This is a genomic window from Saccharopolyspora tripterygii (assembly GCF_054778355.1).
In genome coordinates, this window is record NZ_BAAGZP010000048.1 from 1 (window position 1) to 46,388 (window position 46,388).

Here is a 46,388-nt window from a genome sequence, read left to right on the forward strand (position 1 = left end):
ACCTCTATTCGGGTTGTTCTGGGTTTCCGGGCTCTCCGGTTCTTTCGGTCGTTCTGGGGTTTCTGGGTGGTGGGTGGGGGAAGTTTTCATGAAAACTTCCCCACCCACCACCCACCACCGAAAAGCCAACCGCACCCCGCCGGAACGCCACTGCAAGTGGCGCGATGACGGGAGGTGCGGTGCCCGTCCCGAGTGGGAATCAGCCTGTGCACCCGACTGCCCACCGGTAGGGCCGTGTCTGCGCTCGACAAGGGATCGTCGTTGCTTGAGACTTGCGGCCGGAGTCCGGGCGAAAGGGGCGCGGGAGTGGAAGACAAGGACCTGCGATCGTTGCTGGGGAAGCTGACGGTCGAGGAGAAGGCGCGGCTGTTGACCGGCGCCGACTTCTGGACGCTGCACCCGGTTCCGAAGATCGGTTTGCGCCGGCTGGTGCTGTCGGACGGCCCGAACGGGGTTCGGGGCACCACTTGGGACGAGCGGGACACGTCGCTGCTGCTGCCGGTCGCCTCGGGACTCGCGGCGACCTGGGACCGCGACGCGGTGCGCCGTGCCGGCGAGCTCTTCGGCGACGAGGCGGTCCGGCGCGGGGTGCACGTCGTGCTCGCACCCACCATCAACCTCCACCGGAGTCCCTTCGGTGGCAGGCATTTCGAGAACTTCTCCGAAGATCCGCTGCTGACGGGCGTGGTCGGGACGGAGATCGTCGCCGGCATCCAATCCCGTGGCGTGGCCGCGACGCCCAAGCACTACGTGGGCAACGAGAGCGAGACCGAACGGCTCACCTACAACGCCGTCATCGACGAGCAGACGCTGCGCGACTGCTACCTCGCACCGTTCCGCCGCATCGTGGAGCAGGCTGGCCCGTGGGCGATGATGGCCGCGTACAACGCGGTCAACGGGCACACGATGACCGAGCACTCCGCGCTGGTCAACGACGTCCTCAAGACGGAGTGGGGCTTCGACGGCGTGCTCGTGTCGGACTGGTTCGCCACCCGGTCCTGCGTCGCCGCGGCCAACGGTGGACTCGACCTGGCGATGCCCGGACCCAAGAGCCCCTGGGCGGAGGGCGCGCTGGCGAAGGCGGTCGAGGCCGGCGAGGTCGCGGAGGCGGTCCTCGACGACAAGGTGTTGCGACTGCTGCGCCTGGCCGACCGGGTCGGTGCCCTCGGTGAGGACGAGGGCGGCGAGAAGACCGCGGAAGCTCCGCCGGAGCAGGCCCGGTCGGTGATCCGGGAGCTCGCGGCCCGGGGCTTCGTGCTGCTGCGCAACGAGAACTCCGTCCTCCCGCTGGACCGGAAGGTCGCGAAGGTCGCGGTGATCGGCGAGAACGCCTCGTTCCCCGCCGTGCAGGGCGGCGGTTCCTCGCACGTCTCCCCACCGCACGTGGTGACTCCGCTGGAGGGCATCCGGAAGGCCTTGCCGGACGCGGAAGTGCAGTACCAGCGCGGTGTCCGCCACCGCAGGCTGCTCGACCCGGTACCGCGCGAGAACCTGCTGGACCCGCGGGGCGAGGGCAACGGCGTGCGGGTGGAGTACCTGGGCGAGAGGGGCGACGTCCTGGGTACCGAGCTGCGCGGTACCGAGAGGTTGATCTGGCAGTTGGGAGCGATGCCCGAGGGCACGAAGAAGCTCCGGATGAGCGGGAAGCTGTCCGCGGAGCTCGGCGAGCACGTGCTCGGGGTGAACGGCACCGGGCACTTCCGCGTGGAGGTCGCCGACCGCGAGGTGCTGTCGGCGGATGTCACGAGCAGCAGCGCGGTGGACGACCCGCTGGCGGACATGTTGGCGCCGCCGGAGCAGCGCTTCAACGTCGTGCTGGTGGACTCCGACGTGGATGAGTCGGGTCGCGTGCGGCTCACGATCGAGTTCACGCCGCTGAAGGTGGACGCGGACCTGGTCTGCGTCGGGTTCGGCCACCGGTCGGAGCGCTGGGACGACACGACCGCGCTGGAGGCCGCGTTGCGCGCTGCCCGGGACTCGGACGTGGCGGTCGTCGTGGTCGGCACCAACGACGAGGTCGAGACCGAGGGCCGCGACCGTGATTCGCTGGACCTGCCCGGAGCGCAGGACGACCTGGTGGCGAAGGTCGTCGCCGTCAACCCGAACACGGTGGTCGTGGTCAACGCGGGTGGCCCGGTCCTGATGCCGTGGGCTGCGGACGCATCCGCCGTGCTGTGGACCTGGTTCGGCGGTCAGGAGTACGGCGACGCCCTGGCGGAGGTGCTGCTAGGAGATGCGGAGCCGGGTGGCCGCCTGCCGACGACGTTGCCCGCCGCGCTGGCGGACGTGCCGGTGCCGCTCCCGGGAGTGCAGCCGGTCGACGGCGAACTGCCTTACGAGGAGGGACCGCTGCTCGGGTACCGCGCCTACGCGGATCGCGGTGTCACGCCGGGCTTCTGCTTCGGGCACGGGCTGGGCTACACGACCTGGTCCTACGACGAGGCGACCCGCAACGGGGATGCGGTCGAGGTGAAGCTGCGCAACACGGGCGATCGCGCTGGCCGGGAGGTCGTCCAGGTCTACGCCGCGGATCCCGTGCGGCTGGTGGGTTTCGCGGTGGCGACGGCGGAACCCGGCGCCGAGGCGGAGGTGACCGTGGAGGTCGAACCGGGAGAGGGAGAGCTGCGCGTGGGACCGAGCTCCGGCGATCTCCGCCTCGACGTCGGGCGCTGAGTCACCGCGGGGCGACGTGCTTCTCGAGGTCGTCGAGCACGAGGTTGGCGGCGATCGGCCCCAGACCCAGGTACCAGGTGTCGTCCGGCACCTCGACGGCGTGGCCCTCTCGCACCGCGCGGAGGGTGGTCCACTGCACCGAGCCGGTCACCTGGCCCATCTGCTGGCGCGCGTTGTCGCCGTAGCCGGCGTAGAACAGCATGTCGCCGTCGGCCTGGGAGATCTGCTCGCGGCTGAGCTTGGTGAAGGTCTTGTCACCGAGCTGGTTGTCCGGGCGGTTGAGGCCGGCGTCGGCGAGGATGCTGCCGATGAACGATCCCTTGTTGTAGAGCCGGATGTCGCCGGGGATGAACCGGAGCATGCTGACCTGGCGCCCGGCGGCGCGCTTGCCGATCTCGGCCGCGCGGGCCTGGTACTCGGCGAGCAGGCGGTCGGCCTCCGCGCTCTTGCCGAGCGCTTCGGCGTCCAGGCGGAAGTTCTCCTTCCAGGTCTTGCCGACGGTTTCGGCGAAGACGGTAGGCGCGATGGCGTTGAGCGCTTCGTAGTGCTCGTCGTCGCGGGTCTTGCTGGACAGGATCAGGTCAGGCTTGAGCGCGGCGATCTTCTCCAGGTCGGGGGAGCCGATGGTGCCGACGATCTCGACCTGGCCGGCCTTCTCCGCCAGGTACGGCTGGATCTGGGTGTTGGCGTCGGGCAGCACGGTGGCGATCGGCTTCACCCCGAGCGCCAGCGCGGAATCGAGCTCGCCGGTGTCGAGAACCACCACGCGCTGGGGTTTTTCGGGGACGTGGGCCTCGCCCTTGGCGTGCTTGACCACGCGGGTCTGCTCGGACGGCGGTGCGTCGGTGGCCGGTGTGCCGCATCCGGCGAGAGCCAGTGCGAACGCGGCGGACAGCACCGCGATGAGTCTGCGATGACGCAGCATGGGCACCCAATCAGTAGGAGTCATCGTGAAGTTTGGGTAGCCTAACCTCGCGGTTCGCTCGGGAACAGGCCCCCGGCTTGTAATAGTGATCATTAGCAGCGACAAGTGTCAGTGGCTGCTCACTTCACAGCATCACCAGGAACATGTGCGCCATCGCGGCTGAGAGCGCGAGCTCGACCAGCGAGCGGAGCCGTGGCGGTGGAGTTCTCGCGAGGTCGGCGGCGGCGAATCCGGCGGAGAGGACGCAGTAGGCCATGAGGGTCCAGCCGAGCAGGGGCAGCGAGAGGCCGGGGCCCGTCGCCGCGACGGTCACCGGCGCGTGGTGGTGGCCGACGGCGATCAGCGGTGCCCCGGCGACCCCGGTCCGCTGCCCGGCGAACATGTAGGCCATCGCCAGGCAGCCGATCGCGTGGTGCAGGTGGGAGCCGGTGCGCAGCTTCGCCGCGCGCAGGAGCAGTCCGGACCCGAACACCACGAAAGGCACGGCGAGCAGCGGTGACTGCGCCCAGTGCATCACGACCATGCCCGCGCCCATGAGCAGGTGGGCGAGGTCGACGTGGCCGGGGAGCCGCCGGTCGCGGTGGCCGAGGCAGATCCGCGCCGTCGCCGTCGCGGTCGCGAGAACGACCGCGCCGGTGATCACCTGCTCGAACATGCGCCTCCGCCGTCGGGGGACTCCGCCGGACCGATTGTTGGTGCCGGGAGTCCTCGCAGATACCGCCTTGCGAGCAGACTTCGGCCGAGCGGTGGTGACCACGCGTGTTCGTGTCCGAAGTGGACTGTCAGGACGCCTCGCGGTGCTCGAAGCCCTCCAGGGAGACGGAGATCTCGTGACGGGTCTCGCTGTGGCGCGTGCAGTAGGCGGAGGGGTACCAACCGGTTTCCCGCCACGCGGCGGCGAGCTTGAACTCGTGGCAGCCGTCCTCGATGGCGCCCGTGCGCAGCCCGTCGAGCCACTCCGCGGTGATCATCGGTTCGTAGTAGGTCACCTCGCGGTCCCAGGTCCCGTAGATCCAGGTGTGCCGGAAGGGCTGCCCGTTGAACTCCGGCGCCGTCGGGTCGATCAGGTGGTTGCCCATCGCCGGCTCGATCGCATCGGCATCCCGGAAATCGGTGGGCACGTAGCGGGAATCGGGGAGTCGCTTGCCCAGTTCGTAGTCATCGCAATGCACCAGTTGCGGGCACGGGCCGGTGCGGATCGCCAGGCGCTCGGCGTTGTCGTTGAGGTAGAAGTGCACGTCGTAGTGCGGCTCGTCGTACACACCGAGCGGGATGTGACCGTGCGGGTTCCAGTTGTTGAGGACGTAGGTGAACGGGAAATCCGGTTGCTGCGCGGCGCGTTCACCGAGTTCGAGCTTCGTCCCGTAGCCGCCGGAGCACTCCTCCATCGGATCGGTGCTGCCATCGCCGTTCTCGTCGAAGCACAGCGTGCCGTCGGTGGGCGGGTCGTGCGGAAGCCCGCTGAAGCTCGCGTCCGTCATCCGCACGCCGACGGAAACCGGCCGCGAACCGACGAATTGGGTGTAGGCCGTGATCTGACCGTCGCCGAGCGGTGCGGTTTCGCCGTACTCGGCGCAGGGGCCGCGGTAGGACGGCGTGCCGGCGACGAGCTGGTCCACCGCGGCGCCGGGCAGCAGCAGCGACTGCTCCCGATCGGTCACCGCGCACACCCATTCGAGCTGGTCGGCAGCGGCGGCCTGGGTCGTGGCGACTCCGCTGGCCGCCAGGGCGCACGCCGCTGCGCACGCGATCAAGAACCGGATCTTCATGAGTCCTCCGGGGTGGTCCTGGTTGACCACGCCAGAGTCCCGCCGGGTGCTGTCCTGCTGCTTTCATCCGGAACGGGATCGCGCGAAAGCCTCGGAAATCGCATCGAGGAATGCGCGGGAAGAAGGGAGTGCGCCAACAGGGACTCGAACCCCGAACCCGCTGATTAAGAGTCAGCTGCTCTGCCAGTTGAGCTATTGGCGCCGGCACGTCCACCGGATCTCTCCGGCAACGCGAAAAAGATTAGCACGCGCCCGGAACGGGCTGCGCAGGAGCCCCGGGAAAGTGTTCTGGGCCATGTTTCCGGGCGATTCGAGAAACGAAAAAGGCCCGCCGAGCGGCGGGCCTTTCATTCGCTGTGCGCCAACAGGGACTCGAACCCCGAACCCGCTGATTAAGAGTCAGCTGCTCTGCCAGTTGAGCTATTGGCGCTGGTGTCCTCCAGGGTTTCCGTCCGGTCCCCCTGGCGACGTCGAAAACATTAGCACGGGTTGTGGGTGCTCCCGACGGGGGGTCGTCTCCCCGGCCGAGGGCAACCGCGGGGGTCGGTCGCGCGTCCACCGCAGGTGCGGGAAGGGCAGGGGATATGACTCTGAGTGTGGGCCCGGTCGCTTCGCGCACGGTCGGGTGATTGCGGCACACTGGTCATCAGGCGCAGGTGCGGTTTGTGACGGGACGGATAGTTGCCAATGAGTGAAAGGCGTAACCCGGTCGGGGCTCCAATGCGGGTTGGCCGGAGGACGGGTCTGCTGGTCGTCGGACTGGTGGGTCTGCTGGTCGCCGGGTGCAGCGGTGGCGGAGGCGCGGAGTCCGGGCAGGACGAGGGGCCGCCCGCTCCGGTGGTGCGGTTCACACCGCCGAACGGGGCCAAGGACATCTCCCCCGCGGATCCGTTGAGCGCGAGCGTCAGCGGCGGACGGATCGTCAACGCCACGCTGACCAACTCCGAGGGCAAGCCGGTGGCGGGGCAGGTGTCCCAGGACGGTGCCACCTGGACGTCGACGGAGAAGGCCGGGTACGGCAAGACCTACACGCTGGCGGTGACGGCTCAGGGCGAGAGCGGTCCGCCCATCACCCAGCAGTCGACCTTCACCACGGTCGCGCCCCGAGCGCAGACCTACGTCTCGATGATCCCGCTCGACGGCGACACCGTGGGAGTCGGGCAGCCGCTGGTGTTCCGCTTCAGCAAGGACGCACCGGCTCCGGACAAGGCGAAGGCCGAGGAGGCGATCAAGGTCGCCACCGAACCGGCCGTGGAAGGCGCGTTCTACTGGTTCAACAGCCGCGAGGTGCACTGGCGGCCCCAGGACTACTGGCAGCAGGGCACCAAGATCTCGATCCAGGTGGACGCCTACGGCCGGCAGTTCGGCGACGGTCTGTGGGGCGAGGAGGACCGCGAGGCGACCATCACCATCGGCGACCGCGTGGTGCTCAAGGCCGACGGCGCGTCGCACCAGATGAGCGTGGAGAAGAACGGCCAGGTGCTCCGCACGATGCCGGTGTCGCTGGGCAAGCCGGAATTCCCCTCGAACAACGGCGTGCACGTGGTCACCGAGCACCACCGCAAGAAGATGATGGACTCCACGACCTACGGGCTGCCGCTGGAGGCCGGTGGCTACCAGACCGAGGTCGAGTGGGCGGTCCGCATCTCCAACGGCGGCGAGTTCCTGCACGCGGCTCCGTGGTCGGTGTCCGACCAGGGCCGCCGCAACGTCAGCCACGGGTGCATCAACATGAGCAACGAGAACGCCCAGTGGGTCTTCAACCTGCTGAAGAAGGGCGACGTGGTCGAGATCACCAACGCCAACGGCCCGAACCTCCGCTCCTGGGACGGCTTCGGCGACTGGCAGATCCCCTGGGGCGAGTGGCAGAAGGGCAACAAGTAGCCGACGAGAACGACTGCGCCGCACGAACGGCGCAGTCGTTCTCCCGCATCGGCGGTGGGAACCCGCTCCGCCGGGGCATGGCGTGAGTTTCGCCGATTCTCGTCGGGCCGCGGAATGCCGGTCGCAGCGCATCTCGGCGCGGGTGGGACCGGGGAGCTGATCGCGGCCTCTCCGAACAGCGCGGTGGCGCGGTGGGCGGTCGACGATCGGGCCCTGCTGGATATCGCGTGCCGATTCGCCGGCCGGGAACGCGCGGTCTCGGAGTGGAGCGAGGTGACCGATCTCGCCCCGCCGGACGACCTGCGCTGCCACCGCTAGAACGAAAGAACTCCGGCCGACCACCATGTCTGGCGATCGGCCGGAGTTCTTCTCGGCAGGGTGAGTGACGGGATTCGAACCCGCGGCCCCTGGGACCACAACCCAGTGCTCTACCAGCTGAGCTACACCCACCTCGGCTGCTCGGACCGGTCTCTCGGACCCCTTCCGGAGCAACGGAAACCATCTTAACGTGTGCTCGCCACGGGATCGTCACCGGCTCCGGTTTTGGCGTCCGAGCAGCTCAGCAGCGGTCTCAGGACTGCTCGCGGGCCTTGGTGGTCCCGCTGACGCCCTCAGCGTCGCTGAGCAGTTCGGCCGCGACCGACTGCGCCTGCTCGCTGCTCGGCCCGGGGTGCGGGACGAACGCCGTGCGCCGGTAGTAGGCCAGCTCGCGGATGGACTCGCGGATGTCGGCCAGCGCGCGGTGAGCGAGGCCCTTCTCGGGCTGCGCGTAGTAGATCCGCGGGTACCAGCGGCGGCAGAGCTCCTTGACGGAAGAGACATCGACCATCCGGTAGTGCAGGTGCGCGTCGAGCTCCGGCATGTCGCGGGCGATGAAACCGCGGTCGGTGGCGATGGAGTTGCCCGCCAGCGGCGCGGACCGGGCGTCGGGGACGTACTGCCGGATGAACTCCAGGACCTGCTGCTCGGCCTGGGCGAGGGTCACCGTGGACGCGCGGACCTCCTCGGTGAGCCCGGAGCGGTCGTGCATGTCGCGCACGACCTCGGGCATGCCCGCGAGGACCTCGTCGTCGGCGTGGATGACGATGTCCACGCCTTCGCCGAGGATGTTCAGGTCGGCATCGGTGACCAGGGCGGCGATCTCGATCAACGCGTCCTTGCCGAGCTCCAGCCCGGTCATTTCGCAGTCGATCCACACTAGACGGTCATTCACTCGACGCAGCCTAACTCCCGCGACCGCGTGATCGCGGGAAGAGTGTCGTGATCGTTGGACGGGGCGACGCCGATCAGCCGTCGAGGTGCGTGCGCAGCTCAGCGGGGACGACCTTGCCGGTGGCGTTGCGCGGGAGCTCGTCGAGGAAGATCACGTCGCGCGGGATGGCGAACTTCGACACCCGGCCGCGAACGTGGTCGCGGACCTGGTCGGCGTCCAGGGAGCCCTTCTCGCGGGCCACGACGAACGCGGCCAGGCGCTGGCCGAAGTCGGTGTCCTCCACCCCGATGACCGCGGCCTCCGCGACGCCGGTGAGCCCGGCGATGACGTCCTCGGTCTCCTTGGGGTAGATGTTCTCCCCGCCGGAGATGATCATGTCGTCCTCGCGGCCCGCGATGAACAGCCGGCCGGAGCGGTCGAAGCGCCCCAGGTCGCCGGTGGACATCAGGCCGTCGCGGCTCTCGCGGCTGTTGCCGTTGGTGTAGCCGTCGAACAGCATGTCGTTGCCCGCGAAGATGCGGCCGGTCTCGCCCCGCCGCACGGCGTCGCCGTTGTCGTCGAGGATGCGCACGACCGTGCCGCGCGGCGGCCGGCCGGCCGAGGACGGCGCGGCGCGCAGGTCCGCGGGCGTGGCGATGCTGACCCAGGAGACCTCGGTGGAGCCGTAGAGGTTGTGCAGCACCGGGCCGAAGGCGCGCTGGAACGTGGTGGCCAGGTCGCCGGGCAGCGCGGAGCCGCTGGCGGCCACGATGCGCAGCGACGAGGTGTCGAAGCTCTCGCGCTCCTCGGCGGGCAGTTCGAGCATCCGCTGGAGCATCACGGGCACACCGAACATCGCGCCGACCCGGTGCCGCTGCACGGTCCGCAGCGCGTCGACGGCGTCGAACTTGCGGCGGAGCACCAGGGTCGCGCCGAGGACGGCGGAGAGCTGGAACCCGGCGATGCCCCAGGTGTGGAACAGGGGAGCGCTGAGCAGGACGCGCTCACCGGCGCGCAGCGGGATCCGGGAGAACACCGCGGCGGCGGGGTTCAGGCTCGGCGGGTCGGGACGGCGCGCGCCCTTGGGCGTGCCGGTGGTGCCCGAGGTGAGCACGATCAGCCGCGAGTGCCGCTTCGGCCGGGCCAGGCGCTTGCCCTCGCCGGTGGCGATGAGGTGGTCGAGCGTGTCGTGCTCGGTGAGGCCGTCGACCCAGCCGAGGACCACGTCGAGGTCGCCTGGCAGGTCCGCGAGGTGTCCGGTGAACTCCTCGTCGAGGACCAGCAGGCTGATGTCCTGCTCGGCGAGGACGTCGGCGAGCTGGCGGGTGCTGAGCCCGACGTTGAGCAGCACCACGTCGACGCCGAGCTTGGCCGCGGCGACGATGACCTCGACGGGTCCGTGGTGGTTGCGGGTGAGCACGCCGATCCGGGTCTTGCCGGGCACGCGGTCGCGCAGCGCACCGGCGAGGCGTGTGGTGCGGGTGGCGAGTTCGGCGTAGCTGAGCGCGCCGCGCTCGTCGATCACGGCGGGGCGATCGGGGTGGCGCGCGGCCCCGACGGCGAACCCGAGCGGCAGGGTGATGCCCCACCGGCGGTAGGCCAGCGCGATGCGCGCCAGCTTGTCCGGCCGCATGGGTCGGACGACGCCCTGTTTGACCAGCACGAACAAGGTGTGCAGAGCCGGTGCGGCATGGTTCGCTAGAAAACTGGACAATCGCCGCAATGCGCTCACTCGTCACCCCTCGTCCGTTAAACCTACTCAAGAGTAGATTGTGCCGTGAGTCGTCCTCGCGGCCAAGTCCTCTTCGTCGAGTATCCAGATCTCACGCCTGGTGAGCCCGGCCTCGCCGAGGGTGACGGGGGTGTGCGGCACGGCGAGCGAGGGGGAGCCGAATCCCGCCGCGCCGACCCCGGGTTCTACTCGGCCGCGCTGACGACCGCGTCGCGCAAGGCCGCGCGCAAGCGGCCGACCTCCAGCGGCGAGAGCACCGCCGTTTCGCCGGGTGGCGACACGATCACGACCCGGCCGTGGTTGACGAACACCGACATGTCTCGTCGCCGTCCGGCGACGTCGCGGCAACTCACGTGCCACTCCTGGTGGGGCCCCACAGTCCCAGCCTCCCTGTACCGATCCGCTTGGTGCGGTGACGGCGCGCAGCGCGCGCTTCTGGTGGGGGGGACGCGCCAGCCCGGTGGATGTGACGGCACTTCGTCGAAACGGTGGGGACGTGCGCGTGATCACACCTGGGTTCGCGGTCGCCGGACATGACTCAGGGGCGACCCCCACTACGGGAATCGCCCCTGCGCGAGCGTTGTTAGCCGGTACCACTCGTCCGGCCCAGAAGCGGTCAGACCGGGCGCACCTTGAGCCCCGCGGGCTCGGCGGAGAGCACGACAGCGCCCTCGAAGTCGGCGATCGGCAGCTCGTCGCGCACCAGGCGGTGCGGCGCGTCGGACGCCTCGACCCGGATCCGGCCGGTGCTGACCGACTGCTCGGCCAGGTCCTGCCCGCCGAACTGCACGCTGAGCCGGCCCTCCGACACCGTGGCCGTGAGCCAGCCGCCGTCGATGACCTGCTCGGTCTCGTCGAAGGCCACGGTCAGGCGGCCCTCGGCCGGGTTGCCGCCGCGCACCGCGATGTGCGAGAGCGCGACGTCCCGCTTGCCCGACTCCTCGCCGGCCAGCGCGATGACGTCCCTGCTGACCTCCTCGCCCGGCTCGGTGCCGGGCTTGGGCGTGAGCACGGGGGCGCGCAGCTGCGCGGCCAGCCGGTAGGGCTGCCACGAACCGGCGCCGATCAGGTTGACCACCGCGCTGACCGCCACGTCGGTCAGCAGTCGGTCGCTCCCCGGGGCGGGGGTGACCTCGATCGCGGGCACATCGCGCTGGGAGAGCAGATCTCGCAGCGCCTTGGCGCGCTGACGGCTGTTGCGGTCGAATCCGCGGGTGATCGCCACCGTCCCCGAACCGGCCGCGACGGCGGCCTCGGTCAGGTCCGCTAGCGGCGCCCAGATCTGCGCCGGGTCCTGTGCGGGACGCTGCCGGCGAGAGCGGGCGAAGCCTGGGGCATCGGTCGTGGTTTCCATCGCCCTCCACTTTAGTCCGCGAGGAAGGGTTACCTCGCCTTCCGGTGGGTGCTTTCACGGTGTGAAATCGATCGCCGCGGCACTGCTCCACAAGGGTGACTCGTGGCTCCGACCGGCCTACCCGGAGCAGCATTCGTCGCAATCATCGCGGCTCCGCGGAGCCTCGGGGTCAGGATGACCGATCCGGCCTCGTCGAGCGAGCGCGGCGTCGGGGAGGAGCGCGCGAGGGGGCTTGCCTTCTGTTGTTAGGTTGGTGCCAGTGACGCGGGGTGCCCGGCAGGGCTGAGAACACACCCGTCGAACCTGACCTAGCTCGTACTAGCGGAGGGACGTCATGGCTCCCAACGTGCTGACCATCGCGGGCACCGATCCCAGCGGTGGCGCAGGAATCCAGGCCGATCTCAAGGCATTCTCCGCCAACGGCGCCTACGGCATGTCGGTGATCACCGCGCTGGTCGCGCAGACCACGACCGGGGTGAGCCGGGTGCAGGAGGTGCCACCGGACTTCGTCACCGACCAGCTGGTGACTTTGTTCGACGACGTCCGGGTGGACGCGGTCAAGATCGGGATGCTGGCCAACGCCGAGGTGATCCGCGCCGTCGCCGCCGTGCTGGAGCGCTACTCGCCGCAGCACGTGGTGCTCGACCCGGTGATGGTCGCCAAGAGCGGGGACCGGCTGCTCGCGCCGGAGGCCGTCGGCGCGCTGCGCGACGAGCTGCTGCCGAGGGTCGACCTGATCACGCCCAACCTGCCGGAGGCCGCGGACCTGCTCGGGGAGGCCGAGATCGGCAGTCCGGACGAGATGCCCGCGCAGGCGGAGCGGCTGGCCGCGCTCGGCGCCAAGCAGGTGCTGCTCAAGGGCGGGCACCTGCGCGGGGAGTCCAGCGTCGACCTGCTGCACGGCGACGGGCTCGCGGAGTTCCTCAGCAGCGAGCGCGTGGACACCACCAACGACCACGGCACCGGGTGCACGCTCTCGGCCGCGATCGCCGCGCTGCGCCCGCAGCGGGCCGGCTGGCTGGAAGCGGTCGGCGAGGCCAAGCGGTACCTGACCGAGGCCCTGCGCGCCTCGCAACGCCTGGACGTCGGTCACGGGCACGGTCCCGTGCACCACTTCCACCAGTGGTGGTGAGCGGCCGAGGGCGGTTTTGGTCCGAACCGCCCGGGTTCCACGTCCGTTTTGCCCGGACGGTTCGGACCAAAACTGTCCCCTGCGCGCCATTGCACCCGAAATCCCGACGCCACGAGGAGTCGTCATGAGCACGTTGCCCGCTCCGCCCGCCGACGGGTTCTGCGCCGAGGCGTGGGAACGCACCGCCGACCTGCAGCAGGCGATCGTCGACCACCCGTTCAACAAGGCGCTCGCCGACGGCGGCCTGGAACGAGACGTCTTCGCCTTCTACATCGTCCAGGACGCCCGCTACCTGGTCGGGTTCGCCCAGGCGCTGTCGGCCGCGGCGACCCGCGCCGATGATCCCGCCGACGCGGCGTTCCTGGCCGGGTCCGCGCAGGGCGCGCTGGTCGAGGAGCGCCGGCTGCACGCCGGGTACGTCGAGGAGTTCGGCCTGACCGACGAGGAGATCGACGGCGTCGACACTTCGCCGACCTGCCTGGCCTACACGTCCTACCTGCGTTCCTGCGCGCTCATCGAGTCGTACCCGGTGCTGCTGGCGGCGATCCTGCCCTGCTTCTGGGTCTACCAGTACGTCGGAAGCAAGATCCTCGACGCGACCGGCGACATCGAGGGGCATCCCTACAAGGCGTGGATCACGACCTATGCCGACGACGAGTTCGCCGAGGCCGTGCTGGCCGCTCGCGAGCTCACCGACAAGATCGCGGCGCGCTCCGACGCCGCGACTCGTGAGCAGATGTTCGCCGCGTTCAGCCGGGCGACCGAGTACGAGTGGCTCTTCTGGAACAGCGCGTGGGTCAAGGAAACCTGGCCGACCGCGAAATTCCTTGCCTGACAACGGTTTCACGTATCAGGGAAGTCGATGGCGGCTCGCGGGAAATGGCGAGCCGTCATCCGTTCCGCAGTACCCGAACAGGTGATCTCGATTGTGATGCGCGACACAAAGTCGCGGTGTTAACGAAGTGGCTCGCACAGCGACATGCTGAGCGAGGCCCCTGCCTGAGCAGGGCGCTTCAACCAGCGGGTATTCCGCGAGCGTGGATGGAGTTCCGGGACTGTGAGCACTTCTCTTCTGATCGTTTTCATCGGCATGTCGGTCCCGATCCTGGCCGCCGCGCCGTTCTACATCGCTGACCGCCGTCGCGACGTTCTGGAAGCCGCCCGCGGTGCGGAACTGCGTCCCGGAGTCGAGGCGCCCCAGATCTGGCCCGCGGCGGAGCCGGAGGCCGAGATCCCCCGCGCCCGCACCGCGGAGGAGGCCAACGCGCTCGCCGACACCGTGCGCATCAAGCGGTCCCGGGTCGCTCAGCCGTAGATGGACTTCGCCAGCGCCGCCTTGCGCTGCTGCAGCTCGCGCAGCGCGGCGGTGCTGAAGCCGCCGCCCGACGGACTCGCCGGAACCCGCAACCCCTCGCTCAGCTCCCAGCCCGAACCCCGTTCGATCAACGACCGGTGCTTGTTGGTGTAGTACCCGGAGTTGATCGACACCGCGACGCCGCTCGCGCCCGCGGCCGCGGCCAGCAGGTGCAGGTGGAACCTCGTCGACAACCAGCGCTGGCCGGGCCGGGCGGGCAGTCCCTCGCGCAGGATCTCGTCGAAGGCGTGGAAGCGGGCACCCGGCAGGTCGTGCTCGACCAGCGAGAAGACCTCCCGGTCGGCGCGCGGTATCCCCTCCACGAACGCCACCTGCTCCGGCTTGACCTGCCACGCGCGCAGCGTGTCCAGCAGGAATCCCGCCAAGGCGGGCACGGACTCGTCCAGCAGGTCCGACTGCATGCAGATCATGACGTCGCGGATGTCGTCATCGTCGGTGCGGAACAACCCGGACTCGACTCCGAAGAACATGTCGTCGCCGGTGACGGTCGGGTTCACCAGCGCCGACGCCGACGACTCGTCGCGCACGTCGACGACCTCGAACTGCTCGGTGAGGCTGCGCAGCAGCGCCCCGGCGCCCTCGGCGACCGGGGAGAGTCCCTGCCCGGTCATCACGGCCCGGCCGCCAGAGCGGTGCGCCGCCGCCGCGGCCGCCGCGAGCAGACCGATGTGGCGCGGCCAGATGCCGTTGATGAAGCCGCCGCCGATCACGTGGAACAGGTCCATCTGGGCGGCCAGCTCGATGCCCGCGACCCAGCGCGGGGCGAGCCCGGGGTTGTGGATCGCGTGCTGCGCGAACGCCGCGACCGCCCACGGTTCGGTCTCAGGGGCTTCCCAGCACAGCCGCCAGAACGTGTCGGTGAACTTGACGTTCGGGTGCAGGTGGGAGAGCAGCACCGAGCTGGGACCGGGGTTGGGGGAGTCCAACCAGATCTCGCTGTGGGGGGCCACCTTCGCCAGGTGCTTGAGCCAGGCCGCGGCGATCAGCTCGTCGCCGTAGTTCGGGTTGCCGGTGGTGGCGACGAGGTAGATCCGGGGCGGATTCTTCACCTGGGAGGCTCCAGCCGTAGGTTGCTAGGTTCGCTCCCGAACCTAGCAACCGGCAAATCGCCCCGGCCACAGTCGCACCGCACCCGGCGTTCGACCGGCGTCAGCCGGCCTTTTCGATCTCCGCGCGAATGCGCTCCAGGCGACGCTTGGAGCGGTTGAACTTGGCCTTGAAGCGGGTGTCGAAGATGTCGGTCGGCAGTTCGGGCATCTCCATCGGCGCCGGCTCGCGAGGCGCCGATGCGACCGCCTTGATCTTCACCGGTTGCGTCGCCTCGCCGTCGCCTCCGCGGTCGGACTTCTCCTCGTCGCCGGCCTCGGCCTTCGGAGCGGTGTCCTTCGAGGTGGTGTCCTCGGACTCGGCGGCAGGGGCCGAGGCGGCGCCCAGCGCGTGCCTGCCGTGAGGGGTAGTGGACTGCGATTCGGCCGCCTTGCGATTGGCGCGGTTGAGCAGCGGCCAGAACACCAGCGTGGCCACCGCGAGACCGCACACGAACATCAGCACCAGCATTTCCACCCGACGCCTCCCTGATCAGTTGTGCCGCGCGCTCGGAGCCTTCGCGCCGTTGGTCGTGTGCTGCGACTCGATCGGAATCGTGTAGGTCTGCACGTCGTCGCGCTGCTCGGGCAGCGTGACCTCCTGCAGCCGGTGCGCCTCGGGTTCCACCGGCCCGTCGGTCTCGGCGGTGTCCGCGCTGCTCGACCCGGCCGGGTCGATCTTGGCGCGCAGGGCCGCGGTCGACCCGTCGAGCGTCCGCTTGGCGTCGTCCATCGCGGAGAGCACCGAGGTCCGCAGCTCCTCCAGGCGGAACCGCTCGAGGCGGATCTCCTCCAGCGCTTCCAGCCTCAGCTGCTCGGACTCGGCGTCCCACTGGCCGCACTGCTTGCGGGTCTCCGAGATCAGCGCGTCGGATTCCTCCTGGGCGTTGGCGACGACGCGCTTGTACTCGTTGCGGATCTCCTGGCGCAGGCGGTACTCGCGGCTGCGCTGCTCGCTGATCTTCTGCTCGTGCTCGCGCTGCAGCTTGGCGCGCCGGTTCTCGACGTCGGTGACCAGCTCGCTGCACTGGTCGCGGAGCTCGGACGCGGCTTGCTCGGCCTCGCTGATCAGCGCGCGGGCCTCGGTCTCCGCCGTGCCGCGGATGATCTCGGCCTGCCGCTTGGACTGATCGCGCAGGGTCTGGACCTCGTCCTCGGCGATGGCGAGCATGTTCTGCACTCGCTGCGAGGCCGCGGGGAGCCCGGTGTCGGAGGATTCGATGCTCTTGAGCCGCTGTTCGGTCTGGTCGAGGCTCCGGCGGGTGTCGTCGCAGAGCTTGCGGAGGTCGTTGTTGAGCCGGACCGCTTCGTTTCGGTCGATGGTGACCATGCGCAGCTGGTCTTCCAGGACCTCGATGTGGTCGACGACCTGGTTGCGGCTGAACCCGCGGACCTGGATGTCGAAACCCGGCCGGAGCGGTACGACTGCGTCGGCGTCATCCATGGGTGATCTCCTCTCCGGACGGTAGGCCCATTCGATGAATCGGAGAGTAGGGCGGATATTCAGGCAACGCCCAGTGAGACACAACGGTCGTCACCGGATCAGGTGTTGATCAATCGTGTTGTCTTGCTGACACGTCCGAGGATGTTGACACGGATCTGTCCACAGTGCACGGCGCCGGGGGATGGTCGATTCGTCCGGTCGGACCGATCGATCCCGATCTCCGGGTGATGGCCTGTCGATCGACAGGATGATTAGGTTAGGCTCCGCTTACAAAAAGATGTCCTCGGAGGGGAGCACGGCGTGTCTCACGGAGCCGACCTGGTCGGACGGCAGCACCAACGGGCCTCGGTGCTGTTGCGGCGTTGGCTGGCGGAGACCCACACGTCGGTCGCCGAAGGTCCGCTTCGGTTGACCATCGCATCCTTGTCGCTGCACGTCGATGTCGTCTACGACTCACCGACGGGAGCGCACGGGTTCGGTTCGATCAGCGTGCTCGACGAGGCCGGGCGGACGCTGGTCTCGGCGGACCCGGCGCTGCTGGCGGCGGCCTGCTCGGCCGACGCGCGGGCGCGCTCGCGGGCCGAGGCACCGATCAACGCACCGGAGTCGGGGACGTTGGTCGACTGGCTGCTCGACGCGCTGCCGCGTCGCGAGGTCGACCCGCTGCCGCTGCCGGAGGACCTGGTGACCGTCGGCCGCTCGCTGTCCAACGCCGCCGAGGCGCAGCGCTGGCTGACCAGGCACATCGAGGAGCGGTTGCTCCCCGAGATCCTCGAGTTCGACGGCAAGGACCGCGGCCGCCTCACCGCCCGGCTGCTCAGCAGGGGCGTGCTGGTGGTCGTCGGTCTGCTGGGCAGGCGCGGCGTGGTGCACGAGGAGTACCTGCTCGCGGACCTGGCGAAGCGGCTCGGCGCGATCGCCGAGCAGCACCCGCAGGCCGCGGATCTGATCGACCACTGGCTCAACTCCCCGACGCTGACCGATCTCGCGGCGCTCAACGGCTCGCAGCTGCGCTACCGGGACGAGACGGGTGCGGTCCGGGTCCAGCCGGTTCCGTTCGAGGTCGCCAACCCGCTGCGCACCGAGGTGCCCGCGGAGGTGCCCGGGGTTCCGCTGCCGGAGCTCGGCGACGGCTGGGTGCTGCGACCGGTGGCGATCAGCGGTGAGGACGGCGGTCCGGACGTCGAGCTGGTGCACCGCTGGATGAACCGCGAGCACGTCGCGGTCAACTGGAACCAGGACTGGCAGCTCAAGCAGTGGTTCGACGAGATCTCCGCGCAGCTGTCGGGTGAGCACTCGGTGCCGTGCATCGTCGCGCGCGACGGCCGCGACATCGGCTACCTGGAGCTCTACCGGGTGCAGCGCGACAAGCTGGCGTGCTGCTACTCGCACGCGCCGCACGACCTGGGCGCGCACATCGCGATCGGGGAGCCGGACGCGATCGGCAAGGGCATGGGGTCGGCCCTGCTCGGAGCCGTCGCGCGTGGGTTACTCGCCGCCGACCCGGCGTGCCGCAGCGTCGTCGCCGAGCCGAACGTTCACAACGGAGCTTCGGTGGGCGCGTTCGGCAAGGCGGGCTTCGTCCAGGCTGCGGAGGTCGGCTTGCCGGGTAAGAACTCCGCGCTGATGGTGTTCCCGCGCCCGGGTGAGTAGCCCCACGTCCGGCGGTCCGGCGTGCGGCTGTACTCCCGATCTCATCTGAACTAAGGTAAGGCTTACTTATCTTGTTGATCGTGGGGAGACCAATGCCGTCGCGAGCTGACCGGTTGCCGTTGTCCGCGGCGCAGGCGGGGATCTGGTTCGCCCAGCAACTCGACCAGGCCAACCCGGTCTTCAACACCGCTGAGCGCATCGAGATCGACGCGTCCGTGGACCCGGAGCTGTTCGCGGAGGCCTTGCGCGCGGTGGTCGCGGAGGCGGAGACGCTGCGGATGCGCGTCGTCGACGACGGTGACGGTCCGCAGCAGGTCATCGAGGCCTTCGACGCGGTCGAACTGCCGGTCCTGGACTTCTCCCGCGAGGACGACCCGGAGGCCGTCGCGGAGGAGTGGATCCAGGCCGACCTGGTCGCTCCGGTCGACCTGACCCGGTCGCAGCAGGACGGCGGCAGGTTGTGGACGGCCGCGCTGTGCAAGCTGGGGGAGCGGCGCTGGTGGTGGTACCAGCGCATCCACCACGTGGCCATCGACGGTTACGGCTTCTCGATCATCATCCGGCGGGTCGCCGAGCTCTACAGCGCGCTGGTCGCCGGGGAGGACCCGGGCGAGTCACCGTTCGCCGGTCTGGGCGAGCTGATCGCCGACGAGCGCGAGTACCTCGACTCGCCCAAGGCGGAACGCGACGCGGTCTACTGGCGGCAGCGCTTCGAGGACGATCCCGACGTCGTCACCCTGACCGAGCGCTCGCGGGCGACCGCGCACAGCTTCCACCGCCAGCTGGCCGCGACTTCCTCCCTGGAGGAGCTGGGCGCTGCGGCCGAGGAGGCCCGCACGATCTGGCCGGACGCGCTGATCGCGGCCTTCGGCGCGTACCTGCACCGGATGACCGGGGCGAACGATGTCGTGCTCGGCCTGCCGGTGATGGGCCGGATGGGCTCGGTGGCGCTGCGCGTGCCCGGCATGGTCGTCAACGTCCTGCCGCTGCGGCTGCGGATCGAGTCAGCGACCACCCGCGACGAGCTGATCGCGCAGGTCGCCAAGGCGGTGCGGGATCTGCGCAAGCACCAGCGCTACCGCAGCGAGCAGCTGCGCAGGGACCTGATGCTGCTGGGCTCGGACCGCGCGCTGTTCGGGCCGATGGTCAACATCAAGTCCTTCGACTACGACCTCGACTTCGCGGGAGCGCCCGCGACCGTGCACAACGTCGCCGCCGGTCCGGTCGACGACCTCAGCGTCCTGGTCTACGCCCAGGAAGACGAGCTGCGCTTCGAGTTCGACGCCAACCCCGACCGCTACACCGCCGAGGAGCTGACCGCGCACCGCGAGCGCTTCCTGCGGTTCCTGGACGCCTTCGCGGGCAGCGAGGCCGACGCGCCGGTCGGCAGGATCGACCTGCTCACGCCCGAGGAGCGCGAGCGGGTCCTGGAGGAGTGGAACGCTCCGGTGCCCGGCGCCGTGGAGCCGGCACCGGCGACGCTGCCGCAGCTTTTCGAGGAGCAGGCCCAGCGCACTCCGGACTCGGTGGCGGTGACCTTCGAGGGCGAGTCGCTGACCTACGCGGAGCTCGACGCGCGCGCCAACCAGCTCGCGCACCACCTCATCGACCACGGCGTCGGCCCCGAGCAGCTGGTGGCGCTGGCGCTGCCGCGCTCGGCGGAGCTCGTCGTGTCGCTGCTGGCTGTGCTCAAGGCCGGGGCCGCCTACCTCCCGCTGGACCCGGGGCATCCGGCCGAGCGCATCGCCTACATCGTCGGCGACTCGCAGCCCGCCATGCTCATCAGCGACCGCGAGCACGCGGACCGGCTGCCGGACGGGCTCACGCGGGTCCTGCTGGACGACGAGAAGGCGATCGGCGAGATCGTCCGGCACTCCCAGCGCAACCCGAAGCCCGGCGAGCGCGGCCCGCTGACCAGCGAGCACGCCGCGTACGTCATCTACACCTCGGGCTCCACCGGGCAGCCCAAGGGAGTGTCCATCCCGCACCAGAACGTGGTGCGGCTGTTCTCGGCCACCGAGCCGTGGTTCGGCTTCACCGGCGAGGACGTGTGGACGCTGTTCCACTCCTACGCCTTCGACTTCTCGGTGTGGGAGCTGTGGGGGGCGCTGCTGCACGGCGGCAGGCTCGTCGTGGTGCCGCACGAGGTGAGCCGCTCGCCGGAGGAGTTCCTGGAACTGCTGGAGCGCGAGCAGGTCACCGTGCTCAACCAGACGCCCTCGGCCTTCTACCAGCTCAGCCAGGCCGACCGGGAGAACCCGGGCACCGAACTGGCGCTGCGCTACGTCGTCTTCGGCGGTGAGGCCCTGGAGCTGTCCAGGTTGGACGACTGGTACCGGCGTCACCCCGACTCGCCGAAGCTGATCAACATGTACGGGATCACCGAGACCACCGTGCACGTGTCGTACGTGGAGCTCGACGCCGACCTGGTGGCGCGGCGCGACGGCAGCGTCATCGGTCGCGGTATCCCGGACCTGCGGATCTACCTGCTGGACTCGCAGCTGCAACCGGTGCCTCCCGGGGTCACCGGTGAGATGTACGTGGCCGGCGAGGGCTTGGCGCGCGGATACCTGGGGCGGCGCGGCCTGACCGCGCAGCGGTTCGTCGCCGACCCGTTCGGCGAACCGGGCACCCGGATGTACCGCTCCGGCGACCTGGGGCGCTGGCGGCCGGACGGGTCCATCGAGTTCATGGGCCGGGCCGACCAGCAGGTCAAGGTGCGGGGTTTCCGCATCGAGCTGGGCGAGATCGAGGCGAACCTGGCGGTGCACCCGCAGGTCAAGCAGGCCGCTGTCGTGGTGCGCGAAGACGTGCCCGGTGACAAGCGCCTGGTCGGCTACACCGTCGGCGACGTCGACCCCGCGCGGCTGCGGGCGCATCTCGCCGACCGGCTGCCCTCCTACATGATCCCGGCCGCGTTCGTCGCGATCGAGGAGATCCCGTTGACCGCCAACGGGAAGCTCGACGCCAAGGCGCTGCCCGCGCCCGATGTCGCCGGTGGCGGCCGTCAGGCGCGCGATGACACCGAGCAGGCGCTGTGCCGCCTGTTCGGCGAGGTGCTCGGGGTCGAGGACGTCGGCATCGACGACGGGTTCTTCGAGCTCGGCGGGCACTCGCTGCTGGCGACCCGGCTGCTGGCGCGGGTGCGCACCGAACTCGGCGCCGAGCTGGGCATCCGGACCCTCTTCGACCACCCGACCGTCGCGGAACTGACCGAGCGCCTTCAGGTTTCGCGCGGCGGCAGGCCCGAACTGCGCCCCGCGCGACGCCCGGAGGAAGTCCCGCTCTCGTTCGCGCAGCAGCGGTTGTGGTTCCTCAACGGGCTCGAAGGCGCCAGCGCCACCTACAACATGCCGCTGGTGCTGCGGATGAGCGGCGAACCCGACGTGGCCGCGCTGCGCGCCGCGATCGGCGACGTCGTCACCCGGCACGAGAGCCTGCGCACCACGTTCCCGGACACGCTCGGCGAACCGCGCCAGGTGGTCGGCGCCCAGGTGCCGGAGCTCGACGTCACCGACGTGTCCGATGTGGACAAGGCGTTGGCGGGTGCGGCGCAGCAGGGCTTCGACCTGGCGCAGGAACCGCCGATCCGCGTCGAGCTGTTCCGCGACGGCGAGCGCACCGCGCTGCTGGTGCTGCTGCACCACGTCGCCGGGGACGAGTGGTCGGTGCGCCCGCTGGTGCGCGACCTGTCCACCGCGTACGCCGCCCGGCTGGAAGGGCGCGCGCCGGAGTGGGAACCGCTGCCGGTGCAGTACGTGGACTACGCGCTGTGGCAGCGCGAACTGCTCGGCGACGAGGACGACCCCGACGGTCTGGCCGCCCAGCAGCTGGACTTCTGGAAGCAGGCGCTCGCCGGGATCCCCGACCAGCTGGAGCTGCCCACCGACTACCCGCGTCCAGCGGTGTCGAGCCACCGCGGTGAATCCGTGCGCTTCGGCCTCGACGCCGAGCTGCACCAGCGCATCCGCGACCTGGCCACCGAGCACCAGGCCAGCGCGTTCATGGTGCTGCAGGCCGCACTCGCCGCGCTGCTGACCAGGATGGGCGCGGGCACCGACGTCCCGATCGGCTCACCGGTCGCCGGGCGCGGTGACGACGGCCTCGACGACCTCGTCGGGTTCTTCGTGAACAGCCTCGTGCTGCGCACCGACACTTCCGGCGAGCCGACCTTCGCCGAACTGCTCGACCGGGTCAGGCACACCGACCTGGCCGCCTTCGACAACGCCGAGCTGCCGTTCGAGCGGCTCGCGGAACTGCTCAACCCGGCCAGGTCGCTGGCCAGGCACCCGCTGTTCCAGGTCATGCTGGCCTACTGGGGTGCCGCCGAGTCGGTGCGCGCGGAACTGCCCGGCGTCGAGACCACTGTGGACACGATCCCGGCAGGAGCGGCGAAGTTCGACCTGGCCTTCAGCCTCAACGAGAGCGCGAACGGCGACGTGCGCGGACTCGTGCAGTACAGCACCGACCTCTTCAGCGAGCGCACGGTGGAATCGCTGGTCGAGCGGTTCGTGATGCTGCTCGAATCCGCAGTGGCGGCACCGGAAACACCCATCGGACGGCTGGACATCCTCGGCGACCGCGCCCGCAAGCAGGTCTTGGCCTGGGGCGACGCCACCGGCGACGTCGGTCCGGCGGGCACCTTCCCGAAGATCCTCGCGGAGCGCGCCGAGGCCGCGCCGGACAAGCCCGCGCTGGTCTTCGAGGGCACCGAGCTCACCTACCGGCAGCTGCGCGAACGAGTCGAGGAGCAGGCGAAGCTGCTGGTGGAGCGGGGCGCCCGGCCCGGGGACATCATCGGCGTGATGCTGCCGCGTTCGGCGGAGCTGATCATCGGCCTGCTCGCCGCGATGCACGCGGGCGCCGCCTACCTCGCGCTGGACCCGGAGTACCCGCCGGAACGCCTGCGGCACATGGTCGACGACGCGCGTCCGCGCCTGGTGCTCACCGACGACCTCGACGCGGACCTCCCGGCGACCCTGGTGCACCACGGCGATCGCCCCGAAGGTGACCCGCAGCTGCCGGAACCGGAACTCGACGACGCCGCCTACGTCATCTACACCTCCGGTTCCACCGGGACGCCCAAGGGCGTCGTCGTGGCGCACCGGGGCATCGGCAAGCTCCTGGCCACCCAGACCAGGCGGGTCGGGATCACGCCCGGCAGCAAGGTGCTGCAGTTCGCCTCGCCGAGCTTCGACGTGGCGTTCTGGGAGATCTGCATGGGTCTGCTCAGCGGCGGCACCCTCGTCGTCGTGCCCTCGGACCTGCGGGTTCCCGGTGAAGCGCTGGCCGAGTACGCGCGGCACCACGAGGTGACCCACCTGGCGATCGGCCCGTCGATGATGGGCATGTTCCCGACCGACGTGCAGCTGCCGGAGAACGCGACGTTGCTGTGCGGAGCCGAGAAGGTGCCCTCCGACCTGGTGCAGCGCTGGGGACGGGACCGGCCGATGCTCAACTGCTACGGACCGACCGAAGCCACCGTCAACACCACGCTGTGGGACTGCGATCCCGACGCGGTGTCGAGCTCCGTGCCGATCGGCGTGCCCGACCCGGGCGCCCGCGTGTACGTGCTCGACGAGCGCCTCCAGCCCTGCCCGCCGGGAGTGGTCGGCGAGCTCTACGTCTCCGGTCTCGGGCTCGCCCGCGGCTACCTCAACCGCGCGGGCCTGACCGCCGAGCGCTTCGTCGCCGACCCCTTCGGCGAACTCGGCAGCAGGATGTACCGCACCGGTGACCTGGTGCGCTGGCGCGCGGACGGAACGCTGGACTTCGCCGGCCGTGCCGACGACCAGGTCAAGGTGCGGGGTTTCCGCATCGAGCTGGGCGAGGTCGAAGCGGTGCTGGCCAAGCACGACGACGTCGCCCAGGTGGCCGCGGTGGTCCGGGAGGACACCCCGGGTGACAAGCGGCTCGTGGCCTACGTCGTCGGCGACTCCGACGCCGAGTCCGATGGCGCGGCACTGCGTCGTCATGTCGGCGAGGAGCTGCCCGACTACATGGTCCCCGCGGCCGTCGTCTTCGTCGCCGCGCTCCCGCTGCTGCCCAACGGCAAGCTCGATCGGCGCGCGCTGCCCGCGCCCGACCTGGGCGAGGCCGTCGGCAACGACATGCCGCGCAACCCCACCGAGGAGATCCTGTGCGGGTTGTTCGCCGAGGTCCTGGGCCTGCCCAGGGTCGGCGTGCACGACGGGTTCTTCGACCTGGGCGGGCATTCGCTGCTCGCGGCCAAGCTCATCGGCAGGATCCGCGATGCGCTGGGCATCAAGGTCAACGTCGGCAGCCTGTTCGCCGCGCCCAGCGTGGCGGGGCTCGCCGAGCGCCTCCACACCGGTGGTGACCGGGACGCGCTGGAGATCCTGCTCCCGCTGCGCACCACCGGGGCCAAACCGCCGCTGTTCTGCGTGCACCCGGCGGCCGGGCTGGCGTGGCCGTTCTCGGGACTGCTCAAGCTCATCGACGACGAACGCCCGATCTACGGCGTCCAGAGCCGCGGCCTGGCGGAACCGGCGCCGGTGGCGGGCAGCCTCGCCGAGATGGCGGCCGAGTACCTGGAGCACATCCGGCAGGTGCAGCCGCACGGGCCGTACCACTTCCTCGGCTGGTCCTTCGGCGGCGTCGTCGCCCACGAGATGGGAACGCAGCTGCAGGCCGAGGGCGAGGAGGTGCGCTTCCTGTGCATGCTCGACTCCTACCCCAAGGACGTCTGGGACACGCTGCCCACCGAGGAAGAGGCGCTGCTGGCCCTGCTCTACATGGCGGGCTACGACCTCTCCGAGCTCGGTGATGGGCCGCTGACCAGGAACGACGTGCTGGAGATCCTCTCCGCCGAGGGCAGTGCCCTGGCGAACCTGGAGGAGCACAGCATCACCGCCATCATCGACAACTTCGCCAACTGCGCGGTCCTGGAGAACTCCGCCGAGCACGACGCGTTCGCGGGGGACGTTCTGTTCTTCAGCGCCACCGTCAACCCGGCGAAGGATTCGCTGACCAGCGAGATGTGGCAGCAGTACGTGGACGGCGACGTGATCAACCACGACATCGCCTGCGAGCACAAGGACATGACCCAGCCGGAGCCCCTGGCCGAGATCGCAGCGGTCGTGCAGCGAGCGCTCACCGAGTCCGAAGGCTGAACCGGATCACCGCCCGCCGGGCGGTGATCCGGGGACGTCGGGCGTCCGGTGGAGGAGAAGAGGAGCAGACGATGACGAACCCGTTCGAGGATCCGGACGCGCGGTACTACGCCTTGATCAACGATCAGGACCAGTACTCGCTGTGGCCGGCCGCGATCGAGGTGCCCGCCGGGTGGACCATCGCGCACGGCCCGGCCGGCCGGCAGTCCTGTGTCGACCACATCGAGGTGCACTGGACCGACATGCGGCCCGCGCGCTGATGGCGGGCGCGCTGCGTCGGGTGAACCCGCAGGTCGCGGTCTGCGTCTGCTACGTCGCCGCGATGTTCATGAACGGCATGGACGCCACCATCGTCAACGTGGCGCTTCCCGCGCTGGTCGAGGACTTCTCGGTGTCGGCGAGCTCGGCTTCCTCGGTCAACGTCGGCTACCTGGTCAGCCTCGCGGTGTGCATCCCGGTGTCGGGCTGGCTCGGTGACCGGTACGGCACGAAGCGGGTCTTCCTCGCCGCCTTCGGCGTTTTCGTGCTCGCCTCCGCGCTGTGCGGGCTGTCGGGCGATCTGCTCCAGCTGACCCTGGCGCGCGTGCTGCAGGGAGCCGGTGGCGGGGTGATGAGCCCCGTCGCGCTGACGCTGCTGTTCCGCGCCTACCCGCCTGCCGAGCGGATCCGGCTCTCGCGCGTGCTGCTGCTGCCCACCGCGGTCGCGCCCGCGCTCGGGCCGGTGCTGGGCGGGTTCTTCGTCGAACACCTCACCTGGCGCTGGGGCTTCTTCGTCAACCTGCCCATCGGCGTTGCGGCGCTGGTGTTCGGCGCGCTGCTGCTGCAGGAACACGTGGAGGCTCCGGGAAAGCGCTTCGACCTGCGCGGATTCGCGCTGGCCGCACCCGGTCTCGGCCTGGTGGTCTTCGCCCTGGAGGGCGTCGCCACCGGTGCCCCGGCAACGCTGAACTGGTTGGCGGGTGCGGCTGGGATCGCCTTGCTGGCCCTGCTGGTGCGGACCCAGCTGCGCACCGAGCACCCGATGCTGGACCTGAAGCTGTTCGCCGACGACCAGTTCCGCAGGGCGAGCCTGATCCTGTTCACGTGCCTGGTGGGCTTCCTCGGCACGCTCTACGGATTCACGTTGATGTACCAGGTGGAACTCGGTGCCTCGGCGTGGGAGACCGGTCTGGTGACCTTGCCGAAGGCGGTCGGGCTGATGATCGCTTCGCAGCTGGTCGGCTGGGCGCACCGCCGGTTCGGGCCGCGGCTGCTGATCGCGGTGGCGATGGCCGGTGCGTCGCTGTCGTTCGCGCTGATGAACGTGATCGGCCCGCACGACGTCTGGTTGGCGGCGTCCGTCCAGCTGGCCTCGGGCTTCTTCGTCGGCGCCGCGACGGCCGAACTGCAGGTCGTCGCGTTCATGACCATCGACAAGTCCGCGACGGGCGGTGCGTCGACACTGTTCAACGTGCAGCGGCAGGTGGCCTCGGCGCTCGGCGTGGCCATCACCGCCAGCGTTCTGGCGGCCGCCGGCCCGGGGTTGGGCTCATACCATCTGGCGATGTTGACCTCCGCCGGATTCGCGATCATCGGTGTTCTCCTGGCCTTGCGGGTCACGGAATCCGTGGTGCTGCAACGGGAACCCGTCGCGGCCGGTCGCTGAGAGATCTGAGCCACCAGGGGGAAGACAATCCTCCGATCTATGGTTAGGCTAGCCTTAACTGGATGATCGTTGGTGGAACGGAAAGGAACGCTTGGTCGATGGGAACCGCGGATCGACTTCGGCGCAACCGGCCCCCGGCACGGGACCTCGAGGTGCTGCGCACGGCGCAGCTGAGCCCGTCGATGCGGCGGGTCACCCTCGGCGGCGAGGAGCTGACGGGCTTCCTCGACCAGCACACCGGGCCCAACATCAAGGTCTTCGTGCCGCGCCAGGGCCAGGACCGCCCGGTCCTCCCGCAGCTGGACCCCGAAACCGGCCGGTACAGCTGGCCGGAGCCGGAAGTCCGGCCGACCATGCGCACCTACACCGTTCGCCGCTACGACGAGTCGAGCGGTGAGCTCGACATCGACTTCGTGATGCACGGCGAGCACGGGGTGGCCTCCAACTGGGCCCGCAACGCCAGGCCCGGCGACCGCCTCGGCGTGATGGGTCCCGGCGGCAAGATCTGCCGCGAGGCGGACTGGTACCTGCTGGCAGGCGACGAGACCGCGCTGCCCGCGATCTCCAGCATCGTCGAATCGCTCCCCCCGACCGCGCGCGGCCACGTGCTCCTGGAGGTCGACACCGCCGCCGACCGGCAGCACGTGCAGTGCCCGCCGGACCTGCGGTGGACCTGGCTGCACCGCGAGGGCTGCTCGGCCGGCCTCTCGCGTCAACTGATCAACGCCGTGCACGAGCTGGACGTGCCCGCCGACGTCGACGTCTCCGCCTGGGTGGCGGGGGAATCCGGCGTGGTGCGCGGCATCCGGCGTCACCTGCGCGATGAGCGGGGCATGGACGCCAAGTCCGTGCTGGCCATCGGCTACTGGAAGCACGGCATGGCCGAGACCGAGTACCACGACAAGCACAACCACGATCGGGACTGACCGACGCGGCGAGAACCGGCCAGACCCAACGGTTTCGCCGACTACATTCACCCGCCCGCGAGTCGGGCTCCGGCGAACCGAGGGGACGACGTGTCTGCGGCGCTGAACCAAGAGAAAGTCCACGATGTGCTGGGCATCGGCTTCGGCCCGTCGAACCTGGCGCTGGCGATAGCGCTGGAGGAGCACAACCGGACCGCGAACGACCCCCTCGACCCGGTGTTCTTCGAACGCCAGGCGTCCTTCGGGTGGCACCGGGGCATGCTGATCGAGGGCACCACGATGCAGGTGTCCTACCTCAAGGACCTGGTCACCATGCGCAACCCGGCCAGCGACTTCTCGTTCCTGTCCTACCTGCACGACAAGGACCGGTTAGCGGACTTCATCAACCACAAGACGCTGTTCCCCACCAGGGTCGAGTACCACGACTACCTGGAGTGGGCCGCGAGCCGGCTCGACGGCGTCGTGCGCTACGACTCCGAGGTCGTGGAGGTCCAGCCGGTCGACGAGCACTTCGAGGTCGTCGTCCGGCACGGCGGGCAGCTCGCCGTGCACAAGGCGCACAACGTCGTGATGGCCGTCGGGCTGGAAGCCTCCCTGCCGGAGGGTGCCGAGCTCGGTGAGCGCATCTGGCACAACCTCGACCTGATGCACCGCGTGCCGGAGCTCACCGAGGAACCCAAGCGCTGCGTGGTGATCGGCGCCGGCCAGTCCGCCGCCGAGGTCACCGACTACCTGCACCGCACCTTCACCGGGGCCGAGGTGTGCGCGGTGTTCGGCCGCTACGGCTACAGCCCGGCCGACGACAGCCCCTTCGCCAACCGGATCTTCGACCCCCAGGCCGTGGACGACTTCTACTCCTCCTCACCGGAGGTCCGCGCCAAGCTCATGGACTACCACCGCAACACCAACTACTCGGTGGTCGACCTGGAACTGATCGAGGAGCTCTACGCCCGCTCCTACCAGGAGAAGGTGCGAGGGGCCGAGCGCCTGCGGATCTTCAACGCCAGCAGGCTGGTCGACGTCGGTGCGCTGCCGGAGGGAGCCGAGGTCACCGTCGAGTTCCAGCCGACCGGCGAGCGCCACGTCCTGGACGCGGACCTGCTCGTCTACGCGACCGGCTGCAGCCCGCGCGACCCGTACACGCTGCTCGGCGAGCTGGCCCGGCACTGCGAGTGGGACGAGCACGGCACTTTGCAGGTCGAGCGCGACTACCGGGTGCGCACCACCGAGGACGTCCCGGGCGGGCTCTACCTCCAGGGCGGCACCGAGCACACCCACGGCATCACGTCCTCGCTGCTGTCCAACGGAGCGGTCCGCGCGGGCGAGATCCGCGACTCCATCGTCGCGCGCCGCAAGGCCCCCGCCCGCGACTACGCCCTCTCCGGCAGCTGAACCCCGTCCGGTCTCGGGCCGTTCGAACGTCGGTGGTCACGGCGTGGGAACAAGGTCGTGGGGCCGGAGGTTGTACGGCGTGATGAGTGCGAGTGACGATCAGATCCGGGGCTCGGCCAAGGGCGAGGCCCCCGTACCGCTGTCGGTGCTGGACCTGGCGACCGTGGGGGTGCAGGACTCGCCGTCGGACGCCCTGGCCGGGACCACGGAGCTGGCGAAGCGGGTCGAGGCGCTCGGCTACCACCGGATGTGGGTGGCCGAGCACCACGGGATGCCCGGGATCGCCAGCTCCTCGCCCGCGGTGGTGATCGCGCACCTGGCCGCGCACACGCGGTCGTTGCGGCTGGGCTCGGGCGGCGTGATGCTGCCCAACCACGCGCCGCTGGTGATCGCCGAGCAGTTCGGCACCCTGCAGGCCCTGCACCCCGGCCGCATCGACCTCGGCGTCGGCCGGGCTCCCGGCACCGACCAGGCCACGGCGCGGGCGCTGCGGCGCACGGAGGGGCCGCTGTCGGCGGAGGACTTCCCGCAGCAGCTCGGCGAGCTGATCGCGTTCCTCGACGACGACTTCCCGCTGGACCACCCCTACGCCGAGGTCCAGTCGGTCCCGCGCGGACCGCTGCCGCCCGTGTGGCTGCTGGGCTCCAGCGGCTTCAGCGCACAGCTGGCCGGCGCGCTGGGCCTGCCGTTCGCCTTCGCCCACCACTTCTCCGCGCAGAACACGCTGCCCGCGCTGGAGCTCTACCGGGAGTCATTCCAGCCCTCCGAGGTGCTCGACGAGCCGTACTCGATGATCGGCGTGCAGGCCGTCGCGGCCGACTCCGAGGAGGAGGCGCTGGACGTCGTCCGGCCGATCGCGCTGAGCATGCTCAAGCTGCGCCAGGGCGTCCCCGGCAAGCAGCCCACCCGGCAGCAGGCGCGCGACTACCCCTACACCGACCTGGACCGGGCGTTCGTCGACCACTGGCTGGCCGACGCCGTGCACGGCACCCCGGACGCGGTCCGGGCGGGTCTGGAGGAGCTGCGCGAGCGCACCGGCGCCGACGAGCTCATGCTCACCGCCAACCTCTCCGACGCGGAGACGAAGCTGCACTCCTTCGACCTCATCGCGAAGGCCTTCCACCTCGCCTGATGCGGCCGCGGAACCTGCGGTTCTCGTGGTGGGAGTGTGGCTCGCCACTCTAGGTCGAGGTCGCGGGCAGGCGCGTGTTGCGCGTGTCGTACGGTCTATTGACACCGGTGTTGCTAGGTGCCCGGTGTGTGGGCACGACGCGGGATTGAGGGATTGGCGTGAAGCCTGGTGTGCTGATCTTCTACCGGATCATGGCGTACGTCACCGCCGTACTGCTGATCCTGTTGTGCGCCGCCATGGTGCTCAAGTACGGCCATTTCCTCGGCTTGTGGCCGGAGGGTTCGGCGACGCAGGAAACCGGCACGACGTGGGTCACCACGATCGGCATCGCGCACGGTTGGCTCTACATGGTCTACCTGCTGGTCGCGGTCGTGGCCACGACGCAGCTGCGGGTTCCGATGGGCCGGATGCTGCTGGTGCTGCTGGCCGGGACCATTCCGTTCGGCGCGTTCTTCGCCGAGCGCAAGGTCGTGCGCTGGCACGAGCTGCGGTTGGCGGGCAAGCCGATCGTGCAACCGCAGACCGCGGAGGAAACGACCGCCTCATGACCGCCATCCCCGAGTCCCCGAGCCAGTCCGAGCAGCCCGCTGCCGAGCAGCCGGTGCGCCGCCGCAACGTGATCGGCGCCTACTTCGCGCTGACCAAGCCGCGCGTCATCGAGCTGCTGCTGGTCACCACCATCCCCGCGATGTTCCTCGCCGAGCGCGGAATCCCGTCGGCGTGGCTGGTGGTCGTCACGCTGCTCGGCGGCGCCATGTCCGCGGGCAGCGCCAACGCGCTCAACTGCGTCGCGGACTCCGACATCGACGCGGTCATGGACCGCACCAAGAAGCGTCCGCTGGTGCGCTACGAGGTGCCGCGGCGCAGCGCGCTGATCTTCGGCATCGCGCTGGGCATCGCTTCGTTCCTGGTGCTGTGGCTCGGCGCGAACCTGCTGGCGGCCTCGCTGTCGACGGCGGCGATCCTGTTCTACGTCTTCGTCTACACGCTGGTGCTCAAGCGCCGCACCTCGCAGAACATCGTGTGGGGCGGTGCAGCGGGCTGCATGCCCGTCGTGGTCGGCTGGGCAGCCGTGACCGGCAAGGTCGAGTGGCCGGCGATCGTGATGTTCGGCGTCGTGTTCCTGTGGACGCCGCCGCACTTCTGGTCGCTGGCGATGAAGTACAAGGACGACTACGCCCGCGCGGGCGTGCCGATGCTGCCCGTGGTGGCCACCACCAAGCAGGTCTCGGCGCGCATCCTCGCCTACAGCTGGGCCACGGTCGGCTGCACGCTGCTGCTGTTCCCGATCACCAGCTGGGTCTACATCGCGCTGGCCGGAGTGTCCGGTGTGATCTTCCTGGTCGTCGCGCAGCGCCTGCACAACAACGCCCGCAAGGGTCTGGCGCTGAACCCGATGAAGCTGTTCCACCTGTCGAACTCGTACCTGACCCTGGTGTTCGTGGCGATCGCGGTGGACGCGGCGCTCACGCCCGTGATCGGCTGACTCAGCGCATCACCGGCAGCACCTGCGCGTCGCTGCGCCCGGTCGCCGCATCGACGAAGGCGATCGGGTCGGCGGTCTCGGCCAGCAGCCGGACCGTCACCTTCAGCGCTTCCCCGGCCATCGGGCCCGGCAGGTCGCGCCCCACAGCGGCGGCGATGTCGGCGTAGTGCACGACTCCTTCCATCACGAAGATCCGCAGCGCCTCGCGCGCGGGCACGACCGCGAAGCCGCCGTAGTGCACGGTGCGTTCCAGGTCCGCTTCGCGCAGCTTCTCGATCGTCCGGGGCGCCACTGCCGCGAACTGCTCGACCAGCTCGTCGGCGGACGTCGTCCGCGACCGTGCCGCGGCCGACTCCTTGAGCAGCTCCGCGGTCTCCTCGGCGATGCCTCCCGGTCGTTGCATGAACGACAGCAGGTCGGCGGCGTCGTCGTGGCTGACGGGGGCGTCGGGGGAGGGAGCCTCGATGCCGGCCAGGGTGGCCGACGGGAACGGGCTGACGTGGGTGTAGACATCCTTGACCGTCCAGCTCGGCAGCCGCGTCGGACGACCCCAGTCGTCCTCGCCCAGCTCGGCGCCGAGCTGGGCCCACGCCTGCCAGGTCTGGTCCAAGGCGTCAATGATCATGGTTCTCCCATCGGTTGGTCCGTGGTACCCATTCACTCACGTGGTGTCGCCCCGCGCGGATAACCTTTCCGGGTGCCCTCGGTGTTGATCGACAACGAATGGGGGAGCTTGCGATGAGCGGAGGCAGTCCGGCCGAGCATTCAACGGACCCGCCCAGCACCGGCGAACCGCCTCTCGCCGAGCCTGCGGGCAGGCGGTGGGTGCCGCGCGTCCTGACACCGGACTCGGTGGAGGGCGTCGACGTCGTCGAACTGGCCGACGAGTTCGCCCGGACCCGCGGCGAGCCCCACGCGAGCCCCGCGGACCGGCTGGCTGCGGGCGTCATCGTCCTGGGCGAGTCGCTGGAGGCCGACGACTGCGGGCTGGTCGCGACCTGGCTGCGCTCGGCGCCCGCCGACGTGCGCGGACCGGTGCTCTCGGCGGTGCTGGCCGCGGATCCGCCGCGCGAGGTGCTCGCCGACCTGGCCGCCGAGCACGCCGGTCGTGCCCGGGTCGCGTTGCTGCGCTGCGAGATCGCCGAGGTCACCGGGGTCGTTGAGGGAGGAGCGGGTGCCGACCTGGCTCCGCTGACACCGCACCCGTGGGGCGCCGACGAGGCGGAGGAGGCCCGGACGCTGCTCGCCGAGGCCGCGGCCTCGGTCGACCCGCAGCGCGTGGACCTGCTGCTGCGCACCGCGACCAGGTTCGGCGTGGACTTGCCGTCGCGCCGCTTCGCCGCCGAGCGGTTCGTGGACTGGTGGGCGTCGAACCCCCGCTCGTCGCTGGACCCGGCGCTGTGGCCGTGCGCCGACGAGCTCGTCGCGCTGCTGCGGGACACCCTCACCGAGCGGCTCAAGCACTCCGAGGTCGTGCTCACCGCGGTGAACGAGCACTGGTGGCCGCTGCTCCGGCACATCGCCACCGACCCGTTCGAGCCGCTGGACGCCGCGGTCATCTCGGCCGCGGTGCGCGCCAACGGCGACGTCCGCCGCGAGACCGTCGAGAAGTTCGTCGAGCGGCTGCGCGCACCCGATCTCCCCGACACCCCGGAAGCGGTGCTGGCCGCGCTGTTCGGCGCCGCACCGCCCACTGTGGACGAATTGCACCGGCTGATCGGCGCGCTGCCCGCGACCGCTGTCTCCGAACCGGTCGCTCAACGGGCGTTCGCGGCGTTGAGCAAGGCCAAGGTGACCGCGCGCCACCTCGACGTGCTGCGCATGCTGAGCCACCACCTCGGTCCCGACCAGCGCGAGCTCTGGTCGCAGGACGGCCGGTTCCGGTCCTGGCTGGCCTCGTTCTGCCGGGGCGGAGAGGTCGGCTCGGTGGAGGACGTGTCCGAGCGGGTGCTGCGCGCGAGGATGCCGGAGGCCCTGACCGCGCTGCTGGCGGCCGAACCCCGCTCGGCGGCGCGCGCCATCGGATCGGCGGGGCCGGTCCTGCAGCGGCTGCTGATGCGCGAGCTGCCCGCGGTGTGGAACGACGGCCAGACGGAGGGATCGCGCGGGGATCGCGCGGTCGCCCTCGCGTTCGTGCTGGCCTGGTCGGACACGGCGAGCTCCGACGCGCGCACGGCCTACGACCGGGAGCTGGAGCGCTGGGTGCGCGGCCACCGGCGGGCGGACCACCGGCGGATCAGCAGGTTGTTGCGGTCCTCGGCGGCCGATCACGCCGCGGGCTGGCACGAGTGGCTCCAGGAGATCGTCACGAATCCCGCTGAGGCGGACCGCGGGGTTCGACGGTGGTGGCACCGGCGCCGCTGAGTGTCTGGAGCAGTTCAGCTCGCTCACTGGAAAGGGTTGTGGTGCCTCCGAATGCGTGACACCCAGGGTTAATCGCGGACATTCCTCGCATCAAAAGTGTATGACTGGTCACGGTGAGATAACGATCGAGGTCTCGCCGGGCATACTCCTCGTGGGTAGTCACCGCGCAGGGCAACCGCCACATCACCGCCGGTGCCCGCGCCCCAGCGATGTCACGGGAGGTTCGATCATGGGGGCGGCGCTCAAAGCGCACGCGGCATGGCTGGTCAACGCGCTGAGCATCGGGCGGAACCCGTTGCGCAGGCCGATCGACCGGCTCGCCGCAGGGCTCACGTTAATGCTGCTGATGGTCGCGATGATCGCGGTTCCGGTGTCCGGGATGTTCGCCGCGTCCATGCACCGGGACCTCTCCGATCGCGCGCAACAGGCGGCCGAGGCCAGCCGGCCCGTGACCGCGGTCATCACCAGCCCGCCTTCGCTGAGCATCCCGGTCTCCGAGGTCTACAGCCAGGACGCGGTCAGCTCCACGGCGGTCGCCGAGTGGCGGATGGGCGTGCGCGAGAGCAGCTCTCGCGTGCAGGTTCCCTCGGGAGCGAAGGTCGGCGACCCCGTCGAGGTGTGGGTCGACCAGCGAGGAGAACGCGTCCCACCGCCTCCCGACCCGGGCGCGGTGACGGCTTCGGCGGTGTTCGCCGCGCTGCTGCTGCTCGTGGTGCTGGAGATCGGCAGCTTCGCCCTGATCGGTGCGATCCAGGCCGCCGCGCGCCGGGTCGCCATGCACGCGTGGGCGCGCGAGTGGGAGTACGTCCAGGGCGGCGGGACCTGGTCCCAGCGCTGACCGGACGTGCGTTGAGCTGCGGTTCCTCTCGTCCTCGTCGCCCCGGAACTTGAGCCGTCGTGGCGGCACCGTTGTCGAGGGGCGACGCCCCCGTAGGCTGCCATCACCCGGTCGGGTTAAATGTGCCCGCCGAACTTGTCAGCGGGACCCGGCGCTGTGTTTGGGTACCCGCGTGGATCTCCACAGCGGAGTTGCACCTTTGACGAGTCGGTCGTTGCCGAAGACGGGCACGTCATCGCAGGGGGAACGCCCGCCCGCTGAACGATCACGAGGGGAAGCGGCACATGGGGGAGACGCAGTCGACCGAGACGGCCGAGAGCGTGCCGATCTACGAAGAGCTGGCCAGCGAGCTGTGCGATCCGGCCGACACCACGTGGCAGTTCCCGCCCGTGCCGTCGTTCGCCACGGAGCTGGAGGAGGCCGTGGGCGGCGGCGAGGAGTCGGCTGCGGTCGCGAGCTGACCCGATCGCTCGGTCTCACCGCTCGGTGTCCGGCGCCGCGACGTCCGTGTCTCTGGTCTCGCGGGAGAGCGCGAACGCCACCAGCGACACGAGCGCGGTGAAGATCATCCACACCACCACCGGCCAGCCCGTTCCTCCGCCCTGGATGACCAGCGCGGAGGCCACCAGCGCTGAAGCCACCAGCGGGGAGGCCGCCAGCGGGGAGAGTCCGTCCAGCGCCGCACCGATCTCGCGGGACGAGGCGAACCCGGTGTAGCGCACGCGGGCGCCGAAGAGCTCGGCGTAGAGCCAGGAACGGAACCCGCCAGGACCACGCCTGCACGGCCTCGTCGCCGGCCCATCGACAGCGGCCTCCGGCCGCAGACGCATCGCCACCCCGAGCGCCGAGACCCCGGAGCCCAACCATGTCCGGGCGAGGTGAGACGCCACCGCCCCGCGCCGTCGTCGTGCTCACGTTGTCAACGTCGGTTGGCAAGTCCCAGTTTTAGTCCGAACCGAGCCATGATCAGGTCCGAAATGTCGGCTCAGTTTGGACTAAAACTGGGCGCGGCCGAGGGGCTACCAAGCGGGTGCTTGCTTGGGTAGGGTCGGGCCGGGTTCGCGACGCCGGTGTCTGACCCGGGAGGACTAGATGACTCGAGCGCAGGGCGTGGAGTCGATTCCGGCTGCTGTCCGGAACGCGGCGGAGCGCTTCAGCGAGGTCGAAGCGCTGGTGGACGGTTCGGTCCGGCTGACCTTCGGTCAGCTCGCCGAGCGTGTCCGGGAGTTGGCGCGGATGTTCGCCGCGGTCGGGGTCAGGCCCGGTGACCGGGTGGCCCTGAACTCGCCGAACACCCACCACTGGGTGCTGGCGGCCCTCGGTGCTTCCTACGCGGGGGCGACGCTGGTCCCGGTCAACACCCGCTTCACCGGGGTGGAATCAGCGGAGCTGCTGCACCGCAGCAAGGCTCGCGTCCTGGTCGTCGCCGACGAGTTCCTGGGCGTGGACCGGCTCGCCGGAATCCACGAGGCCGCGGGCGACGGACCGGGAGAGGTGGTCGCCGGACTGCCGGAGCTGCGCGCGGTCCTGCGCGTCCCGGTCGGGACCGCTTCGCCGGCCGGTCCCGGCGTGCACGACTGGGACGAGATCCGTGAACTCGCCGCGAAGGTGCCTGAATCCGAGGTCGAGCGTCGCGCGAGCGCGGTCACCGCCGACGACCTCGCCGACGTGCTGTTCACCTCGGGCACCACCGGCCGCGCCAAGGGCGTGATGTCCCTGCACCGCCAGACCCTCGGTGTTGCCACGGCGTGGGCGGAGTGCGGCAAGGTCCGCAAGGGCGACAGGTACCTGCTGGTCAACCCGTTCTCGCACAGCTTCGGGTACAAGGCCGGGATCCTGGTGTGCCTGCTGACGGGGACGACGATGATCCCGCAGGCCGTCTTCGACGCGGCCTCGATGCTGGATGTGATCGACACCGAGCGGATCTCGATCCTGGCCGCCGCGCCGACGATCTTCCAGACGCTGCTGCACGCACCTGAGCGCGGTGGCCGCACCCTGCCGGGACTTCGCCTCGCGGTGACCGGTGCCGCGACGGTCCCCGTCACGCTGGTCGAGCACATGCGTTCCGACCTGGGTTTCGACACCGTGCTCACCGCGTACGGCCTGACCGAGGCGGTCGTGGCCACCATGTGCCGGCCCGGCGACGACGCCGAGACCGTCGCGCACACCTGCGGTCGCGCCACCGCCGGTTTCGAAGTGGCCGTCGTCGACGCCGATGGCAAGGAGATGTCTCCTGGTCAGGCTGGCGAGGTCGTGCTGCGCGGCCCGAACGTGATGCGCGGCTACCTCGACGACCCCGGCGCCACGTCGCACGCCGTCGACGTCGACGAGCGGTTGCACACCGGCGACATCGGCGTGCTGGACGAACGCGGCTACTTGCGGATCACCGACCGGCTCAAGGACATGTACGTCTGCGGCGGTTTCAACGTCTACCCGGCAGAGGTGGAGCAGGCGCTGGCCTACCTCGGTGGCGTTCGCGACGTCGCGGTGATCGGCGTTCCGCACGATCGGCTCGGCGAGGTCGGCAAGGCCTACGTGGTCGGTGACGACTCGCTGACCGAGGAGTCCGTGCTGGCGTTCTGCAAGCAGCGCTTGGCCAACTTCAAGCTCCCGCGGTCGGTGGAGTTCGTCGGGGAACTTCCCCGCAACGCCTCGGGGAAGATCCTCAAGCGGGTTCTCGCGGAGCGGTGAGCCGGTCCAGCAGCGCCGACTTGATCGATGGGCGCGAGCCGAACAGCAGCAGGAACGTGGCTTCGCGGACCAGTCGTTGCGCGTGACTGCCCGCCAGCACGGACCGGCTGCCGTGGTGCACTGCGGCAGCTGACGCGGCGCGCATCGCCAGTTCGGAGGCCTGCGCTCGTGCTTCGGAGAGCTGGTCCTCGGTGGCGGCGACGAGCCGGGTTCGCGCGGCGTCGAGTTCGCCGGGAAGACCACCCGCGTCGTCGCCGAGCATCGAGATCGCCCGTCCGGCCACGCCCAGCGCGAGGGCACCGTTGAACCGCACGGAGCCGGAATCACGCTGGAGGTACTCGGATTGCGGGACGGTCGAGGCGATTCGGTCGCGCGGGACGAAGTGCCTGTTGAACCGGAGCGTCACGGTGCCGCTCGCCTGCACGGCCATGAGGTCGAGCGGTTCGGCGTGCAGCGTGTCGTTGTCCACCGCGTCGAGCATCGCGAAGACCAGGGTGTCCTCGGAGTTTCGGCCGGCGACCAGCAGCGAGTCGACCATGCCCCAGCCGGTGAACCACGGTGCGACGCCGTCCAGCAGGTAGCCGCCGACGATCGGCTCGGCGCGCAGTGCTGGTGGGCCGGTCCGCAACGCCGAACCGAGCGCGATCCCGCCCCTGCGCTTGCCTTCGAGCAGGCCGGGGAAGTAGTTCTGGCGCAGGTTCCGGTTCTTGGTCGTCTCCGCGGCGTTGAGCACGCCGTGGTGCTGGATCCACACGAACGTGGTCGTCAGGCAGCCGCCCGCGAGGACTTCGATGAGCCGCAGCACGGACGGGAAGTCGCCGATGTCCAGGGTGGCTGCTTGCGGTGACGCGGCGAGTCCGTAGAAGCCGTGCTCGGCGAGCAGGTCGAAATGGCTCTCCGGGACCCGATCGGCGGCGTCGACCTCCAGCGCGGCGGGGAAGAGCACGTCCTCGGCGATGCGCCGAGCGTCCTGCAGCGCGGGCGACTCCTGATTCATCATCCCAGTTTCCCCCACCTTCTCGAACCGGCACGACAGGGCGCGATCAGCTGCCCGCGGCGCGGTGGCCGACCGGTTCTGGCAAGCCGTTCTCGAACAGGTCGAAGACCGCGATCACTCACCGGGGAGGCGTGGTTCGGCCATGCGCACACCCGCGGTTCTCAGCCGTTCGTCGAAGGCATCCGCCAGGTCGTTGAGCGCTTGTTCGCAGTCGCCCGCGTGGGCGGGGCCGTGCATCAGGCCGAGCGTGCTGGGGCGGAGGTTCGCGAGTGAGCGGATGGTGGGCGCCGTGGACGGGGTGAGGCAGGTGGCTCCGAAGGTGTCCTCGGCGCTCAACGCCGCTCCGACGATGTCGGTTTCGGTGAGCGCGGTGGTGCGGCCGAACGCGGTGAAGAGGTCGCCGCAGAACAGGGTTCCGGTCGTCTCCTCGAACAGCAGGCCGGCGTCCCACCCGTGCGGGACGTGCGGTGTTTCGACGCGCCGGACGCGTTTGCCGCCGAGGTCCACCACCTCACCGTCAGCGAGCTGCCGCGGCGGCCGGTTGGCCATGTCGTTGATCGACAGCCGACAGCCGACAGCCGAGGACGCCGTGCGCGATCTGCGAGGACGGTGCTGCCTGCAACCACTCGTTCATCGAACCGCACTCGTCGGCCTCCAGATGTCCGAAGGTGATCCACCTCAGTCGGGACAACGGCACGATCCGCTGCACCGCGGCCGACACCTCGGGGAACAACCCGCGCATCCCGGTGTGGAACAGCAGCGGCTCGTCCGCGATGAGCAGGAACTGGTTGAACACGAGGCCGGGCGGCTCGACGTAGGTCGAGATCCGGTGCACCCCGTCGGCGATCTCGGTGGTCTCGGTCGGCATCGCTGCTCCCCCACGCACAGCCGGTGGTCTCCGAACTCACCCAGCGTGGCCCCAGCCCCCGACAGAGAGCGGGGGACCGGGCGGTGCGCGGGGAGGTGGGCGCACCGCCCGGTCTGAGGGCTCGGCGTCGTGTCGGGGGCGCGGCGACGTCGAGCCTGGTCCCGGGAATCAGGAGGAAGCGGCTCGGTTCCCGGGCGCCATGGGGCTCCTGGCGAGGTGGTGGGCCTTGACGTTGCAGTCGGGGCAGGTGGGCCAGAACCACGCGAACGTCGAGTTGTCGGTGCGGATGCCGTCGCCGCAGAGAGCCGTGATCTCCGTGCCGTCCGGCCATCCACCGGGAGGTCTCGCCTCGCCGATCGCGTGCCGCCGCCCCTCCCCAGGAGACCAGCTGAACGGATGCGGCCGGTATCTCGTTTCGCGGGGGCGCGGGTCGAACGCGGGCACTGCGCTCACCTCCGAGGTGGACTGCGTGGAAGGACTACGAAGGAAATATAGATCGTAGAACTACAAATTAGAGTCATGAGGCGAAACATCCACCCTGAAGAGCTACAGTGCAGGCATGGCAAGTCCGATCATGCGGCGCAAGGCGCTTGGCCGTGAACTGCGGAAACTCCGGTCTGATGCGGGTGAGAGCCTGGAGCAGATCGCGAAGCTCCTTGGCTGCTCGACGGGCAAGGTGGGGCACTTCGAGACGGGGCGCAACGCGCCGAGCAAGCCGGAACTGATGGTGCTGCTCGCTCACTACGGCATCAGCGAGCAAGATCAGCCGGTCTTCGAGGAGATTCGCCAGGAAGCATCGAAACGCGGCTGGTGGTCGACGTACCGCCTGCCGCACTGGTTCTCGAACTACGTCGGCATGGAGACCGACGCACTGCGAGTGCGCAATTTCGAGCTGGAAGTCATCCCAGGACTCCTGCAGACCGAGGAGTACGCCAGGGCGGTGACGGAGCTCGCGCGACACATGACCGAACCTGACGAGGTCGAGCGCAAGGTCGAGCTGCGCATGGCGAGGCAGGAGCGGCTGTTCGAAGAGCAGCCACTTGAGTTGGTGGCATTGATCTCGGAGGCGGCGCTGCGTCGGTGCGCGCAAGTCGAGCACGTCGCCGCGAAGCAGCTGAATCATCTGCTGAACATGTGTGAGCGGCCCAACGTCGAGATCCAGGTCTTGCCGTTTGACGTGGGTCTTCATGCCTCGCTTTCGGGCAGCTTCCTGGTGCTCGACTTCCCGCCCGAGACCTGGCCTCCGGCCGCGTATCAGGAATACGCGGTAGGCGGGCACCTCATAGATGATCAAGAAGTCGTTGCGGATCTGGATACGCTCTTCGGTGAGCTTCGGGAGATGGCGTTGAGCGAACGGGACAGCGCTCGGATGATCTCGAAGTTCGCACCAGATGAGGGGTGAGGTCCATGGATCTTTCACAGGCCACTTGGCGAAAATCCAGTTACAGCGGTGGCGGCAACCAGTGCGTGGAGGTCGGTGCGGCGCTTGGTGTCGTCGGTCTTCGCGACACGAAGGACCTCCAGAGCGGGACGCTTGTCGTGCCAGCACGCCGGTTCGCCGACTTCATCGCTGCGGTCAAGGCTGGTGAGCTGGACCGTTGACGCGCGGCCCTCGCCTTCGCGGCGGGGGCCGTGTTGTTGGTGAGATGTGACTTCCGTTGCGGTCGCCTCGGCCGGGTTCGCGGTTAGCCTGGCGCAGTCCTGGTGATCGCTGGTGAGGAGTTCGCGACCATGAGCGACCGGGTGGCCGGCTCGAACCGGCACGGCAATGCCGGGGGACTGCGGATTCCCAAGGGGGTCCTGGCTGGTGGTGCCGCCGTTTACCTCGTCACCATGGGCGTTCTGCAGTACAACTTCTCGCGAATGCACGATCAGCTCGATTCGGTCACCGCGAACCTCGCGCACACCAATCAGCAGTTGTCCGCGCTGAGCAACCTCGAATCGCTCAAGTCCGAGATGTCGAAGCTCGATCAGAACATCGTCGCGATGCGCGGTCTGATGGGGCCGTTCCCGGACATGGCGCGCAGCGTCAGCGCGCTCAACGGGCAGATCGAGAGCCTGCGAACCACCATCGCGGCGTTGCAGGGCGACACCGCAGGACTTCCCTCGGTGGCGGCGAGCATTCAGGGGATGAGCGCCGAACTCCGCAGCATCACCGGACGTATCGATGAGATGAACCGAAACGTCGCCGGGGCCAGCGGGAACGTTGCTGATGTGGGTGGCGGTGTGGGCTCGATGCAGCACGATCTCGCCGAAGTCCGGTCCGACGTCGCGGACATGGACCAGCGGCTCAAGTTCATCCCCAAGGCGCCGGGCCGATGACTCTCCACTGTGGAATTGATTTTGCCGGGTTGGCGGAGGAATTCATGCCGTAACGGCAGGGTTGCTCAGCGGGACCGTCGCATATCTCACAGATTGAGCGGTTGAGGTTAACAACTGATCACGATGCCCCCGGCGTTCGCGGCGGGTTGCGGTGTGTGGCTACTGTTGTGTCAGGGCGAGCACACTGCGCGCGCCATCGGAAAGGCGCTTCTTTCCTAGTTTTACCTGGGGGATCGATGAGCAAACCCGACGAACAGGCTTCTCAGTCGCTCGCGGAATCGACGGCATCTGTGGATGCGATGCGTGATGCGGTGGAGTCGCTGGACCTGAAGCTGGACCCGCAGGCCGGTGAGACGATCCGCGCCGCGCTCGAGGAGCGCCTGGCCTCGGTCGACTCCTGGCTGACGCAGGCGCGGAACCTCGCCCGCCAGGCGCCCCTGGGAGAGAACCCGGTGGGCACGGCGATGGCGCAGAAGTTCGTCGGCCGGGCCGAAGGCGGCGAGAACTCGCTGGTGTCAGTGCTGACGCGCTATCGAGAGGTTCTCACCGACGCGCGCGAGGCCATCCAGAGCGCGATGCGCACCTACCAGGAGACCGACCAGCGGGTCGCGGACTCCTTCCACAAACTCATCTGATCCGCCAACACCTGGTCGAGGGGAGAGATCATGCCTCAGGATTCACCAGACCGCGCGTTGGTGGAGACGCAGAACTGGGCGTCGCGCAGTCACCGCGAGCTCTACGACGCCGTGCACATCGCCAACGATCCCGGGCGAGTCGGGCAGCTCGCCGATGAGTGGAAGAAGCTCGGTCGCGAGATGGCCGAGTCCGCCGACCGCATGTCGGACAAGCTCCGCTCCACCGAGTCGGGCTGGCAGGGAGAGGCCGCCGACGCCGCGCGTTCGGCGATCCAGAAGCTGGCGGATTGGAGCCGCGACGCCGGGGAGTCCGCGGATGCGCTGGCCGGACGCATGTCCGAGCAGGGCCGCATCATGGAGACCGCCAAGGCCGAGATGCCCGAGCCAGTCAAGGGCGGCAAGGAGATCCACGCTCGCGCGGTCGCCACTTTCGCGACCGGCGACCTGGAATCGTTCACCAAGGCGATGGACGATCTGCACACCAACCAGGAGCGTTCCTCCGGCGCGCACGAGCAAGCCGTGCGCGTGATGACGCGGATGGAGGAGTCGTCGCGCACCGTCGACGACGACACGCCCCGCTTCACGCAGCCGCCGGACCCCGTCGAGGAGCTCAAGACCCGGTCCACGACCAAGGCGGCTGCCGCGTCGACCGGTGTGGAGGGGAGCTCGACCGGCGGGGAAGCACCGACTCAGCAGCAGTCGGCCGCCGGGGCCGAAGCGACTCAGAAGATGACCCGGCCCGCGTCCGTCGGCCAGCAGCCGTCGGCTCCGCCGCTGGCCGCGCAAACCGGGCCCGCCGGCACCGGCCCGGACGGTGCGCCGCTGGCCGCGCAGACCGGCCCTGCCGGCGCCAACGCCCCGACGAAGCGGATGCAGATCCCCAAGATCGGTGGCTCGGTCGACGGGCCCACGGTTCGCGCATCACCGGTGAAACCCGCCAACGCCAACCCCTCGAACCAGAAGCCTCCGTCGTTGGAGGAGTACAAGCCCAAGAGCACCAACCCGCAGAGCACGACCGCGTTCCCGGGTGGCGACAGGCAGAACGAGAAGACCAAGAAGATGCGGTCCCTTCAGGGCCCGGACGCCGGTGGTCATGGGCCGGGAGGACGTCGTCCCGGTGGGCCGAACAACCGCGACGGCAATCGAGACCGGCCTGGGCAGATGCCTCCGATCCCGCCGACCGCCGGTCCTGAAGGCCAGATCCCGCCCATCGGAACGACGAACGCGGCGAGCGGGGCTTCGTTCGGCGGCGGCGGGGGAGCTGCGCCGCCGATGCCCCCCAGCGGTGGCGCAGCCGGCGGGAACATGGCCCCCGGCGGCATGACCGGTACCGGAGGAGCTCCGGGAGTCGACCACGGTGGATCCGGCCCGAGCCAGGCCGGCGGTGCCGGCGCGGGACAGGCCGGATCCGGTGGTGCAGGCGGAATGATGGGCGGTGGCGCCATGGGCGGCGCGATGGGCAACCGCGGCGGCCAGGGCAGCCAGGACGAGGAGCGCAAGGCCAAGTACGTCGAAGGCGGTCCCGTCGTCGAGGTCCCGGGCAAGGACCTCCCGCCGCCGGTGATCGGTGAGGGCAAGAAGAAGAAAAAGAGCGAGGAATGACGAAACCGGACTTCGTGCTGTCCGCCGCCGAATTCGACCTGGTCTGGTCCTCGCTCGGGTTCGGCAAGATCCCGTACCCGCTGGAGGTCCCGAGCCTCGGTGCCACGATGGAGCAGCGGTCGGACCTCACCGCCGAGGCGTTCAGGGCCCTGGCCGGACGCGGGCTCGCCGCCAATCACGAGCTCGCCCCGCGATTGGTCGACCTGCTCCGGCTGCTGGTGGACAACGACACGTCGGTGGACTTGATCGGCCACCGCGAGCAGCCGATCCGCGCACTCGCGGCCGTCACGCGACGCAACGGGGTGCTCGCCGAACTGGCCGGGGACGAACTGCGGTTGACCGAGATCCGCCCGACCGCGCTGGCCATGTCCGCGGTGGGAGTCCTGCCGCCCGGCGAACCCGGGCAGCAGCGGGCGATCTCGGTACCGGCTGACGCGCTGGCGAAAGCCCTCGAAGAGGACGAGGACGATCCCTTCGGTGGCGATGTCGAGGAAGACGTCGCGCTGGTCAAGGCCGGGTTGTCGCCGCAGGACGCGGCCACCGTGCTCGAACTGGCCAACACCCGGCGCGCTGGCGGGCAGTTCGGTGTTTCACGCGGAACCCGGCGCGCCACAACCCTGGTGACCTGGTTCGACACCCATCAGGGCCGATATCTGATGGTCAGCGCGGGCTCGTGGCTCAGCATCGCGCCCGCCGACAACAAGCGCATCGAACACCGACTCGCCGACGTAGTGGCCGCGGTCGCGTGAACACACGAGGAAGCCGGGGGAACGCATGACGTCGTTCAACGTGCAGGCCGAAGAACTGACCGCGCACGCCAGCCACTTGGACGGGCTGACAGATCGTCTGGACACCGCGATCTCGGCTGCCGAGACCGTAAGCATGTCGGACGAGGCGTACGGACTGCTGTGCTCGTTCTTGCCGCCCATCGTCAACCCGATGGAGGAGGAAGGCGCGAAAGCGCTCAAGGCCGCCAAGGAGGGGGTCACCCTCACCGCGGACAACGTGCGCTCCACCGCCAGGGACTACCAGGACACCGACGACGCGAACGCGAAGTCGCTCAAGCCGTTCGACGAGGCGGTCGAGGTGAACGAGTCGGCGGTGGCGCTGCGCGGGGTTCCCGCGGTGGGCGACGGCGGTGGCGCACCGCAGCAGCAGGCGACACCGGCGATGCAGCCGCAGCAACGGGCGTCTCCGGTGTTGGATCAGGTGTCGCCGGTGGTGGAGCCGCAGGAGCGGGCGTCTCCGGTGTTGGATCAGGTGTCGCCGGTGGTGGAGCCGCAGGAGCGGGCGTCTCCGGTGTTGGATCAGGTGTCGCCGGTGGTGGAGCCGCAGCAGCAGGCTGTGTCCCCGGCGATGCAGGGTGACCTGCGGGCAGAACCCCTGCGGCCGATGGATCGCGGTACACCGGCCTAGCCGGTCGATTCACACCGAAACTGAGGACTTCGAGATGTCGACGGAGGTTGTGCGATGACGGGCCAGGGCTCGGGAGGATTCGCGGTTGCCGGGGCCGACCCCGACGAGGCGGAGCGCCGCATCCAGCAGTGGGCGCAGGGTTTCGCCGAGAAGGCCCAGCGCTACCAGGAGGTGCAGGCGCAGACCGACGAGCTGAGGCTGTCGGCCAGCAGCCCGGACGGTCGCATCAAGGTGACTGTGCGCGCGGACGGCAGCATCACGGACCTGGAGTTCACCGACAAGGTCCGCTCCATGGCGCCGAACGAGCTCGCCGCGCAGATCCTCTCGACGATGCACCGCGCGCAGGCCGACATCGCCAGCAAGGTCGGCGAGACGATGGCGGCGACCCTCGGCGACGAGGACCAGCAAACGCGCTCGATGATGCTGGACAACCTGCGCGAGCGGTTCCCGGAGCAGCCGGACGAGGAGCTCGAGCCGGAGACCTCGTCGAAGTGGGACGGCCCCGCCGAGGAAGAGGAATCCCCCGCGCCGCCCGCTCGACCCGCGCCACCCGCTGCACCGTCGGCCGGGACGCCTCCCGCGCAACCGAAGAAGCCGCGCTTCGAGGACGAGGACGACGAGTTCGGCCCTGACTTCGACCCGCTGCGCGACTGATCCGTCCTGACCTGAATCTTGTTGGTTGACTCTGGGGGTTGTTGTGGCGAATCCGTTGGTGGCGGAGCG

43 protein-coding genes, 3 tRNA genes and 1 riboswitch are annotated in these 46,388 nt (G+C 69.7%); of the genes, 27 read left to right on the forward strand and 19 right to left on the reverse strand.

All coding sequences use genetic code 11. The annotated features are described in order from the left end of the window. Window positions 1-306: 306 nt before the first annotated feature. Window positions 307-2,673, forward strand: coding sequence for a glycoside hydrolase family 3 protein (locus ACYVF3_RS30960; protein ID WP_461157823.1), 2,367 nt, complete (start codon window positions 307-309; stop codon window positions 2,671-2,673). A 1-nt stretch (window position 2,674) separates the two neighbouring features. Here ACYVF3_RS30960 and ACYVF3_RS30965 read toward each other — a convergent pair whose 3' ends face one another. The 5 genes from ACYVF3_RS30965 to ACYVF3_RS30985 all read right to left on the reverse strand — a co-directional run bounded on the left by ACYVF3_RS30965 (window position 2,675) and on the right by ACYVF3_RS30985 (window position 5,797). Then, the gene (locus ACYVF3_RS30965) at window positions 2,675-3,622 is read right to left on the reverse strand and encodes an ABC transporter substrate-binding protein (protein ID WP_461157824.1); all 948 of its coding nucleotides are present in this window, start codon (window positions 3,620-3,622) and stop codon (window positions 2,675-2,677) included. A gap of 100 nt (window positions 3,623-3,722) precedes the next feature. After that, window positions 3,723-4,253: a DUF5134 domain-containing protein gene (locus ACYVF3_RS30970; RefSeq protein ID WP_461157825.1), complete on the reverse strand. Its 531-nt coding sequence runs from the start codon at window positions 4,251-4,253 to the stop codon at window positions 3,723-3,725. Between the two features lie 127 nt (window positions 4,254-4,380). Then, window positions 4,381-5,397: a hypothetical protein gene (locus ACYVF3_RS30975; RefSeq protein ID WP_461157826.1), complete on the reverse strand. Its 1,017-nt coding sequence runs from the start codon at window positions 5,395-5,397 to the stop codon at window positions 4,381-4,383. A gap of 99 nt (window positions 5,398-5,496) precedes the next feature. Beyond that, a tRNA-Lys gene (locus ACYVF3_RS30980) sits at window positions 5,497-5,569 on the reverse strand. A gap of 155 nt (window positions 5,570-5,724) precedes the next feature. Beyond that, window positions 5,725-5,797, reverse strand: a tRNA-Lys gene (locus ACYVF3_RS30985). A 257-nt stretch (window positions 5,798-6,054) separates the two neighbouring features. Here ACYVF3_RS30985 and ACYVF3_RS30990 point away from each other — a divergent pair. Both ACYVF3_RS30990 and ACYVF3_RS30995 read left to right on the forward strand, forming a co-directional pair. Beyond that, a complete protein-coding gene (locus tag ACYVF3_RS30990) occupies window positions 6,055-7,251 on the forward strand; it encodes a L,D-transpeptidase (protein WP_461157827.1) in 1,197 nt (398 codons plus the stop codon). A 114-nt stretch (window positions 7,252-7,365) separates the two neighbouring features. Further along, a complete protein-coding gene (locus ACYVF3_RS30995; RefSeq protein WP_461157828.1) occupies window positions 7,366-7,569 on the forward strand; it encodes a hypothetical protein in 204 nt (67 codons plus the stop codon). A gap of 59 nt (window positions 7,570-7,628) precedes the next feature. On the opposite strand, the gene ACYVF3_RS31000 is transcribed toward ACYVF3_RS30995, so the two are convergent. From ACYVF3_RS31000 to ACYVF3_RS31020, 5 genes are all read right to left on the reverse strand, one after another. Further along, window positions 7,629-7,701 (reverse strand) — tRNA-His (locus tag ACYVF3_RS31000). Between the two features lie 121 nt (window positions 7,702-7,822). Next, window positions 7,823-8,464, reverse strand: a complete 642-nt coding sequence (orn, locus tag ACYVF3_RS31005; protein WP_461157829.1) for an oligoribonuclease — start codon at window positions 8,462-8,464, stop codon at window positions 7,823-7,825. Between the two features lie 73 nt (window positions 8,465-8,537). Continuing rightward, window positions 8,538-10,106 (reverse strand): AMP-binding protein, encoded by a 1,569-nt coding sequence (locus ACYVF3_RS31010; protein WP_461157830.1) that lies wholly within the window; start codon window positions 10,104-10,106, stop codon window positions 8,538-8,540. A 254-nt stretch (window positions 10,107-10,360) separates the two neighbouring features. After that, the gene (locus ACYVF3_RS31015; protein ID WP_461157865.1) at window positions 10,361-10,528 is read right to left on the reverse strand and encodes a hypothetical protein; all 168 of its coding nucleotides are present in this window, start codon (window positions 10,526-10,528) and stop codon (window positions 10,361-10,363) included. A gap of 263 nt (window positions 10,529-10,791) precedes the next feature. Further along, the gene (locus ACYVF3_RS31020) at window positions 10,792-11,529 is read right to left on the reverse strand and encodes a hypothetical protein (protein WP_461157831.1); all 738 of its coding nucleotides are present in this window, start codon (window positions 11,527-11,529) and stop codon (window positions 10,792-10,794) included. A 255-nt stretch (window positions 11,530-11,784) separates the two neighbouring features. Next, window positions 11,785-11,876, forward strand: a riboswitch (TPP riboswitch). On the opposite strand from ACYVF3_RS31020, the gene thiD reads away from it, so the two are divergent. The 3 genes from thiD (at window position 11,864) to ACYVF3_RS31035 (ending at window position 13,976) form a co-directional block, all read left to right on the forward strand. After that, on the forward strand, window positions 11,864-12,661 hold the full coding sequence (thiD, locus tag ACYVF3_RS31025; RefSeq protein WP_461157832.1) for a bifunctional hydroxymethylpyrimidine kinase/phosphomethylpyrimidine kinase: 798 nt from the start codon (window positions 11,864-11,866) through the stop codon (window positions 12,659-12,661). (Overlaps the previous riboswitch by 13 nt.) A gap of 124 nt (window positions 12,662-12,785) precedes the next feature. Continuing rightward, on the forward strand, window positions 12,786-13,496 hold the full coding sequence (gene tenA / locus ACYVF3_RS31030; RefSeq protein WP_461157833.1) for a thiaminase II: 711 nt from the start codon (window positions 12,786-12,788) through the stop codon (window positions 13,494-13,496). A 222-nt stretch (window positions 13,497-13,718) separates the two neighbouring features. Continuing rightward, on the forward strand, window positions 13,719-13,976 hold the full coding sequence (locus tag ACYVF3_RS31035; RefSeq protein WP_461157834.1) for a hypothetical protein: 258 nt from the start codon (window positions 13,719-13,721) through the stop codon (window positions 13,974-13,976). On the opposite strand, the gene ACYVF3_RS31040 is transcribed toward ACYVF3_RS31035, so the two are convergent. The 3 genes from ACYVF3_RS31040 to ACYVF3_RS31050 all read right to left on the reverse strand — a co-directional run bounded on the left by ACYVF3_RS31040 (window position 13,967) and on the right by ACYVF3_RS31050 (window position 16,565). After that, on the reverse strand, window positions 13,967-15,085 hold the full coding sequence (locus ACYVF3_RS31040) for a polysaccharide pyruvyl transferase family protein (RefSeq protein ID WP_461157835.1): 1,119 nt from the start codon (window positions 15,083-15,085) through the stop codon (window positions 13,967-13,969). The genes ACYVF3_RS31035 and ACYVF3_RS31040 overlap by 10 nt on opposite strands. A 100-nt stretch (window positions 15,086-15,185) precedes the next feature. Beyond that, a complete protein-coding gene (locus tag ACYVF3_RS31045) occupies window positions 15,186-15,593 on the reverse strand; it encodes a hypothetical protein (RefSeq protein WP_461157864.1) in 408 nt (135 codons plus the stop codon). Between the two features lie 21 nt (window positions 15,594-15,614). After that, window positions 15,615-16,565: a hypothetical protein gene (locus ACYVF3_RS31050; RefSeq protein WP_461157836.1), complete on the reverse strand. Its 951-nt coding sequence runs from the start codon at window positions 16,563-16,565 to the stop codon at window positions 15,615-15,617. Window positions 16,566-16,865: 300 nt separating this feature from the next. On the opposite strand from ACYVF3_RS31050, the gene ACYVF3_RS31055 reads away from it, so the two are divergent. The 9 genes from ACYVF3_RS31055 to ACYVF3_RS31095 all read left to right on the forward strand — a co-directional run bounded on the left by ACYVF3_RS31055 (window position 16,866) and on the right by ACYVF3_RS31095 (window position 31,932). Further along, window positions 16,866-18,218 (forward strand): GNAT family N-acetyltransferase, encoded by a 1,353-nt coding sequence (locus tag ACYVF3_RS31055; RefSeq protein WP_461157837.1) that lies wholly within the window; start codon window positions 16,866-16,868, stop codon window positions 18,216-18,218. 92 nt (window positions 18,219-18,310) lie between these two features. Continuing rightward, entirely contained in the window at window positions 18,311-25,351 is a 7,041-nt protein-coding gene (locus ACYVF3_RS31060) for an amino acid adenylation domain-containing protein (protein WP_461157838.1), read from the forward strand. 71 nt (window positions 25,352-25,422) lie between these two features. After that, a complete protein-coding gene (locus tag ACYVF3_RS31065; RefSeq protein WP_461157839.1) occupies window positions 25,423-25,611 on the forward strand; it encodes an MbtH family protein in 189 nt (62 codons plus the stop codon). Window positions 25,612-25,631: 20 nt separating this feature from the next. Beyond that, the gene (locus tag ACYVF3_RS31070; protein ID WP_461157840.1) at window positions 25,632-26,996 is read left to right on the forward strand and encodes a DHA2 family efflux MFS transporter permease subunit; all 1,365 of its coding nucleotides are present in this window, start codon (window positions 25,632-25,634) and stop codon (window positions 26,994-26,996) included. Window positions 26,997-27,094: 98 nt separating this feature from the next. Next, a complete protein-coding gene (locus tag ACYVF3_RS31075) occupies window positions 27,095-27,922 on the forward strand; it encodes a siderophore-interacting protein (RefSeq protein ID WP_461157841.1) in 828 nt (275 codons plus the stop codon). A 90-nt stretch (window positions 27,923-28,012) separates the two neighbouring features. After that, on the forward strand, window positions 28,013-29,314 hold the full coding sequence (locus ACYVF3_RS31080) for a lysine N(6)-hydroxylase/L-ornithine N(5)-oxygenase family protein (RefSeq protein WP_461157842.1): 1,302 nt from the start codon (window positions 28,013-28,015) through the stop codon (window positions 29,312-29,314). 82 nt (window positions 29,315-29,396) lie between these two features. Then, on the forward strand, window positions 29,397-30,446 hold the full coding sequence (locus ACYVF3_RS31085) for an LLM class flavin-dependent oxidoreductase (RefSeq protein WP_461157843.1): 1,050 nt from the start codon (window positions 29,397-29,399) through the stop codon (window positions 30,444-30,446). A gap of 158 nt (window positions 30,447-30,604) precedes the next feature. Further along, window positions 30,605-30,994 (forward strand): DUF3817 domain-containing protein, encoded by a 390-nt coding sequence (locus ACYVF3_RS31090; protein WP_461157844.1) that lies wholly within the window; start codon window positions 30,605-30,607, stop codon window positions 30,992-30,994. Next, complete coding sequence (locus ACYVF3_RS31095) at window positions 30,991-31,932, forward strand: heme o synthase (RefSeq protein ID WP_461157845.1); 942 nt, start codon at window positions 30,991-30,993, stop codon at window positions 31,930-31,932. Before ACYVF3_RS31090 ends, ACYVF3_RS31095 begins: the two co-directional genes overlap by 4 nt. 1 nt (window position 31,933) lies before the next feature. Here the strand turns inward: ACYVF3_RS31095 and ACYVF3_RS31100 are convergent, their stop codons facing one another. Beyond that, on the reverse strand, window positions 31,934-32,557 hold the full coding sequence (locus ACYVF3_RS31100; RefSeq protein WP_461157846.1) for a maleylpyruvate isomerase N-terminal domain-containing protein: 624 nt from the start codon (window positions 32,555-32,557) through the stop codon (window positions 31,934-31,936). A 113-nt stretch (window positions 32,558-32,670) separates the two neighbouring features. Here ACYVF3_RS31100 and ACYVF3_RS31105 point away from each other — a divergent pair, with 113 nt between their 5' ends. The 3 genes from ACYVF3_RS31105 (at window position 32,671) to ACYVF3_RS31115 (ending at window position 35,595) form a co-directional block, all read left to right on the forward strand. Then, window positions 32,671-34,296: a GTPase-associated protein 1-related protein gene (locus ACYVF3_RS31105; RefSeq protein ID WP_461157847.1), complete on the forward strand. Its 1,626-nt coding sequence runs from the start codon at window positions 32,671-32,673 to the stop codon at window positions 34,294-34,296. Window positions 34,297-34,525: 229 nt separating this feature from the next. Beyond that, window positions 34,526-35,134, forward strand: coding sequence for an Rv1733c family protein (locus ACYVF3_RS31110; protein WP_461157848.1), 609 nt, complete (start codon window positions 34,526-34,528; stop codon window positions 35,132-35,134). A gap of 284 nt (window positions 35,135-35,418) precedes the next feature. After that, a complete protein-coding gene (locus ACYVF3_RS31115) occupies window positions 35,419-35,595 on the forward strand; it encodes a hypothetical protein (RefSeq protein WP_461157849.1) in 177 nt (58 codons plus the stop codon). A gap of 15 nt (window positions 35,596-35,610) precedes the next feature. Here ACYVF3_RS31115 and ACYVF3_RS31120 read toward each other — a convergent pair whose 3' ends face one another. After that, window positions 35,611-35,964, reverse strand: coding sequence for a hypothetical protein (locus ACYVF3_RS31120; protein WP_461157850.1), 354 nt, complete (start codon window positions 35,962-35,964; stop codon window positions 35,611-35,613). A gap of 262 nt (window positions 35,965-36,226) precedes the next feature. Here ACYVF3_RS31120 and ACYVF3_RS31125 point away from each other — a divergent pair, with 262 nt between their 5' ends. Then, window positions 36,227-37,825: a FadD3 family acyl-CoA ligase gene (locus tag ACYVF3_RS31125; RefSeq protein WP_461157851.1), complete on the forward strand. Its 1,599-nt coding sequence runs from the start codon at window positions 36,227-36,229 to the stop codon at window positions 37,823-37,825. On the opposite strand, the gene ACYVF3_RS31130 is transcribed toward ACYVF3_RS31125, so the two are convergent. The 4 genes from ACYVF3_RS31130 to ACYVF3_RS31145 form a co-directional block, all read right to left on the reverse strand. After that, window positions 37,800-38,825, reverse strand: a complete 1,026-nt coding sequence (locus ACYVF3_RS31130; RefSeq protein ID WP_461157852.1) for an acyl-CoA dehydrogenase family protein — start codon at window positions 38,823-38,825, stop codon at window positions 37,800-37,802. The genes ACYVF3_RS31125 and ACYVF3_RS31130 overlap by 26 nt on opposite strands. Before the next feature lie 111 nt (window positions 38,826-38,936). Next, on the reverse strand, window positions 38,937-39,371 hold the full coding sequence (locus tag ACYVF3_RS31135; RefSeq protein ID WP_461157853.1) for an MBL fold metallo-hydrolase: 435 nt from the start codon (window positions 39,369-39,371) through the stop codon (window positions 38,937-38,939). Continuing rightward, window positions 39,340-39,690: an oxygen-binding di-iron domain-containing protein gene (locus tag ACYVF3_RS31140; protein ID WP_461157854.1), complete on the reverse strand. Its 351-nt coding sequence runs from the start codon at window positions 39,688-39,690 to the stop codon at window positions 39,340-39,342. Before ACYVF3_RS31140 ends, ACYVF3_RS31135 begins: the two co-directional genes overlap by 32 nt. A gap of 168 nt (window positions 39,691-39,858) precedes the next feature. Beyond that, complete coding sequence (locus tag ACYVF3_RS31145) at window positions 39,859-40,143, reverse strand: zinc finger protein (RefSeq protein WP_461157855.1); 285 nt, start codon at window positions 40,141-40,143, stop codon at window positions 39,859-39,861. A gap of 106 nt (window positions 40,144-40,249) precedes the next feature. Between ACYVF3_RS31145 and ACYVF3_RS31150 the strand changes: the two genes are divergently transcribed. From ACYVF3_RS31150 to ACYVF3_RS31185, 8 genes are all read left to right on the forward strand, one after another. Further along, entirely contained in the window at window positions 40,250-41,092 is an 843-nt protein-coding gene (locus ACYVF3_RS31150) for a helix-turn-helix domain-containing protein (protein WP_461157856.1), read from the forward strand. Between the two features lie 5 nt (window positions 41,093-41,097). After that, window positions 41,098-41,292 carry a DUF397 domain-containing protein gene (locus ACYVF3_RS31155; protein ID WP_461157857.1) on the forward strand — a complete coding sequence of 65 codons (195 nt, stop codon included), beginning with the start codon at window positions 41,098-41,100 and terminating at the stop codon, window positions 41,290-41,292. A gap of 129 nt (window positions 41,293-41,421) precedes the next feature. Then, a complete protein-coding gene (locus tag ACYVF3_RS31160) occupies window positions 41,422-42,012 on the forward strand; it encodes a hypothetical protein (RefSeq protein WP_461157858.1) in 591 nt (196 codons plus the stop codon). Between the two features lie 236 nt (window positions 42,013-42,248). Continuing rightward, window positions 42,249-42,647: a hypothetical protein gene (locus ACYVF3_RS31165; protein WP_461157859.1), complete on the forward strand. Its 399-nt coding sequence runs from the start codon at window positions 42,249-42,251 to the stop codon at window positions 42,645-42,647. 30 nt (window positions 42,648-42,677) lie between these two features. Then, window positions 42,678-44,249: a WXG100 family type VII secretion target gene (locus ACYVF3_RS31170; protein ID WP_461157860.1), complete on the forward strand. Its 1,572-nt coding sequence runs from the start codon at window positions 42,678-42,680 to the stop codon at window positions 44,247-44,249. Continuing rightward, window positions 44,246-44,998 (forward strand): ESX secretion-associated protein EspG, encoded by a 753-nt coding sequence (locus ACYVF3_RS31175; RefSeq protein ID WP_461157861.1) that lies wholly within the window; start codon window positions 44,246-44,248, stop codon window positions 44,996-44,998. The genes ACYVF3_RS31170 and ACYVF3_RS31175 overlap by 4 nt, the downstream gene beginning before the upstream one ends. 25 nt (window positions 44,999-45,023) lie before the next feature. Next, window positions 45,024-45,665, forward strand: coding sequence for a type VII secretion target (locus tag ACYVF3_RS31180; protein ID WP_461157862.1), 642 nt, complete (start codon window positions 45,024-45,026; stop codon window positions 45,663-45,665). A gap of 54 nt (window positions 45,666-45,719) precedes the next feature. Further along, a complete protein-coding gene (locus ACYVF3_RS31185) occupies window positions 45,720-46,319 on the forward strand; it encodes a YbaB/EbfC family nucleoid-associated protein (RefSeq protein WP_461157863.1) in 600 nt (199 codons plus the stop codon). Window positions 46,320-46,388 lie beyond the last annotated feature (69 nt).

Coding starts and splice junctions, on each gene's coding strand:
- ACYVF3_RS31110 (WP_461157848.1), top strand. CDS start 34,526: ATGGGGGCGGCGCTCAAAGCGCACGCGGCATGGCTGGTCAACGCGCTG.
- ACYVF3_RS30970 (WP_461157825.1), bottom strand. CDS start 4,253: ATGTTCGAGCAGGTGATCACCGGCGCGGTCGTTCTCGCGACCGCGACG.
- ACYVF3_RS31155 (WP_461157857.1), top strand. CDS start 41,098: ATGGATCTTTCACAGGCCACTTGGCGAAAATCCAGTTACAGCGGTGGC.
- ACYVF3_RS31175 (WP_461157861.1), top strand. CDS start 44,246: ATGACGAAACCGGACTTCGTGCTGTCCGCCGCCGAATTCGACCTGGTC.
- ACYVF3_RS31060 (WP_461157838.1), top strand. CDS start 18,311: ATGCCGTCGCGAGCTGACCGGTTGCCGTTGTCCGCGGCGCAGGCGGGG.
- ACYVF3_RS31115 (WP_461157849.1), top strand. CDS start 35,419: ATGGGGGAGACGCAGTCGACCGAGACGGCCGAGAGCGTGCCGATCTAC.
- ACYVF3_RS31180 (WP_461157862.1), top strand. CDS start 45,024: ATGACGTCGTTCAACGTGCAGGCCGAAGAACTGACCGCGCACGCCAGC.
- ACYVF3_RS31045 (WP_461157864.1), bottom strand. CDS start 15,593: ATGCTGGTGCTGATGTTCGTGTGCGGTCTCGCGGTGGCCACGCTGGTG.
- ACYVF3_RS31050 (WP_461157836.1), bottom strand. CDS start 16,565: ATGGATGACGCCGACGCAGTCGTACCGCTCCGGCCGGGTTTCGACATC.
- ACYVF3_RS31170 (WP_461157860.1), top strand. CDS start 42,678: ATGCCTCAGGATTCACCAGACCGCGCGTTGGTGGAGACGCAGAACTGG.
- tenA (WP_461157833.1), top strand. CDS start 12,786: ATGAGCACGTTGCCCGCTCCGCCCGCCGACGGGTTCTGCGCCGAGGCG.
- ACYVF3_RS31095 (WP_461157845.1), top strand. CDS start 30,991: ATGACCGCCATCCCCGAGTCCCCGAGCCAGTCCGAGCAGCCCGCTGCC.
- ACYVF3_RS31150 (WP_461157856.1), top strand. CDS start 40,250: ATGGCAAGTCCGATCATGCGGCGCAAGGCGCTTGGCCGTGAACTGCGG.
- ACYVF3_RS31165 (WP_461157859.1), top strand. CDS start 42,249: ATGAGCAAACCCGACGAACAGGCTTCTCAGTCGCTCGCGGAATCGACG.
- ACYVF3_RS31085 (WP_461157843.1), top strand. CDS start 29,397: ATGAGTGCGAGTGACGATCAGATCCGGGGCTCGGCCAAGGGCGAGGCC.
- ACYVF3_RS31020 (WP_461157831.1), bottom strand. CDS start 11,529: ATGGAAACCACGACCGATGCCCCAGGCTTCGCCCGCTCTCGCCGGCAG.
- ACYVF3_RS31135 (WP_461157853.1), bottom strand. CDS start 39,371: ATGGCCAACCGGCCGCCGCGGCAGCTCGCTGACGGTGAGGTGGTGGAC.
- ACYVF3_RS31130 (WP_461157852.1), bottom strand. CDS start 38,825: ATGATGAATCAGGAGTCGCCCGCGCTGCAGGACGCTCGGCGCATCGCC.
- ACYVF3_RS31185 (WP_461157863.1), top strand. CDS start 45,720: ATGACGGGCCAGGGCTCGGGAGGATTCGCGGTTGCCGGGGCCGACCCC.
- thiD (WP_461157832.1), top strand. CDS start 11,864: ATGGCTCCCAACGTGCTGACCATCGCGGGCACCGATCCCAGCGGTGGC.
- ACYVF3_RS30990 (WP_461157827.1), top strand. CDS start 6,055: ATGAGTGAAAGGCGTAACCCGGTCGGGGCTCCAATGCGGGTTGGCCGG.
- ACYVF3_RS30995 (WP_461157828.1), top strand. CDS start 7,366: ATGCCGGTCGCAGCGCATCTCGGCGCGGGTGGGACCGGGGAGCTGATC.
- ACYVF3_RS31075 (WP_461157841.1), top strand. CDS start 27,095: ATGGGAACCGCGGATCGACTTCGGCGCAACCGGCCCCCGGCACGGGAC.
- ACYVF3_RS31140 (WP_461157854.1), bottom strand. CDS start 39,690: ATGCCGACCGAGACCACCGAGATCGCCGACGGGGTGCACCGGATCTCG.
- ACYVF3_RS31105 (WP_461157847.1), top strand. CDS start 32,671: ATGAGCGGAGGCAGTCCGGCCGAGCATTCAACGGACCCGCCCAGCACC.
- ACYVF3_RS31125 (WP_461157851.1), top strand. CDS start 36,227: ATGACTCGAGCGCAGGGCGTGGAGTCGATTCCGGCTGCTGTCCGGAAC.
- ACYVF3_RS30965 (WP_461157824.1), bottom strand. CDS start 3,622: ATGACTCCTACTGATTGGGTGCCCATGCTGCGTCATCGCAGACTCATC.
- ACYVF3_RS31100 (WP_461157846.1), bottom strand. CDS start 32,557: ATGATCATTGACGCCTTGGACCAGACCTGGCAGGCGTGGGCCCAGCTC.
- ACYVF3_RS31120 (WP_461157850.1), bottom strand. CDS start 35,964: ATGCGTCTGCGGCCGGAGGCCGCTGTCGATGGGCCGGCGACGAGGCCG.
- ACYVF3_RS31065 (WP_461157839.1), top strand. CDS start 25,423: ATGACGAACCCGTTCGAGGATCCGGACGCGCGGTACTACGCCTTGATC.
- ACYVF3_RS31160 (WP_461157858.1), top strand. CDS start 41,422: ATGAGCGACCGGGTGGCCGGCTCGAACCGGCACGGCAATGCCGGGGGA.